Below are 55,726 nucleotides of genomic sequence, written 5' to 3'. Positions count from 1 at the left end.
AGGTCCCTGAGGATCGTCGTGTAATGATCGGGTACGGGAGCTATGCCGAGGTAATCGAGACGCTCGAAAATGCGCTCACCGACCGCAGCTACATCGCCGGCAGCAGCTTCACGGCAGCCGACGTCTATGTCGGCTCCCACCTGATGTGGGGCATGCAGTTCGGCTCGATCGACAAGAGGCCGGCATTCGAGGCCTATGTCCGCCACCTACACGATCGGCCGGCGCATCTGCGGGCGACCGAATTGGACGATGCCGACATGAAGGAACTGCAGGCAGGCTGACGCCGCGCCCGGGCGCCGACGGCTTGCGGAGGTGTCAGGCCGCCAGGCCCGGCGCCTCGTAGCCGGTCCGCTCGACATAGTCCCGGTAGCCGCCGTCATATCGGTGAACACCGTCGGCCGAGATCTCCAGCACCCGGTTGGAGAGCTCCGACAGGAAGTGCCGGTCATGGCTGACGAAGAGCATGGTGCCCTCATACTCGGAGAGCGCCCTGATCAGCATTTCCTTGGTGTCGAGGTCGAGGTGGTTGGTCGGTTCGTCGAGAACGAGGAAGTTCGGAGGATCGAACAGCATGGCCGCCATGACGAGCCGTGCCTTCTCACCTCCCGAAAGCACCCGGCATTTCTTCTCCACATCGTCGCCTGAGAAGCCGAAGCAGCCGGCGAGCGTGCGCAGCGTGCCCTGCCCGGCCCTCGGAAACTCCGATTCGAGCCATTCAAAGATCGTCTGCTCGCCATCCAGCAGGTCCATGGCGTGCTGCGCGAAATAGCCCATCTTCACGCTGGCGCCGACCGTGACCGAACCCCGATCTGGCTCAGTCGAGCCGGCGATCAGCTTCAGCAGCGTCGACTTCCCCGCACCGTTGACGCCCATGATGCACCAGCGCTCCTTGCGGCGGATCATGAAGTCCAGACCCTCATAGATCGTCCGGCTTCCATAGGCCTTGTGCACGCCCTTGAGGCTTGCAACATCCTCTCCGGAACGTGGCGCCGGCTGAAACTCGAACGCGACCGACTGACGCCGGCGCGGCGGCTCAACCCGTTCGATCTTGTCCAGCTTTTTCACCCGGCTCTGCACCTGCGCGGCATGGCTGGCGCGCGCCTTGAAGCGCTCGATGAACTTGATCTCCTTGGCGAGCATGGCCTGCTGGCGCTCGAACTGCGCCTGCTGCTGCTTCTCGTTCTGTGCCCGCTGCTGCTCGTAGAAGCCATAGTCGCCGGCATAGGTGTTCAGCGAGCCGGCATCGATTTCGATGATCTTATTGACGATGCGGTTCATGAACTCGCGGTCGTGCGAAGTCATCAGCAGCGCCCCCTCGTAGTTCTTGAGGAACTGCTCCAGCCAGATCAGGCTTTCCAGATCAAGGTGGTTGGAGGGCTCGTCGAGCAGCATGACGTCCGGGCGCATCAGAAGGATGCGGGCAAGCGCGACACGCATTTTCCAGCCGCCGGAGAGCTTGCCGACGTCGCCTTCCATCATCTCCTGGCTGAAGGAGAGACCGGCGAGGACCTCCCTGGCACGGCTTTCCAGCCCGTAACCGTCGAGCTCCTCGTAGCGCGCCTGTACCTCGCCGTAGCGTTCGATGATCTCGCCCATCTCGTCCAGGCGATCCGGATCGACCATCGCAGCTTCGAGTTCCCGTAGCTCCGCGGCAACCGTGCTGACCGGACCTGCGCCGTTCATCACCTCGGTCACGGCGCTGACGCCGGACATCTCGCCGACGTCCTGGTTGAAATAGCCGATCGTGACATTCTTCTCGACGGCGACCTGCCCCTCGTCCGGGCTCTCCTGGCCGGTGATCATGCGAAACAGCGTCGTCTTGCCGGCGCCGTTCGGGCCGACCAGGCCGATCTTCTCGCCGCGGTTAAGGGCCGCCGACGCCTCGATGTAGAGAATGCGGTGGCTGTTCGACTTGCTGATGTTCTCGATGCGGATCATGGCGGCACAACTTCGGGAGGGACAATAAAAAAGCCGGATCGTTGCCGACCCGGCTTCTGCATCCATGCAAAATGAAGGTTACTCAGCGCTGTCGTCAGCGGCCTTCTTCTTCGGAGCTGCCTTCTTCTTCGGAGCTGCAGCTTCCTCGGAAGCGGCCTCGGCAGCCTCATCCTTGGCAGCGGCCTTCTTCTTCGGCGCAGCCTTCTTCTTGGCAGGCTTCTCGGCGGCTTCGGAGCCTTCCTCGTCGTCCGCCAGCAGCTCTTCCTTGGAAACCTTCTTGTCGGTCACGTCGACTTCCGCCAGCAGCTTGTCGACGACCTTCTCTTCGAAGATCGGTGCGCGCAGCGAGGCGGAGGCACCCGGCGTGTTGCGGAAGTACTCCAGGATTTCCTTCTGCTGGCCCGGGAACTGCTGCAGCTGGGCGAAGAGCGCACGCTGCATTTCTTCCTCGGTCACCTCGACGCCACCCTTCTCGCCGATCTCGGAGAGAACGAGGCCAAGGCGGACACGACGCTCGGCAAGCTTGCGATATTCCTCGCGTGCTTCTTCCTCGGTGGTGTCCTCGTCTTCGAAGGTCTTGCCGGACTGGGCGAGATCGGTGTTGATCTGGCGCCAGATGTTCTCGAACTCGGCGTCGACGAGGCCCTGCGGCGTGTCGAACTTGTACATCTCGTCCAGCTGGTCGAGGATCTGGCGCTTCACCTTCTGACGGGTGACATTGCCGTACTGACCTTCGATCTGGCCGCGGACGATTTCCTTGAGCTTGTCGAACGACTCAATGCCGAGCTTGGAGGCGAGTTCGTCGTTCAGCTCCAGATCGGCCGGGGCAGCCACTTCCTTGACGGTAACGTCGAAGGTCGCTTCCTTGCCAGCGAGATTCGCAGCCGGATAGTCGGCCGGGAACGTCACGGTGATGGTCTTCTCGTCGCCGGCCTTTACGCCAACCAGCTGGTCTTCGAAGCCCGGGATGAAGCGGCCGGAACCGAGCACCAGTTCGGCATCCTCTGCAGCGCCGCCATCGAAGGCTTCGCCGTCGACCTTGCCGAGGTAGTTCATCGTGACGCGGTCGCCATTAGCGGCCTTGCCCTTCTTGGCTTCGTAGGTGCGGGCGCTTTCGGCGATCTTGAGGATCTGCTCGTTGACCTCGTCGTCGGACACGTCAACGACCTCACGCACGACCTTGATGCCGTCCGTCGGCTTCAGTTCGATCGGCGGGATGACTTCATAGGACAGAGTGAATTCGAAATCGGCCTGGGCGCTGAGGATCTTCTCGGCTTCGGCCTCGTCTTCCGTCATGGTGATCGACGGCTGGGTAGCGGACTTCTCGCCACGCTCGGACAGGATCTTGGTAGGGCGCTCGCGAACGATCTCGTTGACGAGTTCCGCCATGATCGACTTGCCATACATCTTCTTCAGATGGGCGACCGGCACCTTGCCCGGACGGAAGCCATTGATGCGGACCTTGTCCTTGGCTTCGGCGAGGCGCACGTTCATCTGTGCCTCCATGTCCTTGGCCGGAATGACAACCTTGATTTCGCGCTTCAGCCCTTCAGCGAGCGTTTCGGTAACCTGCATTTTAAAACCTTCATATCGTGGCGGCGGTGCTCAGACAGCCGTTGGTTTTCGATGAGCACGACGCCGGAACCTGAGTGACCGGCCGCGACTTCTGGAACGCTGATCTCTAGCCGCTGACGGCTCCCGATCCTGCTCCTGCGGCTCTGGTGCGGGTAGAGAGACTTGAACTCCCACGCCTTGCGGCACCAGAACCTAAATCTGGCGTGTCTACCAATTTCACCATACCCGCGCTCCCGCCGCGCAAAAATCCCCGCAAGGAGGCTTTCGGAGCGCGCGTCTCTATATCACCCGTTTTTTCCGGCGCAAAGGGAAAATGAAGGCTTTGCAACATGCAGAGTGGCCTCGAAGAGATCGTCTTGTTCCCTGTCGCGCAGGCATCATTTACCTTTTCTTAACCATCTGCATATAAGGTAATCCTAATTCGATGACGCATCCCTTCGGAACAAGCCTTGCCTCTATCCGTTGGTTTCGCGATCTCACCATTCGGCGGCGCTCCTCCTCCTCTCGTGCCGCCGGAGACTGGCGCCTCCTCCTCGACTGCCAGTCCTGCAAATAGCGCCTGCCGGATCCTCCCCCGGCAGGCGCTATTTTTTCAAGGTCCACCTGTCCAATCGTTAATCAAACGTTCACGAGCAGAGCCGCGGGTAATGCGTGTAGCGCATAGGTGGAATACCAAGTTGCGACTTTTAGCTCTTCGCAGTGCAGCATAGATTCCGCCCATCAGATTTGGCTGGCGCTCGAGTGCCGGCAACTAGCGAAATATGAGGCAGACCATGAACATCGCACGCAAACTCAACAACTGGCGCAAGTACCGCGAGACCGTCAACGAGCTCGACCGCATGAGCGACCGTGAACTCCACGATCTCGGCATCGGCCGCAGCGACATCCGTCGCGTCGCCCGGAGCGCCGTCGGCTTCTAACGAAGACGATCACCGAGCTTTCAAAATGCCCTGCTTGCAGGGCGTTTTTTTTGTTTTTAGGGTCTGTTGTCTCTCTCGAGTTCTGCCCACTTAAGCGGCATCGCCTGCTTCTTCATCAACCTCCTGCTTAAACGCATGGCAGTCGCTTAATTTCTGCACTGCACAATCTAGTTATTCGCGCGTATAAGTTCCTCATCGCCGGCAGTGACCGGCTTGAACACCGAGGAAACATCATGAACCCGATCCGCCTTGCCAAGAACTGGCTCAGCTATCGTCGCACGATCAGCGAACTGGGCGGCCTGTCCAACCAGGCGCTCAACGACATCGGCCTGACCCGCTACGACATCCGCCACGTTGCTGCCCGCTCTTTCCGCTAGTCGGAACAGAATGCGCTGAGCCAACCGGCGACGAGACGACTTTCGCAAAGGCACCTGATCGGGTGCCTTTTTCGATTCCGCCCCCGGCGAACGCGTGATAAGAGCGCGCCATGACCAATAAGACCGTTTCTCCCATCCATATCGTCGGCGGCGGGCTCGCAGGCTCGGAAGCCGCGTGGCAGATCGCCCAGTCCGGAATCCCCGTCATCCTGCACGAAATGCGCGGTGTGCGCGGCACCGACGCCCACAAGACCGATGGCCTAGCCGAGCTGGTCTGCTCGAATTCCTTCCGCTCCGACGATGCGACATCCAATGCGGTCGGCGTCATTCACGCGGAGATGCGCCTTGCCGGCTCGCTGATCATGGCCTGTGCCGACCGCAACCAGGTGCCCGCGGGCGGCGCGCTGGCGGTGGACCGTGACGGTTTCTCCGACGCCGTCACCAAGGCAATCTCCGAACACCCGCTGATCACGGTCGTTCGCGAGGAGGTCCAGGGACTCCCGCCGGCGGAATGGGATCTCGCCATCCTCGCGACCGGCCCCCTCACCTCGCCCGCGCTCGCGGCTGCGATCCAGGCGGAGACGGGCGAGGATTCGCTTGCCTTCTTCGACGCCATCGCGCCGATCGTCTACCGCGAATCCATCAACATGGACGTCTGCTGGTATCAGTCCCGCTACGACAAGGTTGGCCCCGGCGGGACCGGCAAGGACTACATCAACTGTCCGATGGACGAGACGCAGTACAATGCGTTCATCGATGCGCTTGTCGCTGGCGACACCACGGGCTTCAAGGAATGGGAAGGCACACCCTATTTCGACGGCTGCCTGCCGATCGAGGTGATGGCCGAGCGGGGACGCGAGACGCTACGGCACGGTCCGATGAAGCCTATGGGACTGACGAACGCCCACAATCCGACGGTCAAGCCCTATGCGGTCGTGCAGCTCCGCCAGGACAATGCGCTTGGTACGCTCTACAACATGGTCGGCTTCCAGACGAAGCTCAAGTACGGCGCCCAGGCGGAGATCTTCCGGATGATCCCGGGACTGGAGAACGCCGAGTTTGCCCGGCTCGGGGGTCTCCATCGGAATACCTACATAAACTCTCCTATGTTCCTCGACCGGACGCTTTCGCTCAAGAGCCGCCCCGGTCTGCGGTTTGCGGGACAGGTTACCGGTTGCGAAGGCTATGTGGAGAGCGCCGCCATCGGCCTGCTGGCGGGCCGCTTCGCAGCGGCCGAGAGGAAGGGCATCTCGCTGGCGCCACCGCCGGCCACCACAGCTTTCGGAGCCTTGCTTGGCCATATCACCGGCGGGCACCTCGTTTCGCACGACGAACCGGGCAAGCGCTCCTTCCAGCCGATGAACATCAATTTCGGCCTTTTCCCTGAACTGGAGCCGGGTTCGATCGCCAAGCCGGAAGGCGTCAAACGCTTCCGCGGCAAGGACAAGGCGATCATGAAGAAGCAGTTGATGGCCGCGCGCGCCCTGAGGGACTGTGCCGCCTGGCTCGGTCTCGATACAGAGGAGAATCAGGCCCCGTCTTCGGCTACGTCCTTGTCGGCGGAACTGACATAGTTCCCCAGCAGCCATAGCGAGACTTCCGCTGCCTCGGCTTCGGTCCTGAAGGTGAACAGGCCGTCATTGGCCGGTGCGTCAAGGAATTCGGCGCGGAAGCTTCTGGCATCTTCCTGTCCCTGAACCCGCACGCGTCCGGGCCTGATGAGGTGGCAGGCGTAATGCTTGGTATGGCTGCGCATGATACCGGTCTTGCCGTCATGGAGCCGGACGAAGACGGCCCTTCCGTCGGCCGTGGCATGGATCTCCCTAATGGCCTCGTTGGGGAAGGCGCGGCCGAATTCGAGCAGGGCGAAGCCGAAGTCGTGCAGGCCATCCTCTCTGTCGTCCCGCCTTGCCATGCGCGTAGCATAGTAGGCAAAGAGCGCGATCAGCACGAAGATGATCGACCAGACGATGACAGAATTCACGCCGTCACTCCCTGAGGCTAGAGATATCGTCCCCGTAAAGGGACAGGCTTGCGCGAACGTTGGCGCGGCCGTCAGAAACGCTGCAGGAACTGCGCCTTGACCATGCGCAACTGGCGGCGCCATTGGGCCGGCGGCTCATTCTTCTCCAGCAGGGCCGCACCATGTCGGCCCGCATCCCGCAGTACCGGCTCGGCAAGGGAGACGGGGAGATAGGCGGGAAACAGGCCCTTGGGAACCCGACCGGCAGCGCGGGCCTTCGCCAGGTGCTCCAGGCCAAGACCGGCAAAGGCATCGATTGCAGCTGCGATCCGATCGCGCTCCTGCCCCGCAAGGAACGCGTCACGGTCAAGACCGGTTGCGGCGAGTATGTCCAGCGGGATATAGAGCTGTCCTCGCCGGCGGTGCAGCGGCATGAGAAGAAGAAGCCCGGCGATGGCCTGCGCCACCCCGCCATGGCCTGCCGCATGCGCTGTCTCTGCCGCTTCCGCAGGCGCCAGCACGAGGCTCGCCAGCTGGATCAGAGCCGATGCGGTTTCGCCGGCATAGCCTTCCAGCTCGTTGCGGGTGGGAAATGGGTCATTGTAGAGATCGCCTATCCGCGCATCGATCATTGCGAGGAACGTGTCCCTCGGCAGCCGATGTTCTTCGATCGCGGCAAGCAGGGCGGCAGCAACCGGATTGCCGCCGGGATCGCCGTGCGCGGCTCCTTCTATGAGGTCACGCCACCACTGAAGGCGGATCTCGCCTGGCAAAGCCTCATGCACCACGTCCCGTACCCGGGCGATCTCCGCATTGAAGGCATAGAGTGCGGCAAGCGCTCCCCGCTTTTCCTCGGGGGAGAGAAGGCAAGCGAGATATCTGTCACGATCCGTATCGCGGAGCGTCGAAAGTACTATGTCGGGTTCCGAAGCCACCGCGCCTCACACCGCGATCAGGGCGGCTGCGACAGCCCGCGATTCCGAAAGCATGACATTGTAGGTCCGCACGGCGGCTCCGGTACTCATCGGATCGGAGGCGATACCGCGCGCCTTCAGCGCCGATTTCAGCTGTTGCGGCAGCGGTCTCAGCTCGCGGCCGGTCCCAACAAGCAGAACCTCTATGTCCGCCGCTTCCTCCAGGACCCTCGCAAGCGCCTCGCTTGTCAGCGGCTGGCCTTCCTCGAACTCCCAGCCGTGAATACCCGACGGCAGGCAGAGCAACGAGCCGCGGTGGGACATGTCAGCAAACCGGAACCCGCCATTGCCATAGGCATCGATCGGCGCCCGGCCCGGGAAATGGGCGTCCCGGATTTCAATTCCCTTTGGCACTGGTACGTGCCTCCTTAAGTTCTCCGCCAGGCGGAGGAGCGGCGCACCGGAGGCACGCCGCATGAGGCATCAGGATGCGGCCGCGTCGGTCTTGACCGGCTCACCCTTTACCCGCACTTCGGCGACATAGGCGCGCAGCGCGCGAACCTTGACGCCCTCGGCGATTTCCACCTCGACCTCGTTGTCGTCCACCACCTTCGTGACCTTGCCCGCAATGCCGCCACCGAGCACGACGTTGTCGCCGCGACGGATATTGGACAGCATTTCCTGGCGCTTCTTCATCTGCGCGCGCTGCGGACGGATCAGGAAGAAATACCAGACCACCATCAGCGGTGCGAAGAGGAAGAGCATTTCGAGGCCCGACCCGAAGGCCGATGGGGCTGCACCTTCGGCCTGGGCAAATGCTTCAGTGATGAACATCGAGTACTCCATGATTGTCAGGAGCCCAATGCCCCCCTTTTGCAAGTGGCCGGAATATAATTGGGCCTACCCTGAATGCAACAAAAACAGGCTGCTTCGCGTACCAAATCCACGATTGGCTGGCTTTTGCGTATCGCCGCTGCGTGCTAACCGCTCCCCGACGACGTTGCACGCCAAATCAGCGGGAGGATGCCGTGACCGAGGAACTCAATCAGCGCCTGCTTGCGGAGGTATCGCGCCTCGCCGATGCGCTGGAGCGGCTTGCCGGCCCGCCGCCCGCAGCCAACGACTGGTCCTCGGCCGACTGCTTCGTCTGGGTGCCTGCCAACCTACGGCTGCAGCCTGTCCCCCGCCCGAACCGTGTGGCACTGTCGCTGATCCGCGGCGTCGACCACGTGCGCGACATCCTGCACGAGAATACGCTGCGCTTCGCTGAAGGCTACCCTGCAAACAACGTGCTGCTCTGGGGTGCCCGCGGAATGGGCAAGTCGTCACTGGTGAAGGCGGTGCATGAGGACCTCCGCGCCTCCACCGATACGGCCCTGAAGCTCGTCGAGGTGCACCGCGAGGACATCGCGTCCCTGCCCCTTCTCCTCGACATCCTCAAGGCATCCGACCAGCGGGTTATCGTATTCTGCGACGACCTTTCCTTCGATCATGACGATACCGCCTACAAGTCCCTGAAGGCGGCTCTAGACGGGGGCATCGAAGGCCGCCCGGACAATGTCCTCTTCTACGCGACCTCTAACCGCCGCCATCTGCTGCCGCGCCACATGATGGAAAACGAGCAATCGACGGCGATCAATCCATCAGAGGCCGTCGAGGAAAAGGTGTCGCTGTCGGATCGGTTCGGGCTGTGGCTCGGCTTCCACAAGTGCAGCCAGGACGACTACCTGACGATGATCGATGGTTATGCCGACTATTTCCGTTTACCGCTCGAGCGCGAGGCGCTTCACCACGAGGCGCTCGAATGGGCCACAACCCGCGGCGGACGCTCCGGGCGTGTCGCCTGGCAGTATATTCAGGATCTGGCGGGCCGGTTGCGGCTGCCGCTCGAGCGCAGATAACGAAAAGCCCGGACGAGCCGGGCTTTTCCGCTTTCCCTGATACGCAATACTCTATTCAAGGAAAGTGATCGGGTTGACCGGGGTCGCGTCCTTGCGCACCTCGAAGTGGACCTGCGGACGCTTCGCGTCGCCGCTCATGCCGGAGCTGGCGATGGTCTGGCCGCGCGTGACCTTCTGCCCGCGGGATACGCTGAGGCTGCCGGCATGGCCATAGACGGTGACCTTGCCGTCGTCGTGGCGAACCAGGACCGTATTGCCGAGCTGCTTCAACCCGTTGCCGGCATAGATGACCACGCCGTTCTCAGCGGCCTTGATCGGCGTACCTTCCGGAACCGAGATGTTGATGCCGTCGTTCCGGCTGCCTTCGACGTTCTGGCCGAAGCCGGCGATGACCGCGCCGTTAGCCGGCCAGCGGTACTTGCCGATGCCCGTCGACTGCGGAGCGGCGGTCGTGACGTCCGACTTGACGGCCGCTTCGGAGACTGACGCCGTCTCGACCGGCTTCTGTGCCTCTGCGGGCGGCGTCTCCGCAACCGGTTTCTGGGCAGCAGGCGCCTCGGCCTGAACGGCTGGCTTCGAAGACACCGATGCAGTCTGGACAGGATCGGTTGCGACGGGCGCCGACGAAGGCGATAGGTTCAGGACCTGACCGATCCGGATGCTTTCGTTCGTCAGCCCATTGGCCGCCTTCAGCTGATCGACGGAGAGACCATTGGCGCGGGCAATCTTCGTCAGCGTGTCGCCGGGCTGGACGGTGTAGGTACCGCCAGCGCCGGCAGGCGGAGTCAGCTTGCCCGGTTGGGCGGTGGCCTTGTCGCGGGCCTGCGCCGGCAGGACAGCAACCTTCTGCTCCTGCGGCTGGACAGGGGCCGGAGCCTTGTTCTGGAGGTCGATGTCGCCGGCGGCGACCTTGGCGGAGTTGCTGGCAGGACCGAAAGTCGGAATGATGACCGACTGCCCGGCAACCAGGTTGCCATTGTTGGCGCGCAGGATCTCCCGCTCCGGGACACCATATCGCCGCGACAGCGTCGCTGCCGATTCACCGGCCTTCAGGGTTACACGCGGTGCATTGACCGTCGACCAGCCCGATGTCGTCTTGACGGTACCGGTGGTCAGTTGATCCGATGCAGCGCCTTGCGGCGCCGGTCGCACTGCCCCTGTCTCAGCTGACGGGAACGGCTGCGCAAGAGCCTGCTGGCGCGTCGTCGCATCGTTGCCGACCGCAACCGCTCCTCCGGGAGGAGCAAGTTCCGTGCGCTGCACCGTGGCCGGAGCCGAGGCCGTACGTGCCGCCGAAGGAATGGAAACATAGTCGCCGCCGGCCGCCGGATAAGGCTGCGACGGAGCAACGGTGCGATTGCCGTATCCGCCGGCAGGCGCCGAAGCGACATCGCCACGAGGGACAGGCGCCTGACCATAGGCACCGCTGCCCTGCCGCTGCGGAATGGAAGCGGTAGTAAGGGAATCCGTGTCGGAGAACAGGCCGGAGAAGCGGGTGGCATCAGAACTGCAGCCAGAGGCAACGCTGGCGAGCAATACGGCACCTGCAATCCGGAGAATTGATTGACGGGACTTGAGCGAACTCTTGATACGCATGACTCGACCTAACGTGACGCAACCATCGTTAGGTCAGATTAAAACCTGTTAGTCTTACTGGCGGGTTAAAGTCCGGATATCGAATTTGTTTTTTTGCTAATTTGGTAACCATGCCGCCGTCAGCGACGGCAAATGTCAAAGTGCTGCCGCAATATGGGGCACGAGCGGCAGGTAGGGCACGGGGAACAGATCCTCGCGGTCGAAGCGGCTTCCCGTCTTCGTGAGACGCATCATCATACAGGTGCCGTCTTCCCGCATGAGCGGCGCAATCATCGCGCCGCCGGAGACGAGTTGCTCGGCATAGAAGCGCGGCATCGAGGTGAAGGCGCCGGTCACCAGGATGCGGTCGAAGGTTCCCTCGCCCGGCATGCCGTTGATGCCGTCTGCCTGGCGGATGACGATATTGCGCAGGGAAAGCTTATCCATGCGGCGCTGGGCGCCGGTGACCAGCGTCTTGTAGCGATCGACCGACAGGACCCGTTCAGCCAGTCGGCCGAGCACGGCACCGGTAAACCCACTGCCGGTGCCGATCTCAAGCACTCGCTGGCCGGGCTTCACCTGCAGATGGTGGAGGATCCGCACAGCGAGGTCGGCGCCCTCCATGAAGGCACCGCATTCGATGGGGGTGGTCCGTGCCGAATAGGCGTCGGCTGCTGCCGCTGTCGGTACGAACTGGGATCGCGGCGTCTGCTCGACGGCGGTAAGAAGATCAAGATCGGAAATGCCCTCGGCCCGCAGACGCAAGACGAGCGCAGCAAAACCTTCCTTCTCGACCATGCTGGACTTCAATCGGCCACTCCGAATCCAAGCGCTTCAGCGAGGCGATCCTGTACCGAATGGTCCGTCAGGTCCAGTTTGAGCGGGGTCACAGATATCCGGTTGTGCTTCACCGCGTGGATATCCGTGCCCTCGCGGAAGTGGCCAAGCCGCTCGCCGAACCTCAGCCAGTAGTAGGGAAGGCCACGGCCATCCCGCCGCTCGTCGATCGTCAAGCCGAAATCGAGCTTCCCCTGCGATGTCACCTGGACGCCCTGAACATCCTTCGGGGCGCACTTGGGAAAATTCAGGTTCAGGAAGGTCCCGTCCGGGAGTTCCACATCGCTCAGCTTGCGGATGAGATCGGGCGCATAGGCTTCGGCGGTCTCCCATGGGACGATGCGCCCACCCTCGGCGTCGTGCTGGTAGGCCTGGCTCAATGCGAACGAGCGGACGCCCTGCAGTGTGCCCTCGATTGCGCCGGCGATGGTTCCCGAATAGGTGACGTCATCGGCCATGTTGGCGCCGGCATTGACGCCCGACAGGACGAGATCCGGCTTTTCCGGCAGGACCTCGCGAATGCCCATGATGACGCAATCGGTCGGCGTGCCGCGTAGCGCGAAGTGCTTGTCGCCGACCTTGCGCAGGCGCAACGGCTCCGACAGAGTCAGCGAATGCGCAAGCCCGCTCTGGTCGGTTTCCGGCGCAACGATCCAGACATCGTCGGACAGCTGCCGGGCAATGCGTTCCAGCGCCGCCAGGCCTTCGGCATGGATACCGTCGTCGTTGGTGAGCAGGATGCGCATCAGGCCGCCCGCTCGATTCTGGTGATGCCGCCCATGTACGGTAGAAGCGCATCCGGGACGCTGATCGACCCATCCTCGTTGAGGTAATTTTCCATCACTGCGATCAGGCAACGCCCGACTGCCGTGCCCGAACCGTTCAACGTGTGAACAAACCTCAGCGCCTTGTCGTCCTTCACCCGATAGCGCGCATTCATGCGTCGGGCCTGGAAATCACCGCAGACCGAGCAGGACGAGATTTCACGGTAGGTATCCTGACCCGGCAGCCAGACCTCGATATCGTAGGTCTTCTGGGCGCCGAAGCCCATATCGCCCGTGCAAAGCGACACGGTACGGAAATGCAGGCCGAGGCGCTTCAGGACAGTCTCAGCACATTCCGTCATCCGCTCGTGCTCGGCAATCGAGCTATCGGCATCGGTGATCGAGACCAGTTCGCACTTCCAGAACTGGTGCTGGCGCAGCATGCCGCGCGTGTCGCGTCCGGCAGAACCCGCCTCGGAGCGGAAGGACGGCGTCAGGGCCGTGAACCGAAGCGGCAGCTTCTCCTGCTCCAGCGTCTCGCCCGACACCAGGTTGGTCAACGTCACCTCGGCCGTCGGGATCAGCCAGCGGCCGTCCGTCGTGCGGAACAGATCCTCCGCGAACTTCGGAAGCTGTCCGGTGCCGTACATGGCCTCATCACGGACCATCAGCGGCGAGGAAACCTCGGTATAACCATGCTCCGTGGTGTGCAGGTCGAGCATGAACTGGCCGATTGCCCGTTCCAGCTTCGCCAGCGGGCCGGTAAGGACCGTGAAGCGGGCGCCCGAGAGCTTCGCCGCCCGCTCGAAATCCATGTAGCCGAGTTGCTCGCCGATCTCGAAATGCTCCTTGGCCGGGTGGTTCCAGCCCGGCTTCTGCCCGACCACGTGTTTCACCACGTTGTCGGCCTCATCCTTGCCGACCGGAACATCGTCGAGCGGAATATTGGGGATGCGCGACAGGGCATCGTCAAGCGCGGAAACGACCTCCCGCTCCTCCTGCTCCGCCGCCGGCATGCTATCCTTGATCGTGGCGACCTCGGCCTTCAGCCGCTCGGCAAGCTCCTCATTCTTCTGCGCCATGGCGGCGCCGATTTCCTTGGAGGCCGCATTGCGGCGCGACTGCATCTCCTGGAGCTTCTGGATAACGGAACGGCGCTTGTCGTCGAGCGCCAGTAGCGTCACAGCCGCAGGTTCGGCGCCGCGTTTTGCAAGCGCTTCGTCCAGCGCCTGAGGATTGTCACGGATCCACTTGATATCGAGCATCGTTCCTGGCCTTTCGAGCGGAACGCAGCACTCTCGCGGGCAAGGCAGAAGGGCCTAGACCTCGTCCGTATCGGCAAGGTCCGACGCGGCAGGTTCGGCAAGAGCCTCCTCGGCGCGCTTGCGCTCGACGAGTCGCGCGGCGTAGATGGAAATCTCGTAGAGAAGGATAGTTGGCAGCGCAAGGCCGATCTGGGAAAGCGGATCGGGCGGCGTCAGCACGGCTGCCACGACGAAGGCGATGACGATGGCGAACTTCCGCTTGTCGCGCAGCCAGTCGCTCGTCAGCAAGCCCACCCGCGCGAGAAGCGTGGTGACGACCGGCAACTGGAACACCAGGCCGAATGACAGCACCAGCGTCATGATCAGGCTCAGATACTCCGAAACCCGCGGCAGGAGCGAGATCGCCATCTCGCCCTCTTCCGGTGCCTGCTGCATGGCAAGGAAGAACCACATCACCATCGGAGTGAAGAAGAAATAGACGAGCGCTGCTCCCATCAGGAAGAGTATCGGCGACGCAACCAGGAACGGCAGGAAGGCGGCACGTTCGTTCTTGTAGAGACCGGGCGCCACGAACTTGTAGATTTGAGAAGCGATGACCGGGAACGCGATCACCAGCGCTCCGAACATGGCCACCTTCACCTGGGTGAAGAAGAACTCCTGCGGCGCCGTGTAGATCAGCTCCGACTTTGTGACGTCCATGTCGGCCCAGGTCACCGCCCACTTGTAGGGCACGACCAGGAAGTTGAAGAGATCCTTGGCGAAGAAGAAGCAGACGAGGAAGGCCACGAAGAATGCGCCAAGCGACCACATCAAGCGTGTGCGGAGCTCCACCAGATGCTCGAGGAGCGGCTGCGGCTTGTCTTCGATGTCACCGTTCATGCGTCATCCTTCGGGGTGTCGGCTTTCCTGGCAGGACGCTTGCGCGATGCAGGCTTTGCGGCCGCGTCGGCGGACGCTGTGGGTGTCCTCGGAGCACTGCTGCTCTTTGATCTCCCGGCTGCTGCTGCGGCCGGCTTCTCAGACGGCGTCGCTTTGGGTTTGGCTGCTTTCCGGACTGGCTTGTCCGCCTTGGCGGGCGCAGTGGACGGCGTCTCGGGCGCTTCGAAGAGAACCGGCGGCGTCGGTGGCAGAGTTATGGCAGGCGGCGGCACTTTCACCGGCTCAGGCTGCTCTGCAGGGACAACGCCTTCGACAACCTTCTGCGCCTCGACGTCCGGCTTGCCGGCACCGGCCGGCTTGTCTGGCCGCGTCGATTTCTCCAGGTCGCTGCGGATGTCCTGTCCCATCTGCCGCAGCGGATTGATCGCGTCGCGCAGAGCGTTCGACGGATTGAGCTTCTGCGCGTCCGCTATCGTCTTGCGCACCTCGTCCATCTCGGACTCACGCAAGGCCTCGTCGAACTGCGTGCGGAACTCGCCGGCCATCTTGCGCAGGGTGCCGGTCATCCGGCCGAACGCCCTCAACATCGGCGGCAGGTCCTTCGGACCGACCACGACGATCAGAATGATCCCGATGACGAGAAGCTCGGTCCAGCCGATATCAAGCATTCAACAAGGCTCCCCGAACCCGGTCCGAAAGATCAGGTCCGCGTGCTTTCCTTGGTATCCTCGGGCTTGTGCTCGACGGTCTTCGTCGTCTCAGGAGTATCGTCCTCGCTGATGCCCTTCTTGAAGCTCTTGATGCCCTTGGCGACATCACCCATCAATTCCGGAATCTTGCCGCGGCCGAAAAGCACGAGCACGATGACCAGAACGATCAGCCAATGCCAAACACTGAAGGAACCCATAACTGCAACTCCAATTTCGCTTGTCCCGATTTATGCTGTTTGATCCGCTTTTTCAAACACCAAAATGTCCTGTGGCGCGACGCTCAGGGTTACGTCGCTGATGTCTGGCGGCAGGAGATCTGCCCGGATGCGCGCCCGAACCGGTTCCTCGCGGCCGGAAACCGCCAGATTCAGCAGTTCCACGACACCGAGAAACCGCCTCGACCGGATCCGCGCCTCGATCGTTCCGCCCTGCGGCATAACGCGCACATCCGAAAGACGCACCGCAACTGAGACGTTCGTCCCGTCGCTGAGGTCGTGCGCCGGTACGGCACCAAGCGGTGTCTCGACCCGCCCACCGCTCACGATTCCCGAAAATTCGTTGATCTCCGAGAAGAAGGCGGCAGCGAAGAGATCCCGCGGAGCCTGGTAGAGTTCCTCGGCACTGCCGGCCTGAACGAGTCGCCCATCCCGCAGAAGCGCGATCCGGTCAGCCATCCGCATCGCCTCTTCCGCATCATGGGTCACAACAATGGCGGTAGCGCGGCTTTCGCGCAGGATTGCGAGCGTATCGGCGCGGATCGTGTCCTTCAGGCGCGAATCAAGTCCGGAGAACGGCTCGTCCATCAGCAGGACCCCCGGTCGCGGCGCGAGCGCACGGGCCAGCGCCACCCGCTGCTGCTCGCCGCCGGAGAGGGCGTGCGGGTACTTCCCGGCATAATGGGCGAGCCCTACCCGCTCGAGCGCGGCTCGGGCAGCAGCCGCCGCCTCATGGGCCGTAAGCGCCGTCAGGCCGAAGCGGACATTGTCCAGCACCGTCATGTGCGGGAAGAGGGCAAAGTCCTGGAACATCAGGCCGATGCCGCGCTTTTCGGGCGGCAGGAAGACCGACGGACCTGCAGCTTCGCGGCCGTCGATCACAACCCTGCCCCGGCTCTGGACCTCGATGCCAGCCGCTATGCGCAACAACGTGGTCTTGCCGGAACCGGATGGCCCCAGAAGGCAAAGAACCTCTCCGGGCTCGGCGGTCAGAGAAATGCCCCGGATCGTCTCCTTGCCGTGGTAGCTGTGATGGATATCCTCGAACGTCAGGCGCGACGCGAATGAAACGCCTGCTGCCCGGCTTGTCTGTCTACCCTGGCTCTGGGAATCGAAGGTCATTACATGCTCGCAGCTTCAAGCCCTTGGCCGGGCTTGCAAGAAAGATGACCTCATTCCTCTTCTTCACCACTCGGTGTCAAGAGACCGAGTTCCTCGAGATCGAGTTGCGTGATCGGATCCTCGTCCTCGGTCAGTTCATCGGACATCGACGGAATTGGCACCTGGAAGTTGGGCGGTATACGTCCCGACAACAGTCCCGCCCCCTTCAGTTCATCGAGGCCGGGCAGGTCCCGCAGTTCCTCCAGCCCGAAATGGTCGAGAAAATCCGGCGTGGTGCCGAGCGTCACCGGCCGTCCGGGAGAGCGTCTGCGGCCCCGGAAGCGGATCCAGCCAGCCTCCATCAGCACATCGAGCGTTCCCCTCGATGTCTGGACGCCGCGGATTTCCTCGATCTCCGCCCGAGTCACCGGCTGGTGGTAGGCGATGATGGCCAGGACCTCGAGGGCAGCCCGCGACAGCTTGCGCACCTCGTTGTCGTCCTTGCGGATCACGAAGGAAAGATCAGGCGCTGTCCGGAACGCCCACCGATCACCGCTCCGCACAAGGTTCACGCCGCGCGCGACGTATCGCTCCGCCAGCCCCTGCATTACCGTCGCAACCGGCGCGCCCTGCGGCAGGCGCTCCGCGAGGAAGGCTTCCGATACCGGCTCGGCGGATGCAAAGACCAGCGCCTCCGCAATGCGTTCGGCCTCCAGGAGAGAAACGGCGTCCCCCTGCTGATCGGCAGACGGCCCCTCCATCTCCTGATCGGGGTGCTCAGAAGGCATCGACGACCACCTCCGGAGCGACCGCGGGGTTGCGTCCCTGCCGCAGGTAGATCGGCTGGAAGGCGCCGTCCTGGCGGATCTCCAGCTTGCCCTCGCGCACGAGTTCGAGGGAAGCGGCAAAGGCGCTTGCCGTCGCGGTCACGCGATCGTCGGCCGGGAGGTATTGGAGAAGATAGTGCTGCAGCACCGTCCACTCCGTGATCTCGCCCAGCATCCGGGTCAGCAGGTCCCGCGCATCCGAAAGCGACCAGACCTTGCGCTTCTCGATGGTCACCTGGGTGATTGCATGGCGCTGCCGGATGTTCGCGTAAGCCGAAAGGAGATCGAACAGGCTGGCGTCATAGGCAGACTGGACACGGTGCGGGATGTGTTCCGGAGCACCGCGTACATGAACATCGCGCCCCACGAGGTTGCGATTGATGAGGCGCGTCGCGGCCTCGCGCATCGCTTCGAGCCGCTTCAGCCGAAAGGCCAGCGTCGCCGCCATCTCCTCGCCGCTCGGCCCCTCGTCACCCTTCGCCTGCTGCGGGATCAGAAGCTTCGACTTCAGGTAGGCCAGCCAGGCGGCCATCACGAGATAGTCGGCAGCAAGCTCGATCCGCACGCGTCGGGCGCTCTCGATGAAGGCGAGATACTGCTCGGCAAGCGCGAGGACGGAGATGCGGGCCAGGTCCACCTTCTGGGAGCGCGCGAGGTGCAGCAGCAGGTCGAGCGGCCCTTCGAAACCGCCCACGTCGATCACCAGCGCCGGCTCGTCCGCCGCCCGCTCGGGGGTGTCCTGCCAAAGCTGGTCCATCGGAATGGAACTCGGCGCGATGTTCATCCTCTTCCCCGACCAAGGTGCCGGTGTCAGGCGAGCGAGAGCAGGCTCCAGAACTCCTGACGCAGCGCGACTTCGTCCAAACCGCCGCCGGGACCGAAAGCGGCCTCAACGGCTCTGGCGCGCCGAAGGGCATCGCCACCGAGTGGCCTGGCTTCTTCAACGACAGCCTTCATTTCCTCCAACATCCCGTTGCAATGCAAGATGATATCGCAGCCACCCCCAGCTATTCGTCTGGCGCGCTCGCCGATCGTCCCCTTCAGGGCGTTCATCGACGTGTCGTCCGACATCAAGAGACCATCGAAGCCGATCCTGCCGCGGATGACCTCTTCGATGACCTTTGACGAGGTCGTCGCCGGCTGCTCGGGATCGATGGCGGTGAAGACGATATGGGCACTCATCGCCATCAGTTCGTTCCTCAGCGCACGGAACGGCACGAAGTCATGCGCCTCGAGCTCTGCCAGGCTTGCATTCACCACGGGGAGTTCGTGATGCGAGTCGGCCATGCCGCGACCATGGCCGGGAATGTGCTTCATGACCGGCAGAACCCCGCCAGCCTTGAGACCATCCGCGGCAGCCTGGCCCATCTCCGACACCACGACCGGATCGAAACCGTAAGCCCGGTCGCCGATGACATTGCTGGCGCCCTGAACGGGTACGTCCAGCACCGGCAGGCAATCGACGTTGATGCCGAGCTTCAGGAGATCGAAGGCATGCAAGCGCGACATCAGCCATGCCGCCCTCAGTCCCTTTTCCCGGTCCTGCGCGTAAAGCGCCCCCAGCTCGGCAGCAGAAGGGTATTTCTCGGCTAAAGGTGCGCGAATGCGCTGGACGCGTCCGCCTTCCTGATCGATCAGCACGGGTGCTTCAGGGCGCCCCACCGCGTCCCGCATGGCGGAGACCAGGTCAGCCACCTGCGAGGCCTCACCGATGTTTCTCGCGAAGAGGATGAAACCCCATGGACGCTCGCTCCTGTATAGGGCGATTTCGTCGGCGGTCAGTACGGGGCCGCTGGCCCCCAGGATTATTGCTTTTGATTCGTTCATGCCCGGATCATAGACGCCCTGCGGGTAAAGGCGAATGCCATCCACCTGAAACGCAGATCGGGGCCGCAAGGGCCCCGATCTTCAACGTCTATGCGACTTGCGTCACTTCGCGACAAGGCAGCTTCCGCCGGCAGCGCGATACTTCTCGCATAGCGCCACGGCATCATTCTTGCTGCCCGCCGGGATGCGGACGCGATAGAACGTCCCCTTGCCGGCGATCTCTGCCTTCTTGATGTCGACACCACGGCCGCCGATCACGGAACCGAACTTCGCCGACAGGTTCTGGTAGGACTTCTGCGCGTCGGCTTCACTGGGCAGGGAGGCAATCTGGATGACGTAGTCGCCCGGAGCAACCGCCGCCACCTGCTCGGCCGGCGCTGCCGCCGCCGGCTCCTGGGTCGGCTGGACATTTCCGCGATCGCTGACCGCCGCGACCACGTCGACTGGCTGTTGGGCCGGACGCATGGTCGGAACCGGCGCCGCCATGGCAGGTGCAGCCGGAGCATCAGCCGCCACATCAGTGATGGTCGACGTATCCGCGACCGGCGCCGATGCCGGGACGATGCCAGCCGCACCAACCGAATTCTCGGCCGGCGCAACGGCAACTGCCGTGTCGGGTACCGCTGCGACTTCAACCGTCTTCACGGAGGCGGCCGGAAGCTTGTTCGCATCCGGGGAAGCCATTGGCTCGGAAACCACGGCGGACTCGACCGGCTGTTCCTGCTCGACCAGCGTCCCGTCAGGACGAACGATCATCGTTTTCACCCGTCGAGGCATGACCGCAACTGCTTGCTGATCGGCAGCGGAGGGCTGCTGCGCAACCCCCTCCTCGCCCGGCAGAAGGCGGTCTTCGCGCATCAGGCCCGGTGCAAGGTCCTCGTCTGCAGCGGCAACCTCCTGCCCTTCCAGCGGCAGCGAGTCCGTCATCAGCGTCCTCTGGACGACATCGACCGGCTCCTCGCTGGTGGAGATCAGCGCCTCCTGCTTCGGCGCCTCGACGGCTGCGCCTGCGACGCGGTCGTAGACTGCCTTGTCCTGGTTCGGGACAGTCTTTCCTCCCGGGTTTTCCGGAAGCACCTTCACAGGATCGGTATCCGCTGCAATGACGATAGGCTCGCCGCTGCCCGCAACGGAGGAGCCGTCGCCTGAGAAGAACGCATAGCCGATCGATCCGCCGATGATGACCACTCCGGCGACCGCGAGCGGTACGGCCATGGAGGACAACCTCCTCCTGTCGCGCGCCGGCATGCGATCGTGAGCCGGCTCCTCGAAATCCGAGTAGGCTTCCTGAGGCGGCAGCGGCGCAGTGAGGCTGCGGCGGAAATCCTCTTCCAGTGCGCGTTCGAAATCGTCAAGGTCAGGATAGGCGGCAGCCGGAGCTGCCTGGTGAGCGGTGCCATCGGCAGCCGGACCGGGCTCTTCACTTGCAGGGTCCAGCGCAGGAGAGCCGCGCAAGAGGGACGCAAGTTCGCCGTCCAGATCAAAGTCATAGTCGTTGCGTTGCGGCGCTACAGGTTCTTCTTCCTCGATGTGGAGGTCAGGAACGTCCAGATGAACTACGGGCTCGGGATGCTCCTCCCCGTCCGTTATCATGGCGGGATCGAACGGAAGATCATCGACTTCCGTCATGTCCGCCGTGGCTGCTACAGCGGCAACAGGATCGGGAGCGCGTGCCACCGAGGGTTCCGGGGCAATCGGCTGGGGAGCGGCCCGTGCGATCGGAGACCAGCTTGCCGTGTGCTTGACCGGCGCAGGCGCAACAGCGGTCTGTGGAGCCAGGGTCGAGGCAACCGGAGCAGCCGGCTTTGGCTCCTCGAACATTGCGTGCTCGTCATCCAGCAGGATATCGGAGAGATCGAATTCCAGATCCTCGAGCGCGAGCTCGAAATCGTCATCGATCGAAAGTTCGTTTACGACTGCCGGTTCGGCCGACTGGGGTGAGGCTTCCGCGCCATCCAGGCTTCCGAACGATGATTCGAGAGCAACGGCCTCATCATGGCGCGTGGGCTCCGCCCGCCTTTCCTGCGCGTCCGCAGCCGGTGGCATTGGTGCGCTAAGCAGGCCTTCCGGCACCGGATAACGCGAAACATCGTCGATCAGTGCGTCGAGTGCGGACAGATCCTCGGAAACAGCCACCTCATCCGCAGCAACGGCCTGAGGGACCATTTCGGGTTCTGGTGCAACGAGGCGCGCTTCGCCTTCTGCGACAGGAACAGAAGGTTTAATGTCGAGCGGGGCCTGCGCGTCGAAGGACGCATCGGCAGGCAGGGTCGCGACGGCCTCCTGGCGAGCCTCATCCACTGCCGGTGCGGCGGCGGGCTCGGGAAGAACCTCAACACCTGTCGGCGCGACAGGCTGCACGTCACGGACGACATTGAAATTGGCAAGAGGCATGCGGAAGCCGGGCGTATAACCTCGGGTCCGCGTCGATTCTGGCTGCGCCACCTGGGGCGAAGCCTCGACGGCGCGGAACGGCGTCTCGCCAAGCGTCAGTTCGAGTTCATCCGCGAGATCGAAGTCCGTCGCCTCGTCGAGTTGCGAGAACTCCGGATGGGACCTAAGGACTTCACTGTCCACTTGCATGTCGACATCGGCGGCCATTGCCTCTTCGGCAAACTGCTGCGGCTCTGCCGGGACCTGGTCGTTCGCAGCCAGCCATTCGGGCTCGGCCGTTTCAATAGGCTCCAGAGACGATGACAGAGCTGCTTCGTCCAGGACGGGGACCGGTTCGACTGGAGCGCCCGCGAGCGCCGACGGCTCCAAACGGTTTGCAGCTTGATGAGCACGCGGCGAGTCGTAGCGCTCGAATTCGCGCAGCAACTCGTCTTCGAGATTGAAGGCGGGCTCGCGGCGCTCCGTCACCGGCGGCCGCGGCACAAGACGCTCGTCGTAACCGACAATGCGGGCGAGTTCCGCCAACGGGTCATCGTCGGCAAAGAATTCCGGAACACCATCCCGGCTACGCGCAAGGTTATCGTCTGCCATTACCTCGTCCACCCACCTACACTTACTCGGGGCATTGCCAGTGCTTTGTGGGGAAATGGTGGCGACGCTAGCGCATTTCATCCGGAGCGGCAGTGCCAGTAATGGCCAGACCCGACTTCAAAACAGACGCGACAGCGTGCACCAGCCCAAGTCTGGCAATGCTCAATTCTCGGTTCTTATCGTTAACAAAACGTAAGTCAGGTTGATCCTTGCCCTTGTTCCAATGGGCATGGAAGAAACTTGCCAGATCATAAAGGTAAAATGCAAGTCGATGAGGCTCCTGCGACTGTGCCGTCGCCTCAATTAGCCGTGGATATTCGGCGATCTTCGCGATCAACTGCATTTCGTGGTCGTCCTGAATGCGGTCGACGGATGCAGCAAGATCCAGCGAATCAATGTCGACATCCGGAAATGCCTCGCGCGCCTGGCGGAAGACCGACATGCAGCGGGCATGGGCATACTGGACGTAGAAGACCGGATTGTCCTTTGATTGCTCCGTCACCTTGGCGAAATCGAAGTCAAGCGGCTCCGAGCTCTTGCGATAGAGCATCATGAAGCGGACCGAATCCCGGCCAACTTCATCGACGACTTCGCGAAGGGTCACGAAATCGCCGGAGCGCTTCGACATCTTCACCGGCTCGCCGTCGCGGTAGAGCTTGACCAACTGGCACAGGAGGACGGTGAGCTTCGAACTTCCGCCCGAGATTGCACGAGCAAGAGCCTCCAGCCGCTTGACGTAGCCACCGTGGTCTGCGCCGAGCACGTAGATCATCTCGTCGTAGCCGCGGTCGAACTTGTCCTTGAAGTAGGCGACGTCGGCCGCGAAATAGGTATAGCTGCCGTCCGACTTGATCAGCGGCCGATCGATGTCGTCACCGACCTCGGTCGAGCGGAAGAGCGTCTGCTCGCGATCCTCCCAGTCCTCCGGCAACTGCCCCTTCGGCGGCGGCAGCGTGCCGCGATAGACATGCCCCTTGAAGGTCAGATCATTGATTGCGGTGCGGATGCGCTGCGCGCCGTCCGCGTGGAGCGCACGTTCCGAGAAGAAGACGTCGTGATGAACGTTGAGCGCTGCAAGATCCTCCCGGATCATCGACATCATCGCGTCGATCGTGCGCTCCTTGACGAGCGGCATCCACTCGTCTTCCGTCATGTTGTGCAGGCGGATCCCGAATTCATCGGCAAGTGCCTTGCCGACCGGGACAAGATAGTCACCGGGATAAAGACCGGACGGGATCTCGCCGATCTCCTCCCCAAGCGCCTCCCGATAGCGGAGGAAGGCCGAGCGCGCCAGGACGTCGATCTGGCTGCCCGCATCGTTGATGTAGTATTCCTTCGTCACCTCGTAGCCGGCAAAGGCAAGAAGGTTTGCGAGGGCATCGCCAACCACGGCACCGCGGCAATGGCCGACATGCATCGGGCCCGTCGGGTTGGCGGAGACATACTCCACGTTCGTCTTGCGGCCAGCGCCGATGGTAGAGCGGCCGAAGTCGGTCCCTGCTCCTATCATGGCTGCCAGCAGCCGCTGCCAATAGGCCTTGGTCAGCCTGAGGTTGATGAAGCCCGGACCGGCAACACTCACTTCGCTGACGTCGGCATCCTGCTTCAGCGCGGTGCAGACGAGATCCGCCAGTGCTCGTGGATTGGTCCCGAGCGGCTTTGCCAGAACCATTGCCGCGTTGGTCGCAACGTCGCCATGACTGGCGTCCCGAGGCGGCTCGACGGTGATACGGTCGAAATCGATCTCCGCGCGCTTCTCCCTGACCAGGTCGATGGTTTCGAGCGCGTTCTTGATGCGGGTCTCGAAGTCGGCGAAGAGATTCATGTCATGTTCTCCGCCGGGGCGGATCCTTAATGAGGCGTTGCTGATGGCGCGCTGCCTAACGCAAATCGGGAGTCCGGTCAAACAACTCGGCATGGGCCCTGACGGCGTAGGAGTCCGTCATTCCGGCGAGATAATCGCCAACATGCCGTGCCCGCGCCGGCTGCGACAACCCCTCCATGTGCTGCACCCAATAGTGGCTGCGCATCAGCGAGGGCTTGTCCATGTAGGCCTGGAAGAGATCGCCCACGATCTGCGCCGCTCCCGCACGGATACGCATGATCTCAGGGTGCCGGTAGATGTGGGCAAACAGCAGCTTCTTGATCAGCCTGTCCGTCTCGGCCATGGCCGGCGAGAAGGTCGCGATCACCCGCCCAGCGGCCCGCACGTCGGCACAAGACCGTGGCCTGATCTCGCTGAGGTTCTGCTGGGCACATCCGATCACGTCCTCCACCATTCTCGTGATCTGCCGGCGCATCAACTCGTGCGTGAACCGGCTGGGCTCAAGGTGGGGGTAGCGATCGCGCACCTCCTTCATCAGCCCGGCGAGGAACGGCACTTCCTCCAGCATCGCGAAATTCAGGTACCCGGCGCGCAAGCCATCGTCGATGTCGTGTGTGTTGTAAGCGATGTCATCGGCGATTGCCGCCACCTGCGCCTCGAGGCTCGCGAAGCTTGCCAGTTCCAGATCGTTGAGCTGGCAATAGTCCCGTATCGGTTGCGGAACGGGACCCCGCGTCCCCTCGCCCTCCGGCGTCAGCAGCGGCCCGTTGTGCTTGACGAGGCCTTCCAGCGTTTCCCAAGTCAGATTGAGGCCATCAAAATCGGCGTAACGCCGTTCGAGCTTGGTGACGATCCGAAGCGACTGGGCGTTATGATCGAAGCCCCCGTAGGGCTTCAGAACCTCGTCCAATGCATCCTCGCCGGTATGGCCGAACGGCGTGTGGCCGAAATCATGGACGAGCGCCACGCCCTCGGCGAGGTCCTCGTCAAGCTTCAACGCACGTGCGAGCGCGCGGGCGATCTGTGCTACCTCGATCGTATGCGTTAGGCGCGTCCGGAAATGATCGCCGTCCGGGCTGATGAACACCTGGGTCTTGTGCTTGAGACGCCTGAAGGCGGTCGCATGGACGATGCGGTCCCGGTCCCGCTGGAACTCGGATCGGGTAAGGCTTCCTCCTTCGGGAAACAGACGACCCCGCGAAGCCCACGGATTGGCCGCATAGGGCGCCTTCTCGCTGCCGCCATAGCCAAGTGCCTCCTTGTCGATCGTCATCAGTCCTTTAACCTCTCGCCCGGTCTCGCGCCTTGCGGCCCATTGACGTGCCATTTAAGCGTTCATACCTATAGTGCAATGCGGCCACAGCCGAGACTATCAAGCTTTCCCGAGCCTTGACCTCGGGCAGGAGACGAGATGACCAACCCGAACGTCACGCTTTCAGATGCGGCCGCCAAACGTATCCGCGAGATCCTCGCCGGCGAAGAAGGCAAGCAGGCTTTGCGCGTTTCGGTGGAGGGCGGCGGATGCTCCGGCTTTTCCTACAAGTTCGATCTCGCCGATGCACCTGACGTCGACGACACGGTGATTGCCAATGGCGAGGCAAAGGTGCTCATCGACAGCCTCTCCCTTGTCTATATGGACGGCTCCCAGATCGACTTTGTCGACAACCTTCTCGGCCAGTCTTTCCAGATCAACAATCCGAACGCCGTTGCAAGCTGCGGCTGCGGCACCAGTTTCTCCGTCTAAGGCCGCTCCCGCCGTTGAATCTTCAGATCGGGCTTCCAAACGGCGCCGCCTCCGTTAAAAGAGAGCGGACAGAGGAGCGGCAAGCCGATGAAGATAGCCACCTGGAACATCAACGGAGTGAAAGCGCGGATCGACAACCTCCGTCAGTGGCTGACAGATTCCGCGCCGGACATCGTTTGTCTGCAGGAAATCAAGTCGGTCGATGAGAACTTTCCGCGCTTCGAGATCGAGGCACTCGGCTATCATGTCGAGACCCACGGCCAGAAAGGCTTTAACGGCGTGGCGCTGCTCTCGAAGATCCGGCCGGACGAAGTGATCCGCGGTCTCCCCGAGGGTGATGGCGACGACCAGTCCCGCTACATCGAAGGCGTCTTCTCCGTCCATGGCGGTGCGGTCAGGGTTGCCTCGATCTACCTGCCGAACGGCAACCCCGCGGATGATCCGGTCAAGTATCCCTACAAGCTGCGCTGGCTGGACCGACTGGCCAGGCATACCGAGAACTGCCTCGCGCTGGAGGAACCGCTCATCCTGGCTGGCGACTACAATGTCATACCGGAGCCGCATGATTGTTACGATCCGGCCGCCTGGGCGACGGACGCGCTTTTCCTGCCGGAGACCCGTGCTGCATTCCGACGACTTGAGGCTCTTGGCCTGACGGATGCCGTTCGCGCCACCAGCGATGCGCCGAAACTTTACACGTTCTGGGACTATCAGGCAGGCGCGTGGCAGAAGAACAATGGCATCCGCATCGACCACCTTATGCTGTCGCCGGAGGCCGCTGATCGTTTGCGCTCGACCGCGATCGAGAAGCATGTGCGTGCGTGGGAGAAACCGTCGGACCATGTCCCAGTGACGGCAATCTTAGACTTCGAGCCCGCCTGATCCTTCCGACGCCGCCTACTGGACCCCGCGCGCCGCAAGCTCCTGTGACAGGGCCACAGCCACGCGTCGATCCTGCTCATTGGCGACCGAAAAAGCATGTTCCTGCAGTTGCTGCATCCAGCCGCAATCATTGGGATTGCAGTGATTGAGTGCTGCCGTCAGGAACGCCAACCCCCTGACGGTGTGCCCTTCCTGGAAAAGCAGGTCTCCGAAAACCGCCATGGCGCCGGGATGGCCGCTCTTGCGGGCCTGGTTGAGCCATTTCTTGGCCTGCTGGACGCTGGTGCCGCCACCCTCTCCGGCCAGCATCATCCGCGCCAGCTCGAACTGCGCGTCCGCGACGCCGAAGGCGGATGCCGCCTGGAAATAGAGCTGCCGCGCCTGCGACAAGTCACGGCGCACCGGCGTCCCGGGGATACCGCTCCGGTAGTAGCTGGCGAGCGACATGAGCGCGTTGATGAAGAAGCCGGTGTCCTCGGAGCCAGGCTCGATACCGGCGGCGGCAATTTCGTTGTAGATCTTGAAGGCTGCAAAATCATCCTTCGTCACGCCGTCGCCATCGGCATACATGTTCGCCAGAGCCCAGCGGGATCCGGTGTGCCCTTTCTCCGCGGCATAACGATAGGCTTCGACCGCATCTTCCTTCTGGCCGTTCTTGTAGGCGTTGAAGCCGAACTTGAAGAGGTCGAACGGACCTGACTCCTTCGTCACGCCTGACTTGATGTCGAACGCTGCCGACGATCCAGCCATGGCGGAGGCCAGGGAAAGGCCCAGAAGCAAGACTCGCACGGAACCCATTTTCATCGACGACATCGTTCAAACTCTTCCGGCCAGCGGGACGGCGATGTCCGTCGGCCTTGTTGCAAATTCCACGTGAACACCGCCTGGCTGCGACGTTCCGACCGGCTTTGAGCCGTGGGGGGAATAGAGCTTGGAAGAGTAACCCGCCTTTTCGGCAAGACTGGGACGCAGGTGTGACCGTAGTGAAGAACCCGCCTTGAGAATACCGAAGCGCGAGGGCTTTCCCACATCGCTTCGCCGATACATCAGAAATCCGCCCATGATACTCCAACTTTACGCGCCCCGCCCCCGCGGTCCGCCGCTTTCGCGCTTATCGCTGCTCCCCGTTTGTGGCGGGAAGTGGACAAATTCGCCTCCCACAATCCACTGGCTCACTGTCTCAAAGAGATGTTGCCAAATCGTCACAATGGTGTGAGGTGATCACCATATATCCGCTCACAAAAAAGCCCGGCACGGGCCGGGCTTTTCGGGTGTAATGAGTACCGATCAGAACCGGACCTTCACCGAGGTCGATATGGCGGCGACAAGATCGTCGTCGTACTCGTAGTTTACCCGCTGTCCGTAGGTCTCGCCATCCAGCGTAACCGTACTGGAAGAACCACCGGTGAGAATACCGATGGCGCCGGCGAGTCGGACTTCGACATTCTGGTTCGGCGTGTAGGACGCGCCTGCACCAAAGGTCCAGGTATCGGTCTGAGTGCCAAAGCCCTGCGAGGTGCCACGGTCCCAGGTGACAGTGACCGCACCGCTCCACTGCTCGTTGAACTTGTGGCCAACGCCGCCGCTGACTGTCCAGCCATCACGGTAGCCGAGGTCAAGCGTCGTGACGCCATTGGCGGTGGTGCAGGTGCCGGTGACGGCCGCGGTGCAGAAGGGGATCTTCTGCAGCTGGCTCCAGTCGGTCCACTTGACGGAGCCGAATGCAAGCCAGCCAGGCGCTATGCCGGACTGAACCTTCAGCTCAACGACATCAGGCATCTTCTGTGCGCCATGAACGTCCAAGACCGTCCCGTTGACCTGTGCAAGGTCCAGCGTGCCCGTGATGTCATTCAGATCGACTTCGCTGTTATAAACGAGGCTGGCCCGGAAGGCATATTCGGGAATCTCGTAAGCAACGCCGGCACGCCAGCCCCAGCCATCTCCCTCCAGGTCCAGTCTGCCGACGCCGGTTCCCGGAACGACCAGATCATCGATAACCTGACGCTCCTTGAAGCCCGAGAGCTCCTGATAGAACGTGCCGCCAATCACCCTCAACTGGCCGGGTCCCATGTCGAAGCGATAGGAACAGGTGACTGCATAGTTGTCGGATTCGACCTTAGTTTCGATGTTCTCGTTGGCACCCGCCCATTCACGGCCCGGCTTCGTATGAACACCCCAAGGCTGCGAATAGTCGAACATGCAGTCGGCGCTATCACCTATGGCGCCCTTCATTCCGATCCGTGGGACCCAGTAGCCTTCGGCATCGTCCGCGCTGTCAGAGAACCGGTTGAGGTCGCCGCCGCCCACCAGGTTGTTTGCCGGATTGATATCCTGGACATTCTTGACCTTACGCTGGGGGTTCACGTACGTGACGGCCGACTCCGCCGCAAACCGGCCCTGGTCGAACAGAAGGTCGATATTGTAGCCGCCACGCTCAAGTCCGCCTGCCATGGCCGGCGCATGAAATGCGCAGCCCGCCGCGAGCACCATCAGACCCTTGGAAATCCGTTTTGTCTTCATCTCTTCCCACCTCCCGGTATGCGATGGGTGAGACTGTAGATGGTTCAAGGTAAATGACAACTTTCCGTGACCGAATAGTCCGGACGGCAAGCCGGCGCAAATTTACGTAAAGTATTCTGGAACCCTAATATCTGTCGCAAAATTTAGAATGGTATTCTCACTTCACGCGCGCGATCCCCATGCACTTTGGAAGGACATTCCACGCCTGCTCATGATTGTGTCATTGTGGCAACAATGAGATCCGCGATTGACGTCCACGGAAGATACTCGACAACTGCCTCGGCTAAAGCAACACAAAAGGGTCCGGAGCCGGCTGGCTGCGGGGCCTTCGGGTCATCGTGCCGTCAACCGGCCTCGGCGATTCTCTGTGCCGCGATCTTCAAGCTCGCCATCTGCACCTCGAGCTCCGCATAGCGCTCTCGCTCGGCTGCCACGACTTCCGGGTCGGCGTTTTGGACGAACTTCTCGTTGGCGAGCTTCTTGGCGACCCGGTCTATCTCGGCCTCGGTCTTGCCTATCGCCTTCTCGATCCGCGCCTTTTCCGCCGCGAGGTCGATGAGGCTTCCAAGCGGAAGGCAGGCAATCGCTTCGCCCACCACGACCTGGGCCGCCCCCTTGGGAGCGGTCTGCGCCGTCTCGATGCTCTCAACCCGCGCGAGACGCCGGATCGCCGCGTCGTGCCGTTTCAGCCGGGTCTCCGTCTGCTCGCTGGCGCCCACGACGACGAGCGGCGCTACCGCGGCTGGCGGCACGTTCATCTCGGCGCGCGCCGAGCGAAGACCGGAAACGAGATCGATCAACCAGTTGATCTCGGCCGCCGCCACCTCATCGGCGAACTCCGGCGCCGGCCAGTCGGCGTGGCAGAGCAGCGTGTCGCGGTCCGCCGTGTGCGCCCACAGCTCTTCCGTCATGAACGGCATGAACGGATGCAGTAGCTTGTAGGTCTCCTCGAGCACATAGGCCGCACAGGCTTGCGCCTCCACCTTTGCCTTCTCGTCTGCGCCGGAGAAGACTGGTTTAAGAAGCTCCAGATACCAATCGCAGAACTGGTTCCAGACGAAGCGGTAGAGGGAGCCAGCCGCATCGTTGAAGCGCTGGGTCTCGATCGCATCCGTGACATCGCGGATGGTGCTCGCGAGCTCGGTCAGGATCCAGCGGTTGATGGTAAGCGTCGAGGTTTCCGGGATGAAGTGCGGGTCGCGCTTGACGCCGTTCATCTCGGCAAACCGGGTCGCGTTCCAGAGCTTGGTGCCGAAGTTGCGATAGCCGGCAATGCGCGCGGGATCGAGCTTCACGTCCCTGCCCTGCGCTGCCATGATGGCAAGTGTGAAGCGCAGCGCATCCGCACCGTATTCGTCGATCAGTTCGAGCGGGTCGATGACGTTGCCTTTGGACTTCGACATCTTCTGGCCGTTCTTGTCGCGAACGAGAGCATGAACATAGACGGTGTGGAACGGCGCGACGGGATTGCCGTCCTCGTCCTGCATGAAATGCAGGCCCATCATCATCATCCGGGCTACCCAAAAGAAGATGATGTCGAATCCGGTCACCAGAACGCTGGTCGGATAGTACTTCTCCAACTCCTTCGTCTGCTCCGGCCATCCCAGTGTCGAGAAGGGCCAGAGCGCCGACGAGAACCAGGTGTCGAGCACGTCTTCGTCGCGCGTCAGGATTTCCCCCGGCTTGAAGTTCTCCAGCAGGTCCTCGACATAGGCCTTCATGGGGCCCTCGTGTGCGATGTAGTGCTGGATAGCGGCGTGCAACGCCTCCTCCTCGGTCTTTTCCACGAAGACCTGCCCGTCCGGTCCGTACCAGGCTGGGATCTGGTGACCCCACCAGAGCTGGCGGGAGATGCACCAGGGCTGGATGTTCTCCATCCACTCGAAATAGGTTTTTTCCCAGTTCTTCGGCACGAACTTCGTGCGGCCCTCGCGCACGGCAGCGATCGCCGGCTTTGCCAAGGTCTCGGCATCGACGAACCACTGGTCGGTCAGCATGGGTTCGATGACCACGTTGGAGCGGTCGCCAAACGGCTGCATGATCTTCTTGTTGTCGACGTAAGGAACGTCATTTCCCTCGGCGTCCTTGACCGTCACGGCTAGGCCTTCGGTATTGATCGCGTCGACGATGCGCTTGCGGGCCTCGTAGCGGTCAAGGCCGCGATATTCGTCGGGCACGAGGTTGATGTCGTCAACTTCGGATTCCGTCGGCAGTTCGCCGGACTTCGCAATCTCCAGCGCTCGGGCGGCATAGACGGCATAGGGCTCGCCATCTTCGCGCAGGCGCGCCTGCGTATCCATCAGGCGGTAAAGCGGGATGTTGTTGCGGCGGGCGACCTGGTAATCGTTGAAGTCGTGCGCACCGGTGATCTTCACGGCGCCGGAACCGAAGGTCGGATCCGGATATTCGTCGGTGATGATCGGGATCAGGCGACGATGCTGCTTCGGCCCGACCGGAATCTCGCAAAGCTTGCCGACGATTGCAGCATAGCGTTCATCCGAAGGATGCACGGCGACCGCTCCGTCACCCAGCATGGTTTCGGGCCGGGTCGTGGCGATGGAGATGTAGTCCCGCTCTTCCTGGAGAACGACGTTGCCGTCGGCATCCTTCTCGACATAGGTGTAGGTCTCGCCGCCGGCCAGCGGATACTTGAAGTGCCACATATGGCCGTCGACTTCACGGTTCTCCACCTCGATGTCGGAAATCGCGGTCTCGAACTTCGGGTCCCAGTTGACGAGCCGCTTGCCGCGATAGATGAGCCCTTCCTTGTAAAGCGTTACAAAAACTTCAAGAACCGCCTGCGACAGGCCCTCGTCCATGGTGAAGCGCTCGCGCGACCAGTCGCAGGAAGCGCCGAGGCGCTTCAGCTGGTTAAAGATCAGCCCGCCCGACTCCGCCTTCCACTCCCAGACCTTGTCGATGAAGGCCTCGCGGCCCATCTCGCGGCGGCCCGGCAGCTGGCGTTCGGCCAGTTGGCGCTCGACCACCATCTGCGTTGCAATGCCGGCATGATCCATCCCCGGCTGCCACAGTACGTCCTTGCCGCGCATCCGCTCGAAACGCACCATGATGTCCTGCAGCGTGTTGTTGAGCGCGTGGCCCATGTGCAGCGATCCGGTGACATTCGGCGGCGGAATGACAATGGTGAAGTGCTCGGCACTGGGTGCGGCATTGGCGCCTGCGCGGAAGGCGTCGGCCTCTTCCCAGGCGGCTGCGATCTTCGGTTCGACGGCGGCGGAATCGTAGGTTTTGTCGAGCATTTTCCGACCAGAATTCGAGTTCTAACAGGCTTGGGTGTAAATAGGACCGGCAGAAGCGAGTCAATAAAAAAGCCGCCCCGTCGCCGGAGCGGCCCTTTCTCGGCAAATGCAGGGTTCAGCGGCGCGGGCCGCGTGCCACGCGCTCGATCTCCTCGCGTACCAGGCGCTCGACCAGCGTCGGTAGGTTGTCGTCCAGCCATTCCTGCAGCATGGGGCGCAGCATTTCCTGCGCCATGTCCTCTATCGACCGGTTGCGGATGCCGTCGAACACGGCGGCAAGATCGTCGAAGGAGCGGGCGACCTGCGCACCGGCTTCCTCGGAAATCAATGCCTCCACACGCGCCGGCAGGGAGGCGGGCGCATCGGGTGCGGCATCGACGTTTTTCTGTTGCACCGGTTCATGGACCGGCACTGGATCATGCGCTGCCTCCATGGCCGGCGGCGCCGATGGCGCCGGTTTGGCAGCGGGAAGATCGTTTGGGGAGCGGTCCGAGGACTGCGACGAGAATTCCGGAAGCGGCGCCGGCTGCGGGCGGACGGTGCTTTCCACCGCAGTTTCGCGGCTGATCTGCGGCGCCGGGGCTGCGGGTCTCAGGTGGCGCACGTCGCTGTCGCCCTGGCGGGCGGAGGCAGCCCTCACCCGTGCTGCGACATCGGCCAGAGACAGCGAACTCTCCTGGGCGCGCTCCGTCTCCGCAGCGAATTGCGGCTCTATCCGCTGCGGCCTGCCCCGGTCATTGGCGGCCATTTCCGTCACGATATCGATGTCCCCGTCGTCGATCTCGTCTTCGGCATAAACGGGGGGCATGCTATTCGGCAGCGCCGATTCCGCCTGGGGCTCGTTGCTCTCGATGATCCGGCGGATCGACGCCAGGATTTCCTCCATCGAGGGTTCACGCGCTACACTTGGCTGAGCCATTATTCATCCCCGCAACTGCCAATGCAGGTCCTTTTCGAACCTGATTCGATCCGTAGTGTACGGAAGGCGCGGCGTGAAACAATCACAGCAGGCGATGCGATCACCGGGATACACAGAATTGTTTTTGCTGTGAGTCCCGCCTGCCACAGTCAACAAGATGTGCCCGCGAGAGCATCAGAATACGAACGACGGTTCCTTCTGGAAGCCGGGGAGCTGCTTGACCGACGTGTTGAAGTGCGCAGTCTCGGAGATAGCCCCGTGCTCCTTGGTGAGGAGCCTTGCCTGGGCGGCATTTCCGTGGCCGACGACAGCGACCAGACGACCGCCGTCGCGCAGCTGCTCGATCAGCGCGGCCGGGACTTCCTCCACGGCGCCGTTCACGAAGATGATGTCATAGGGGGCCTCGGTGGGATAACCCTTCTCCATCTCGCCATGAACGACTGCCACGTTGTCATAGCCCAGTCGCGAGAGGATCTCGACCGCCTGCGAGCACAGCTGCTCGTCGGCCTCGACCGAAACGACGGAGCCGGCGAGTTGCGAAAGCAGGGCTGCGGCGTATCCTGTCCCGCACCCGACTTCCAGGACAAGGTCAGCCTTGCCGATGCGAGCGAGCTGCAGCAGCTTGGCGAGTGGCGATGCCTCCATCAGATAACGGCCGGGAGCAATTTCCAGGTCTTCATCAATGTAGGCGATCGGCTTGAGCTTCGCCGGCACGAACTCCTCGCGCGGAACAGACAGGAAGGCCTGCAATACCGAATGAGACGTCACATCCGTGGTGCGGATCTGGTTGTCCACCATCTTTGTCCGTGCGGCTTCGAAGTCCATCATCTCGGCTGTCCTGAATATACCTGATTGCGCCGTCTTTACTGGGCAGCGGCGCCTCTTTCAAGACGCAGCCCCCGGTCGCTGGAGAAAAACCTTCCGGCTTTCCAGGAGGGACCGGAACCGCTTCCGTTCAAAAGCTCTCGCGGCCCGCCTTTCCTCTTGCACAGCATTTCGATTCGTTCTAAACGCCCGTCACCACTCGCTCAATCAGCGTTCGGATGGCCTCGTGGCGGAGTGGTGACGCAGAGGACTGCAAATCCTTGTACCCCGGTTCAATTCCGGGCGAGGCCTCCAATTTCTTGATACGCTGCCAGCAAACAGCTCACGGAACTGCAGCTTTCCCACGACGTGACATAGGGCGTCCGACGCATATCGGAGCCGCGGGGAAGGAAGGTATTGAGGTATGGTTCCGTCGTGACGACGGAGAATGCTGACCAGCCGCCCGAAGAGCGCTAAGTTCATCCTATGGTATTGAAACCGCCGCACCCTCGCCTGCAAACGGTCATCCTTGCTGTCGCAGTGCTGGCCGCCGCGCCTGCTGAAGCTGTCGTAGCGCGCCGGGAGAACATTGGCCGCCTTGCCGGCCCGTCAGTGGTACTCGCTGAGGAGTCCTGTGGCCCCGGATCGTACAAGACGTCCAGGGGCACCTGCCGCCGGATCATGCGACAGCCTGTTGTTCCGCCACGATGGAAGGACCCGCTTGACGATGACGATCTGCCTGCTCGACCGGTTCGACCTCGTCCACCTTACCAACGAAGCGTTCCGGACGAGCTACCGGGTGCTCCCCCGCCCCACCTGCGGTGGGCACCTCCGCCTCCGCCGCCCCGCTGGCAAGACATGAGGCGACCGGTGCCAAGGGTTCAACCGGAGTGATAGGCGATCGAGGGAACGGATTCCAACGAAGCACGCTGCCGGCACCGGAGGAGGCCGGGGAGCGAATTACGCTCCCTAAAGCGGCGTTCTCGCGGCCGCCCGATGTTCAGGCTGGCCAGTAGCGGTCGGAGCGGAAGTCTTCCGGAATGTCGGCCAGTGAAGAAAGTGTGCGCGCGACGAAATCGATCTGCATTGCCAGGTAGCGGATTTCCCGCGGCACAGCGATCCCGACCGCCCTCTCCCGCGTCAGGTAGCGGTCATAGTCCAGCGCATGCAGCCTGCGATCAGCCTCTCTGCGCACATCAAATGGCGATGTTCGCAATGGCGTGGCTGAATCCAGCAACTGCTGGTCCCGCAACCCGCCCTGGATAACTCTCAGATTCATCGCCGTCCCTCATCAGTCCCAGGGTCAGCCTCCGCGATTCGGGGGCAGCGGGACAATGGCGAGATTTCATTCCTGCAATATTGGAGTCGGGATCGACTGGATCTCCGTCAGCCGACGACCTTGCGCGGGGCGAGAATGGTGATATCCATCTGCCGCCAGCCATCGGGAGCCAGCCCTTGCAGGAACATCAAGAATTTGCCGACAGCAAAGCCTCACTCAGCAAAACCCTGAAGGAGGTCATCGCAGGCATAGAAGGATCGTCAGTGACCCTGCGGGAACTGATGAACGCCGTCGGAGAGCAGGGATTGCTCGTGCTATGTGCGGTGGCGTCGCTTCCCTTTCTCATTCCGGTCTCCATCCCCGGCGTCAGCACGGTGTTCGGGTTCGCCATCATCCTGATCAGCCTGGCGATCACGTTCAACAGGTTGCCTTGGCTGCCCAGGAAGATCCTCGACCGACGCCTCGACACGCAGAAGCTGGTACCGGCGCTGGAAAAGGGCGTGTCGATCGTCTCCCGCCTGGACGCCTACCTGAAGCCACGCATGAGCTCGCTGGTGGAGGGCGCAGCCGCGAACCGCGTGAACGGGCTGGCGATCGCGCTTGCCGGCGTGCTTTTGATGTTTCCGCTCGGGCTGATCCCCTTTTCCAACACCCTGCCGGGGGTCGCGGTCCTGCTTCTTGCCACGGGAATGATCCAGCGCGACGGACTGGTCGTGCTGGCAGGCTATGCGTTCAACGTCATAACGCTGGTCTATTTCGGAGTGCTTGGCTTCATGGCGTTCAGCGCCGGCCAGGGTCTCGCCGCCTTTTTCAGCTAATCCCGTTGCCGCATGCGGCGGCGCTCCCACCATACCGAAAAACGGCGGCGCTTGCGTCGCACATAGGGAAGGTCGTGCGACAGGACGAGCAGGCCGACCGGAACCATCCAGAAGCCGAGGATGGGCAGGAAGCCGAGCGTACCGCCGGCGAGAAGCACGCTGCCCACCGTCACGCGCCCTGCCCTCGACCGGGGCAGAGGCAGGTGCCAATTGCCGAGCGCGAGCCGGCCGGTGGCAGGATCCACTCCGAAACGCCTCTCATTGCGCCTGTTCTGCAAACTTTCCACCATTAAACCCGACGATCCAGGCGCTAAATGGTGCGGGTTCAGCCGACAAACAAGCGGCGCGCATTTTTTTCGAAAAAGCGCTTGGCAAACGGGCAAAGCATTTGTATTACCCCGCTCGACGCCGCGCCGAAGCGCGTGTTCCCTGGTAGCTCAGCGGTAGAGCATTCGACTGTTAATCGACAGGTCGCCGGTTCGAATCCGGCCCGGGGAGCCATCTCTTTTCCTTATTCGCAGAACAAGTCCGATGCGGGCATATCACCGCTGGCTGCTGTTTTTTCTGCCGGGCGCCCCATCGTTCTCGCCGCGGAACGAAATCCTGACATCCACGTTCATCGCCCCATGGCTTTACAGGAAAAGGAGATCGCCATGAGGAAGTTCGTTCTTATTGCTGCCGCCGCAGGCCTTGCAGCAACCGGCGCAATTGCCCAGGAGAGCACGGTCAGCGGCGCCGCGGGCGGCGCAGTGACCGGCGCCATCGTCGGCGGTCCGATCGGTGCTGCGGTCGGCGGCATTGTCGGCGCTGCCGCCGGTACGGCGATCGATCCGCCGCCGGAGCGCGTCGTCACCTATGTCCGCGAACAGCCGGTCCCCGCCCAGCCGGTCGTCGTGGAGCGTGAAGTTGTCGTCGGCCAGCCCCTGCCCCAGACGGTCGTGCTGACCCCGGTTCCGGAAGCTCCGGAATATGCCTACACCTATGTCAACGAACGCCGCGTGATCGTCGATCCGAACACCTACACCGTCGTTCAGGTCATCGACTGATCCGAAAAGGCTCAGTCACAAGAAGCCCCGTGGCATCCTGCCCGGGGCTTTTTCCGTTGATGGTGGTGACCACCGCCACCTCCCCTGATTCTTGCTTCGAATGCTGGAGGAAATCATGTCGATCTACTACCGCTACAGCGATGACGCCGCGCCCGGAGCGTTGGTAGTGCGCCTTTACCGCTCCGCCGACGAGGTTCGCGCATTCAAAAGGGAGAAGGCCAGCGATGGAGCAGGCGATTCCATCTTTCCTGGCGAAGAAATGGAGCCAGAGGCTGCCTTTCGCATGGCCGAGAACAAGAACCGCGACAACGACCATCCGATATACGTCGAGTTGATGGAGGAGATTAACTGGAACCCCTCCTGGGGCGAGCTGCAGTGACAACTATTTCTATCACTCGGGAACAGGTCGGCAGCTCGGTGGTTTGATCACCGTACGAAGAAACACCCCCGGGAAACCGGCCAAGGAGGAATAAGAATGCTTACGAAACTGCTTACGGTATCGGCCTTCACCCTCGCCCTCACCACGGGTGCTATGGCACAGACCAGCGACTCCGGCACGTCTTCGGACTCGTCGGGCAACGGCACGACCCAGACCGATTCGGCGACAACTGGCTCCACGAATACGGGCGCCGCTGGCACCCCTGGCACCGCTGGCACCAAGGACGATGATCGCTGCAGCGAGACCAGCGCCGAACAGACGACATCGGTGCCGTCCGGCACGGTTCCGGAAGCTGCCTGCGAAGACTGATCCGCAGCTGGTATTCCTTGAAAGGCTGGCGCCTCGGCGCCAGCCTTTTTTCGTTGTCTGATGTCCTCAACCAAGGCGCCAAGATTTTATTTCCACCCTGCCGGACATCGAGCAAACCCATTTCTTGTTTAGTCTTCCTTGTCCGACCACAAGAAGGCTCCTAAACTGAACCTCCCACAAGGCGTTCCTCATGTCTGTCAATTCATCCGTTCTCGACGTCATCGGCGATACGCCGCTCATTCGCCTCAAGGGTGCTTCGGAGGCGACCGGCTGCGACATCCTGGGCAAGGCCGAATTCCTCAATCCGGGTCAGTCCGTCAAGGATCGCGCGGCGCTCTACATCATCCGCGATGCGGAGCGGAAAGGTCTGCTGCGCCCAGGCGGCGTGATCGTCGAGGGAACGGCCGGCAATACGGGCATCGGGCTGACCCTCGTCGCCAAGGCGCTCGGCTATCGTACCGTGATCGTCATCCCGGAAACGCAAAGCCAGGAGAAGAAGGAGGCATTGCGCCTGCTCGGAGCGGAACTGGTAGAGGTCCCGGCCGTACCCTACCGAAACCCCAACAACTACGTGAAGGTGTCCGGCCGGCTGGCCGAGCAACTGGCGAAAAGCGACCCCGCGGGAGCAATCTGGGCGAACCAGTTCGACAATGTGGCGAACCGCCAGGCACATGTGGAGACGACGGCGGCCGAGATCTGGGAGCAGACCGAGGGCAGCGTCGACGGCTTCATCTGTGCCGTTGGGTCAGGCGGCACCCTTGCAGGCGTGGCCGAAGGTCTCAGGGACAGGAAGCCCGGGATCAAGATCGGCCTTGCGGACCCGGAAGGCGCCGCGCTCTATGACTTCTATACGCATGGGGAACTGAAGGCGGAGGGCTCGTCGATCACGGAAGGGATCGGCCAGGGCCGGATCACCGCCAATCTGGAAGGCTTCGCGCCCGACTATGTCTACAGAATTCCGGATGCTGAAGCCTTGCCGGTGATCTTCGACCTGGTCGAACAGGAAGGCCTGTGCCTGGGTGGTTCGACCGGCATCAATGTTGCCGGCGCCATTCGACTCGCGCGCGATCTCGGACCCGGGCATACCATCGTGACCATCCTCTGCGACTATGGGAACCGCTACCAGTCGAAGCTCTTCAACCCGGATTTCCTTCGTTCAAAGGGGCTGCCCGTACCGCAGTGGCTGACCCGCCGGCACGGGATCACCGCACCTTTCGAAGCCGTCTGAGCCCGCCAATGCCCGCCCATACTCTCTTCCGCGACGACTTCTACCTGGCGACTGCGGAGGCCGTCGTGACTGGCATCCACCCGGATGGCGGCCTCGAATTCGACCGGACGTGCTTTTACGCGAGATCGGGCGGTCAGCCGGGCGACACTGGCCATGTGGAGCGTTCGGACGGCAGCAGGATCGCGCTTGGCGAGACGAGGCATGGGGCAACGAAGGATATCATCCTGCATATGCCCCTGGAGCGGGAGCCCCAGCCACTCCTGGGCGAAACCGTACGCCTGCAGATCGATTGGCAGCGGCGGCATCGCCTGATGCGAATGCATACCGCCTGCCACCTGCTTTCCGTCGTGTGCCCCTCCCCGATTACCGGAGCGGCTGTCGGCGAGGACGAATCGCGCGTGGATTTCGACATGAGCGACGGGGTCGACAAGGATGAGGTCACCGCCCGCCTGATGGAGCTCGTCGACCAGGATCACCCGGTTTACGTTCAGTGGATCACCGACGAGCAGCTTGCCGCCAATCCCGGTATCGTAAAGTCGAAGAACGTACGGCCGCCGATGGGGCTCGGCCGCGTCAGCCTTGTCTGTATCGGCGAAAACTCCAGCGTTGACAGCCAGCCCTGTGGCGGCACACATGTTTCCCGTACAGGCGAAGTGGGGCGCATCCACATCGCCAAGATCGAAAAGAAGGGCAAGGAGAACCGGCGCTTTCGCATCCGGTTCGGAGACGCCGCTGGCGACTGACGCCCTGCCGCGGGAGAAGCACGGTGCCAGAACACAGTCCCTTCATCATCTCGTCCGAGCAGCTTGCTGCGGAACTGGGCAGCCCGGAGCTGCGGATCGTCGATGCGTCCTTCTACCTGCCTGCACAGAAGCGCGACGCGGATGCGGAATATGCGGCGGGGCACCTACCGGGGGCCGTTCGCTTCGATCACGACAAGGTGGCGGATCATTCTACCGATCTTCCCCACATGGTGCCCTCCCCGGATGTCTTCGCCGATGCCGTCGGAAGAATGGGAATCCGGGAAACCGACCGGATCGTCATTTACGACGGTCCCGGTATATTCTCCGCTCCGCGCGCCTGGTGGCTGTTCCGCACCATGGGTGCGCGAAACGTCTTCGTCCTCGATGGCGGGCTTGACGGCTGGAAGGCCGAAGGACGCCCGCTCGAAACGGCGGTCCCGCGCCCGCAGCCGGTCGTTTTCCAGCCCACGTTCGACGCGGACAGGGTCATCGACATCGAGAGCATGAGAAAGATCGTCGAGAATGGCTCGAGGCAGGTTGCCGATGCACGGAGCTCCGGACGGTTCTCGGGAACAGAGGCCGAGCCGCGGCAAGGCCTGAGGTCCGGTCACATGCCGGGCGCGCGAAACCTGCCTTCGGGGGCGTTCGCGGAAAGGGGTCGGCTCAAGCCTCTGAGTGAACTTCGAACCCTGATCCGGGAGGCAGGAATCGACCTCGACCGCCCGGTCGTCACCAGTTGCGGCTCGGGCATCACCGCGGCGATCATAACGCTGGCGCTTGAGTCGCTCGGCCACAGCGACAACGCACTCTACGACGGCTCCTGGACGGAGTGGGGAGCCCTTCCCGACACGCCGGTCGTCACCGGTCCCCCGTCTGACAAATCAGTGCAAGATCAATGACCAGAAGACCCGCGCCGCTCACGGCGCATGTGACGCAGCTCGAGATGACGTCTCCCCCGAAGACAAGCCTGCCCGTCCCGGTGAACCTCCAGACGGCCATCATCAGGGCGCCTGACATTCCGCTGCACTATTACCGCTATCTCTACAGGCGGGTCGGCAAGCGATGGCACTGGTATCAGCGGCTTCGGCTGCCGGACGAGGATCTGGCCGCAATCATCCACGATCCACGTGTCTCCGTCACAGTGCTTTACGTCAATGGCGCGCCTGCGGGCTTCTTCGAACTGCGCAAGGCGGATGAGGGTGTGGTCGAACTCTCCTATTTCGGTTTGTTCGAGTGGGCGATCGGTCTTGGCATCGGCAAGTGGTTCCTGCTTCAGGCTCTCTACGCGGCCTGGCAGGACGATCCGAGGAAGGTGACCGTGACGACGAACACGCTGGATCATCCGCGCGCCCTGCAGCTCTACCAGATGATGGGCTTTTCGCCCGTGGCAACGTACGACGCGCTCGTCCAGCCAATGAGCAGCGCGGAACTGCTGAAGGTGCTGGACGCCTGACCGGCAGGAATCGGGTGGCGCAGGGTCTGTGAACCCCGCATTTTCATCGCGACCAACAAGGGAGCTCGCGATGAAAGTCGTTTTCAATGCCATGCCGACAACGGAAGCCATGACCCTCTGGGAAGGAGGTTCGGACGCCTATGGGCTTCTGCCGGAGACGCGCACCTCCGATGGAGCCGGCTATCCCTGCCGCCACTGCCTGGAGAACGTCGATGCTGGAGAAGACTTGCTGGTGCTCGCCTATCGGCCGTTTCCGACATTGCAGCCCTATGCCGAAACGGGGCCGATCTTTCTCCACAAGAGGCCCTGTAGACGGCATGAAGCGTCCGGAGCGCTGCCCGCCATCCTGACAAGTCCCGACTATATCGTGCGAGGCTACGGCCACGATGACCGGATCGTCTACGGTACGGGTGCAGTTACTCCAATAGATCAGATCCCGGAGCGGGCGGCAGAGCTCCTTGCCCGCCCCGATGTCGCCTATGTGCATGTCCGGTCAGCCCGCAACAACTGCTACCAGTGCCGCATCGACATCGACTGAGGATTGTCGCGCAGATGCCGATCGCGCCGAGGTGCGCCGACCGATCCGACCGCCGCCCCGCTCCGCTGCCGGTGGTGGGTGCTACTGCTCCCGAGTGCTTCCGCCGTCGATGTCCTCGGCCGTCTGCAACAGCAGCCGTACGATCTCGCCGGCACTACGGTCATCGACCTCCAGCCTGCGCGCGATGACTTCCCTCAGATTCAGCAGCGCGGCGTCGACGCTTCTGGGGACAGCCGGACCCTCGTCCCTGCCCCGCCGCTCCTGCTTTTGCCGCATGCGCTCGGCAAGCTGCGACAGCCGGTCGAGGATGGTCATCGCGAAGCTGCGGTTCTGGTCGAGGTGCTCCTGTCCTTCTGCGGTGATCGCATAGCGCTTCTTGTTGCCTTCCTGCTCGGCGACGACATAACCTGCCTCCTCCAGGTAGGTGAGCGTCGGGTAGATGACGCCCGGGCTCGGCGCATAGAAGCCGTAGGTCAGGTCCTCGATGTGCTTGATGATCTCATAGCCGTGACGGGGCTCCTTCTCGACCAGCGCCAGGACGACCAGACGCAGGTCGCCCTGCATGAGAAAGCGGCCGATACGGCCATCACCCTCATCGCCAAATCCGCGCCCATGGCCGCCGCCATGACGCCCGCCGCCGCGCCGGAAGGGTCCGCCGGGCATCGCAAACATGGCCTCGACCTTGAAGCGCCGATGCCGACCGTGGCCGTCACAGTTTCCATTTCTGTCCTTGAACATCTCGATCTCCTTCATGTTCGATATATCTAAGTTATACCTGATTTAGACTCCGGACAAGTCCTGAAAACAGAAAAAGACGCCGAGGGTAGATCCCGCGGCGCCAGTAGTATGCATAACTGCGGCGTTCTCTCGTGCCGCTATCTTCGATATATCTTCACGCCACGTTGAGCAGGTTCTCCGGTGCAAAGGCTTCATAGCCCAGAGCATCCGCAACGGCGCGATTGGTGACCCGGCCGCGATGGACGTTGAGGCCGTTGCGCAGATGGCGATCCTCGGCGATGGCCCGCAGGCCGTGATCTGCCAGCGCCAGGCCGTAGTGCAGCGTCGCGTTGTTAAGCGCCTGGGCCGAGGTGATCGGCACCGCGCCGGGCATATTGGCCACGCAGTAGTGGATGACGCCGTCGACCTCGTAAGTCGGGCTGGAATGCGTCGTCGCCTGCGAGGTCTCGAAGCAGCCGCCCTGGTCTATCGCCACGTCGACGATCACGGCCCCGCGCTTCATGCCGGACAGCATTTCCCGCGTGACGAGCTTGGGCGCGGCCGCTCCCGGGATGAGAACCGCACCAATGACGAGGTCGGCGGCAAAAACCTCCTCCTCGAGCGCCTCGATCGTCGAGTAGCGAGTGCGGACACGACCGTTAAAGATATCGTCCAGCTGGCGCAGTCGCGGCAGCGAGCGATCGAGTATGGTCACTTCGGCGCCGAGGCCGACGGCCATCTGTGCGGCGTGTGAACCAACCACACCACCGCCGATTACCGCCACCTTGGCCGGAAGGACGCCGGGTACGCCGCCGAGCAGAACGCCACGGCCTCCATTGGCTTTCTGCAGCGCGGTCGCGCCTGCTTGGATGGATAGCCTGCCCGCCACTTCCGACATCGGGGCCAGCAAGGGCAGTCCGCCCCGCTCGTCTGTCACGGTCTCGTACGCCACGGCGGTGACCCCTGAGGCGAGAAGGCCTTGGGCCTGCTCCGGGTCCGGTGCCAGATGTAGATAGGTGTAGAGTATCTGGCCTTCGCGCAGTTGGGCCCATTCCTGCGGTTGCGGCTCCTTCACCTTCACGACCATGTCCGCGGTTTCGAAGACTTCCTGGACGCTCCTGGCGATTCTCGCCCCGGCCGCGACATAGGCACTGTCGTCAGCACCGATACCGGCGCCCGCCTTCGTTTCCACCAGCACCTCGTGGCCGTGCGCCACATATTCCCGCACCGCCGCAGGCGTCAGCCCCACACGGTATTCATGGTTTTTGATTTCCTTCGGACACCCGACACGCATGCACGTTCCTCTCTGTGTTGTCGCCTGAGGCATGATTTAGCGAGGATGAAACCAGAGCAGATAACGCGGGCAATGTCCTTGCGAAGGTCGCTTGGCAAGACCCCATTTCTCGCAGATATTTGCGCCCATCAATAACAGAACGCGAATTTGTTGCGATGAGAACCCTGGATGCCATTGATCTTGCGATGATGCGGATACTTCAGCAGGATGGCCGCATATCCAACGCAGAGCTCGCGGCCCGGGTCGGGCTGTCCCAGTCAGCCTGCTCGCGAAGACTTGCCACGCTCGAGACTGAAGGGACGATCAGCGGCTATCACGCCCGCCTGTCGAACAAGGCGCTCGACTACAAGATGATGGTGATCGTCCACATCTCGCTCTCCGGCCAGTTCGCCAGGACGCTCGCCGAATTCGAGGCCGCCGTAAAACGGTGCCCGAATGTACTCGTCTGCTACCTGATGTCGGGCGAGTACGACTATATCCTGCGCGTCGCCGCCAAGGATCTGGAAGACTACGAGCGCATCCACCGGGACTGGCTGTCTGCGCTTCCCCATGTGGTGAAGATCAATTCCAGCTTCGCTCTCCGCGAGGTGCTCGACCGTCCCAATGTCGGGCTCTGACGCGGACACGTCCAATTTTAGGAAACGCCCTCACCGGACCGCAACGAGTTGGCGCTAAAAGAGGATCGGGCAACACAATGGGGCGGGGGTCCGATGATGGGCGCGAATACTCTCGGCATGAGCAACCGTAGCGCGGAACGCGTGAGGACGCGCATCTACGGAACCGTAACGCATCTCAACCGATCTGCGACCGGCAAAGTCGTTGACCTGTCCGCGACCGGTATCGCGCTGGAGCTGGATAGACCCTTCAGCGCCGCGCAGGGAAGCAAGGTGAAGATCGAGAGCGAAGAACTCGGCTTCATTGAAGGGACCGTGAAGTGGTACCGCGGCAGCAGGATCGGCATCCAGTTGCACCTGAACAGCAATGCGCTGGCCCAGGTCTCCTCCTATTTCCGGTTCTTCCACCGGGACGTGAAGCCTGTCGTGAGCCGCTGACACGGCGGTCCTATTGCCGATCCACCTGAACCTTGAAATCGTAAGGCTGGACGCCCTTGGCTCCGAATGAGCGACTCAGGTCGTTCCAGTAGCTCCGGTTCAGGTCGACACCGAGCGTCACGGTGCAGGTGCTTGACGTCGTTGCCTGTTCGAGCTGGCGAAGATCCAGCTCTGCCGGGTTGGCGTTGGTCCCACTGAAAACAAGCACCTGCGCCGCATCGGGCACCTTCAGCCGACCCTGTCATTTTGCCGATGTACTTCCGTGCCATTGCGCATAGTCTTTCCTCGCCATCTGCAATCCAGGAGCTGACCATGCCGTCCATCTCACTGCCTTCCCTGACACGTCGTTCGCTGCTCGGCGGCCTCGCCGCCACGTCGGCGCTGGTTGTGCTGCACCCGTTCGCGGCGCGCGCACAGGCGAACCAGGCGCATCTTCGCATCATGGAAACGACCGACATCCACGTGCATGTGCTTCCCTACGACTATTATGGCGACAAGCCGAACGACACGATGGGCCTCGCCCGCACCGCATCACTTATCGATTCGATCAGGGCGGAGGCAGGCAATTCGATGCTGATCGACAATGGCGACTTCCTGCAGGGCAATCCGATGGGCGACTACATCGCCTATGAGCGGGGCATGAAGGAGGGAGACCAGCATCCCATCATCCAGGCGATGAACGTGCTTGGCTATGATGCAGGGACGCTCGGCAACCACGAGTTCAACTACGGGCTCGATTTCATGTTCAAGGTCCTGGGCGGCGCCGGCTTCCCCTATGTTTGTGCGAATCTCGCCAAGGGCATGCTGGCTTCCGATCCCAAACAGGATGAACTCTTCTTCAAGCCCTACGTGATCCTCGAGAAGCAGATCCGCGATGGCTCGGGCGCCGAGAGCCCGGTCAAGGTCGGCTTCATCGGCTTCGTGCCACCGCAGATCATGGTCTGGGACGCCAAGCATCTGGAAGGCAAGGCACAGACGCGCGACATCGTGGACGCTGCCAAGGCCTGGGTGCCGGTCATGAAGGAGGAAGGCGCCGACATCATCATCGCGCTTTCCCATTCCGGGATCGACGGCTCTGGAATGAGCGAGCGGATGGAGAACGCCTCGCTCTACCTCGCAGGCGTCAACGGCATAGACGCGGTGTTCACCGGCCACCAGCATCTCGTCTTCCCCGGCCCGAAGGATTTCGAAGGCATCGCCGGAGCGGATGCGGAAAAGGGAACACTGATGGGCAAGCCTGCCGTCATGGCCGGCTTCTGGGGCTCGCATATGGGCCTGATCGACTTCCTGCTGGAGAAGGACGGCAATGGCTGGAAGATCGTTGACTTCACCACAGAGGCGCGCCCGATCTACCACCGCGATGAGGATCGTAAGGTCGTCGCCGACGTCAAGGACAAGCCCGAGGTGACGGCGGCCGTCAAGGAAGAGCACGAGGCGACGCTTGCCTATGTCCGCCGCCCGGTCGGCAAGACATCCGCTCCGCTTTATTCCTATTTCGCGCTCGTCGCCGACGATCCGTCGGTACAGATCGTCTCCAATGCCCAGACCTGGTACATCAAGGACATGCTCAAGGACGGCGAATACAGGGACCTTCCGGTCCTTTCCGCCGCCGCCCCCTTCAAGGCCGGCGGCCGCGGCGGCGCCGAGTATTATACCGACGTCCCCGCCGGCGACATCGCCATCAAGAATGTCGCCGATCTCTACCTTTACCCGAACACCGTGCAGGCCGTGCTGATCAGCGGTGAGCAGGTCAGGAACTGGCTCGAAATGTCAGCCGGGATGTTCAACCAGATCGAGCCGGGAGCGAAGGACGCGCCGCTTCTCAACACAGCTTTCCCGTCCTACAACTACGACATCATCGACGGCGTCACCTATCAGATCGACCTGTCGCAGCCGACGCGCTTCGACAAGGATGGCCAGCTAGTCAACGCGGATGCGCACCGTATCGTCGACCTGCAGTTTGAGGGCAAGCCGATCGATCCGGCGCAGAAATTCGTGGTGGCGACCAACAACTACCGCGCGGGCGGTGGCGGCAAGTTTCCGGAGATCGCTGGCGACAAGGTCATCTTCGTCGCTCCCGACACCAATCGGGACGTGATCGTGCGGTACATCGTCGAACAGGGAACGATCAATCCGTCGGCAGACGCCAACTGGTCGTTCAAGCCGATGGCCGGCACCACGGCGATCTTCGAGAGCGGACCGAAGGGTCGCACCTATGTCGCCGACATCAAGGGAGCGAAGATCGAGGAGGCCGGCGACGGCGCCGAAGGATTCGCCAAGTTCAGGCTCGTCCTCTGACGCCACCCACCAGAGACAGGAGGGCCGCCGTCAGGCGGCCTTCCGCCGGTCCTGCCCGAGCAGCCGCAGCAACAGGGCAAGCTCCGGCGGCGGCTCCTTCTCGACCCGCCGATAGTCGCTGCCGTCGCGGTTGCGCCGCATCAGGCCCAGGTCGACGAGATCGCGGCGCAGCAGTGCCGGATCGCCGAAGAGGTGCAGCCTGTCGAGATACTCGCTGATCTGCCGTTCGCTGAAAAGCCGGTCCGCAGGGATCTTCGACCACAGGAACCAGAGGCAAAGTTCCTGCTGGGCACGCTTGCCCGGCCAGCGTGCCAGCCGCCCCTCGGCATCGAACACACGCGTCGTCTTCTTCACCCGCGCTTCGTCGGCGATGGGCGTCGTGTCCGCTTCCAGCCGCCATTCGTCCAGCGTATCGGCAGTCATGATCGTTGCACGAAAATGCTGGTAGTTGCGGTATCCGCCCGCACGGCTCAGGAGATTGAGCATCTCGACATGGCTTGGCTTGTGGTCGAGCTTGCCAATCTGCTCGCGCAGCGATCGTGCGAAGGCCGAAATATCGGCAACTTCCATCGGAAAGATGGTTCTGGTCATCTCTTATCCTCGATGTGCCGTTCCGCTGGGGATGTCACTGGTCGCCGGCTTGTCGACTTCGGCACAGGATAAGTGCTGAGGATCTTCAATGATGCAGGTTTAGCTTCCCTTCAGGGACGGCGACGCCTCGGTGAACTGCTGACCGTGCGACCTGTTTAGTCCGAGCGATGCATCACGTCAATTGGGTGGGAATCCGTGTCATTCTGCGGCCGGCCTGTGCCTGCCCCCGTCGAGACCCGGTATTTCGTCAGGGCTTGGGCAATTCGACAACTGCTCCCGGAACGCCTGGATCAACCAGTTTGCCGCCGGCCCCGGAGGGTTGGCGATCTTGCGTAGCGCGTAGATCGGGTACTCGCCCTGTTCATAGGCATCGAGCTGCAGGGCCACCAGCCGACCGGCCTGGAGATCCTCCCGTACCAGCGAAGCTGGCAGGCCGCCCCAGCCGAGCCCGCCACGGATGAGCTGGTACTTTGTAGCGATGTCGCTGACACGCCAGGTCTTGTAGGACAGAACATTGAAGTCGCGCCCCTTGGTCAGCCCCGATGCGTCGGTCACCACGAGTTGCGTTTCCTCGCGGACATCGTTCAAGGTCAGCGGTCCCTCGATCTGGCCCAAGGGATGATCGGCGGCTGCAACGGGAACCATGAAGGAGTGGCCGATCCTTTCGGCATGGATCGTCTCGTCCGGCTTCAGCAATGCCCCGCCGAGGCCAATCCCCGCACGGTCGCTTGCCACCATGTCCATGACCATGCCCAGTTCCCCGACATTGAGGTTCAGAGCCACGGAGGGAAAGCGACTGCCGAAAACGCGCAGGATGCTTACCACGGCCTCCGCAGGCACCATGACGCTGATGGCAATGGAAAGTTCTGGCTCCAGTCCCTGCTTCATCCCCCTCGCCCGCGAGCGCATCACCTGAAGATCAGCAACGATGCGTCGCGCATCGGACAGCATGGCCCGGCCGGCTTCCGTCAGCTTCGGCTGCCGGCCACTGCGTTCGAAGAGGGGCACCTCGAGTTGAGCTTCAAGATTGGCGATCGTGTAGCTGATGACCGACTGAGCGCGGTTCAACCCGCGTGCGGCCGCTGAGAAACTGCCCGCCTCGGCAACCGCGAGAAAAACCTGCAACTGGTCCAGCGTCGGGTTTGCATTCATATTTCCCATCCACTCCATCGATAGATACCTTCGATATTATCCCGGTTTTATCGATGGTCGTCCATGCCTATTTCTGTCTCGACCGCGGCCGACCAAGCGTCCGCCTTTTCAGAAATGTCACGCATCAGTAGGAAAACAGACCATGTCCTCCATCCTCCTCGTCACGTCTAGCCCGCGCGAAGATTCACTCTCCACCAAGGTCGCGACTGATCTCGTGGAGAAGCTGAAGGCGCGCAATCCGGACGAAACCGTCGTTCATCGCGATCTGGGACAGAACCCGATTGCTCATCTCGACACCGTGACCACCTCCGCCATCCGCAAGCCCGCCGCCGATCGTAATGCGGAAGAAGCCGCGGCGGCGGCAGAGTCCGACGAACTCGTGGCGGAGCTTCTCGCCGCGGATACCGTCGTGCTCGCGACGGGACTGATCAACTTCAACATCTATTCGACGCTGAAGTCCTGGATCGACAATGTCGCCCGGGCAGGCATGACATTCCGCTACACGGCCGAAGGCCCGGAGGGTCTGGCCACCGGCAAGAAGGTCTACATCGTGCTGTCGGCCGCCGGTATCTATTCCGAAGGCCCCGCCATGGGGATGAACCACGCCGTTCCGTACCTGAAGACCGTTCTTGCATTCATGGGCATGACGGACGTCGAAGTCATCTACGTCGAAGGTACTGCCTTCGGACCGGAAGCCTTCGACAAGGCCCTGGCACAGGCTGACGCACGCATCACGGAACTCGCCGCTGCCGCCTGACATCGTGACGAGCGGCCGCCGGACGCGGCCGCTTCCTCCCGACATGATCGATACCTTAGACCGGTCCCGCCAGGGCTTGAAGGACAATCAAACGGAGCGAGACTTCTCGCCGTCCGAAAAGAGCAATGCACCATTCTGGTCGATGATCTGCCGGGCCTTGCGGTAGGTACAGTCGAGCGCGTCATCGAGCGAGGTGAAGACGTCCGCTCGGATGAAGTTGCGCACCAGGACCTCGCCGGCCACTTCCTTCTCGATTCGGCCAGCCAGCCGGAACTGGCTTCCTTCGCGGATCGGCGTCGGGTGGATCATGCAGTCGCCGTGCGCCTGCGGTTCGGCGGCCGGTGCAGGTGCCTCCGCCGATTTGGCGCCGCCGGAAAACAGGGAGAGGATGCCAGAGAAGAAAGATGCCATGCCGGTTGCCTAGCATAGTCTTCGGGGGCTCGGAAGGCATCGGTCCACAAGATACCGCATTCGGGTGCATCTTGATCCTCCGTCGCGAGCAAACGGAGAACCCATGCGCTGGACCCTTCTTGCCGTCGGCCCGGTCGCCGCTGCAGCGGCCCTCTGGATCGGCAATACGGCGCTGTTCAGCGACTATCCCGCCGACAGCACGCTTAGGCTGATTGCCCATCGCGGCCAGCATCAGGTGTTCGATCGCGAAAACCTCCGGAGCGATACGTGCACTGCAAGCCGGATACTGGCTCCGACGCATCCCTTCCTCGAAAACACGATCCCATCCATGCAGGCCGCCTTTGCGGCCGGTGCGGATGTCGTGGAGCTTGATGTCCACCTGACACCCGACAAGCAGTTCGCAGTCTTCCACGACTGGACGCTGGAGTGCCGGACCAATGCAACGGGTGTCACGGAAGAGACACCCATTGGGCTGCTGAAGACGCTGGATGTGGGCTACGGGTACACGGCCGACGGCGGACAGACATTTCCGTTCCGCGGCCACGGGATCGGAATGATGCCGACGCTGCCGGAGGTGTTCGAAGCCCTGCCCGAAGAACGTTTCCTGGTCAATTTCAAAAGCCGTCGAGCGGAGGAAGGCGAGGCCTTGGCCGAACTGCTTGGCGGCCATCCCTCCTTCCGCGAGCGGACTTTCGCCGTCTATGGAGGGCACGAGCCGACCGCGGCGGCGAAAGCCGATATCGAAGGCCTTCCCGGTTTCAGCGCCTCCGACACCAAAACCTGCCTCCTCGACTATCTGAAGCTGGGCTGGATCGGCCATGTGCCCGAGGCCTGCAGAAATACTCTCGTCATGGTGCCGGCGAACTACGCCTTCCTGCTCTGGGGATGGCCGGAACGCTTCTACCAGCGCATGCGAAGCGCCGGCTCCGATGTGATCCTGATGGGCCCCTATGGGGCCGGCGATGTCGGCACCTCCGGAATAGACCAGCCGGCAGACTGGGACCTCGTTCCGCAAGGCTTCCCGGGCTTCGTGTGGACGAACCGCATTGAGCTCGCATCGGAGCAGTTGACGCGGCGAGGGTTCTGCGAGCTTCCCTCCCCGCCACGCGCCTGCGCCGACGTCACCAGCCGGTGACCCGCCTCAGATGATCAGGTTCGCCAGGATCTCATTGTCGGTAATGTCCTGGTAGCCGATATCGGCGGCCTCGAAACGCTCCAGCAATCCCCTGAAGTTCTCCGGCTTCTTCGTCTCTATGCCGATCAGGATGGAGCCGAAGTTGCGGGCCGACTTCTTGAGGTATTCGAAGCGGGCAATGTCGTCCTCGGGGCCAAGCAGGTTGAGGAAGTCCCGCAGTGCCCCGGGACGCTGGGCCAGCCGCAGGATGAAGTATTTCTTCAGCCCGGCATAGCGCATCGCCCGCTCCTTGACGTCGGGAAGGCGCTCAAAGTCGAAGTTGCCGCCGGTCACCACGGCGACCACCGTCTTGCCTCGCAGCCGCTCCACGCCGAGCATGTCCAGCGCCGTGATCGACAGCGCGCCTGCCGGCTCAAGAACCAGGCCCTCGATGTTAAGCATTTCGCTGATCGTCACGCAGATGGCGTTCTCGGGTGCAAGCAGCACCTGGTCGGGCCCGAAATGCTTCAGCGCCTCGAAGTTAAGGTCTCCGATTCGCGCAACGGCGGCTCCGTCGACGAAGTTGTCGACCTTCGCCAGGCGCACCGGGCGCCCCTCCTCCAGGCTGCGTCGCAGGCTGGGCGCACCGAGCGGCTCCACCAGGACGAAGCCTTCGTCCGGCATGACGTCGTCGAGATAGGCCGTCACCCCGGCTGCGAGGCCGCCTCCGCCAACCGGCACGATCACAAGGTCGGGACGCGTCCCCTCCGGCAGCTGCTGGAGTATTTCGGCCGCCACGCTCGCCTGCCCTTCGATGATATCGGGGTGGTCGAAGGGCGGGACCATGAGCCCGCCGATCTTTTCGACATGTGCATGAGCCGCCGCATAGCACTGGTCGAAGATGTCGCCGACGAGGCGGATGGTGATGAACTCGCCGCCGAACATGCGCGTCTTGTCGATCTTCTGCTGCGGCGTCGTCACGGGCATGAATACGACGCCCCGCACGCGGAAGTGACGGCAGACGAAGGCAAAGCCCTGGGCATGGTTGCCGGCGGAAGCACAGACGAAGGTCTGGCCGCCCACCCCTGCCGCCATCGCCTTGCGGAAGAAATTGAACGCCCCGCGGATCTTGTAGGAGCGAACGGGCGATAGGTCCTCGCGCTTCAGCCAGATGTCAGCGTTAAAGCGACTGCTGAGGTGTTCGTTCAGTTGCAGCGGCGTCTCCGGGAAGATCTCCCGCAACGCAGCCTTCGCCTCGTCCACAGCCTCTTTGCTCACAACCGCTCCATCCATTGAATTTGCCAGGGCATCCCGCTATGCCATAGCGAGCCTGAAGAGACAAAACCATCTTTCCCACATCACGCGAAACCGGGACATTCAATTGAACGCCAGTCTGCTCCGGCCGGCCATCTACATCGCGTCGCTCTGCGGGCTGTACCTCGCCACGGCTATGTTCCTGCCGGCCATGGTTGACCTGTATTACGGCCACCCGGACTGGCAGGTCTTTGCGCTTTCCGGATTCATGGTGGGCGGCCTGTCGCTGATGACGGCGCTTGCAACGCGTGGTCAGCCGCCCGCCTTCAACAAGCGTCTCGGCTTCCTGCTCGTCAATCTCCTATGGGCGGTGTTTTCACTGGTCGGCGCAGTGCCGCTGTTTCTGGCGGAATACGAGTTGAGTTTCGCACAGGCACTGTTCGAATCGGTCTCGGGGGTGACGACGACCGGGTCCACTGTCCTGGTGGGTCTGGACACGCTGCCACGGGGCATCCTGCTGTGGCGCTCGCTCCTCTGCTGGCTCGGCGGGATCGGGATCGTCGCCCTCGGCATCTTCATCCTGCCGTTCCTGAAGGTGGGCGGCATGTCCGTCTTCAAGCTCGAATCGTCGGACACGGCAGACAAGCCGTTTGCCCGGCTGGCGAGTTTCACCCGCGCATTCCTTGTCATCTACGCGCTTCTGACGCTCGTGTGCATGATTGCCTACGACATTGCCGGAATGAGCCACTTCGATGCGCTGAACCATGCGATGACGACGGTCGCAACCGCGGGTTTTTCGACGCGTGACGCCTCTTTCGGATACTTCGACAACGAAGCCATCCTGATCATCGGCACGATCTTCCTGACGATCGGAAGCCTGCCCTTCTCGGTCCTGATCCTGCTTGCCGTGCGCCGGCGCCTGAACACGCTGCGCGAGCCGCAGATACTGGTCTTCATCGGATATCTGTTCATCTTTTCGGTCATCCTGGCCGTCTACCATCACCTGCGTAACGGAGTGGGGCTCGGGACGGCACTGATCCATGCCTTCTTCAACCTTGCCTCAGTCCTCTCGACGGCAGGTTTTGCCAGCGAAGACTACACGCTGTGGGGACCGTTCGCGCTGATCCTCGCCTTCTTCGCGACGGCGATCGGCGGCTGCTCAGGTTCGACGGCGGGCGGCATCAAGACCTATCGCTTCGTCATCATCTTCAACATCATCCGCAGTGGCTTGAAACGCCTCATCTATCCGAACGCCATCTATCCGGTGCGTTACGGCAACATAACGGTCGATGCGGACGCCCAGAGGGGCATATTCCTGTTCGTCAGCCTGTTTCTGACACTCTGGGTGATCGGCAGCATGATCATGGGCGCCATGGGCTACGACTTCATGACCGCCACCTCCGCTGTTCTGACATGCCTGTCGAATGTTGGCCCAGGGGTCGGCGCTCTGGTCGGCCCTGCTGGAAATTTCTCCACCATCGGCGACCCCGCGCTTTATCTGCTGTCACTGCTCATGCTGCTCGGGCGTCTGGAGATCCTCACCGTCCTCGTGCTCCTCACGCCGATCTACTGGCGTCAGTAGATCGGGACGCTTTTAACCTCCCGCAGCCTTTTCAATCGCTCGCAGGCGCATTATTCACTTCGCCTGAAGCGGACGTGGCGAAACTGGTAGACGCAAGGGACTTAAAATCCCTCGACCTCGGTCATGCGGGTTCGATCCCCGCCGTCCGCACCAAAGAAGTGGCGATGGACCGCGCTACTGCCCCTGTGGTTTGTCCTTGTCTATCCCGGCCTCCTGTTCATCGGGCTTGAACTGGCTCATCGCGCGCAAGGTCAGGAAGGTTACCAGGGAAAGGACGACGGCGGTGTCATATGCGCCGAGGCCGACAGCCGTTCCGATCGCACCCGTCGCCCAGAGGCTGGCAGCAGTGGCCGTACCGCGCACGCTGTTCTTGACCACCAGGATGGCTCCGCCCCCGATGAAGCCCATGCCGGTGATCAGACCTTCCACGATGCGGGCCGTTGCTTCCGGATTCCCGTGTACAATCGATTCGGCCGCCTGGATAAAGCCGCAACTGGCTATCGCGACCAGGGGGAAGGTCCGCAGGCCCGCGCTACGCTCGTTCTTCTCCCGGTCCCAGCCGATCGGAAGAGCCAGAACATAGGCTACGAGCAGAGTTACCAGATGGGGAACCATGTCAAAGTTCACGCCGATCGTATCAAGCCAGTCCATCATATTCGCCCTCTTTCAGGGCTCCTGCCCTGCCTCGCGAAATTAGGATGACGCTTCGAAACGGCAAGAATGGACGGCATCTGCCTGCGGCCATCTGCTTCCCACGCGCCACCTGAGCGAAAAAGATATTCCAAGCGTACCGGAAGCGCAGCAACTGCACTCGCCGGCGCCGGCGCCAGATGCGAAACAGTCCCTGCCCGATTGAGAAAGCCGGGCTTTTCCCCTTATTGCCCTGCCCCACGGTGGGGCATTTTTTTTGACCCCGATCCCGGCAGATGCACCGCTGTGGGACGAGGCCGGTCAGAATTAGGGGCCAGTCAACCAGCAGCAGCGATCGCATTCGACAGCCGACACGTGGTTTCCATCTTTCTCGGTGTCGCGTCCCCCATCAGCGCCGCCGGGAGCCTCGGCAGCCCCCCAACCCCCAGCGTCCGGGGCTCCCGTCAGTTTCCAGCAAGGCTCGCCACCTATAT

General features: G+C 62.3%; 57 protein-coding genes and 4 tRNA genes (1 of these 61 running past the window's edge). 25 read left to right on the top strand and 36 right to left on the bottom strand.

What is annotated here, in order from left to right; genetic code table 11:
* Positions 1–281, top strand: the 3' portion of a protein-coding gene (locus FN060_RS06335) for a glutathione S-transferase family protein (RefSeq protein WP_142587350.1). It extends 346 nt beyond the left edge of the window; the window shows 281 of its 627 coding nt (coding positions 347–627); its start codon lies off the left edge, out of view; its stop codon occupies positions 279–281.
* 34 nt (positions 282–315) lie between these two features.
* Here the strand turns inward: FN060_RS06335 and FN060_RS06330 are convergent, their stop codons facing one another.
* The 3 genes from FN060_RS06330 to FN060_RS06320 all read right to left on the bottom strand — a co-directional run bounded on the left by FN060_RS06330 (position 316) and on the right by FN060_RS06320 (position 3,742).
* The gene (locus FN060_RS06330) at positions 316–1,938 is read right to left on the bottom strand and encodes an ABC-F family ATP-binding cassette domain-containing protein (protein WP_142587349.1); all 1,623 of its coding nucleotides are present in this window, start codon (positions 1,936–1,938) and stop codon (positions 316–318) included.
* 78 nt (positions 1,939–2,016) lie between these two features.
* Positions 2,017–3,513: a trigger factor gene (gene tig, locus FN060_RS06325; protein ID WP_142587348.1), complete on the bottom strand. Its 1,497-nt coding sequence runs from the start codon at positions 3,511–3,513 to the stop codon at positions 2,017–2,019.
* A 144-nt stretch (positions 3,514–3,657) separates the two neighbouring features.
* Positions 3,658–3,742 (bottom strand) — tRNA-Leu (locus FN060_RS06320).
* Positions 3,743–4,286: 544 nt separating this feature from the next.
* On the opposite strand from FN060_RS06320, the gene FN060_RS06315 reads away from it, so the two are divergent.
* The 3 genes from FN060_RS06315 to trmFO all read left to right on the top strand — a co-directional run bounded on the left by FN060_RS06315 (position 4,287) and on the right by trmFO (position 6,384).
* On the top strand, positions 4,287–4,433 hold the full coding sequence (locus tag FN060_RS06315; protein WP_065814521.1) for a DUF1127 domain-containing protein: 147 nt from the start codon (positions 4,287–4,289) through the stop codon (positions 4,431–4,433).
* A gap of 233 nt (positions 4,434–4,666) precedes the next feature.
* Complete coding sequence (locus FN060_RS23515) at positions 4,667–4,810, top strand: DUF1127 domain-containing protein (RefSeq protein WP_065814520.1); 144 nt, start codon at positions 4,667–4,669, stop codon at positions 4,808–4,810.
* A 110-nt stretch (positions 4,811–4,920) separates the two neighbouring features.
* Positions 4,921–6,384, top strand: a complete 1,464-nt coding sequence (gene trmFO / locus FN060_RS06305; RefSeq protein WP_142587347.1) for a methylenetetrahydrofolate--tRNA-(uracil(54)-C(5))-methyltransferase (FADH(2)-oxidizing) TrmFO — start codon at positions 4,921–4,923, stop codon at positions 6,382–6,384.
* Here the strand turns inward: trmFO and FN060_RS06300 are convergent.
* The 4 genes from FN060_RS06300 to yajC form a co-directional block, all read right to left on the bottom strand.
* A complete protein-coding gene (locus FN060_RS06300) occupies positions 6,339–6,794 on the bottom strand; it encodes a hypothetical protein (protein WP_142587346.1) in 456 nt (151 codons plus the stop codon). The genes trmFO and FN060_RS06300 overlap by 46 nt on opposite strands.
* Before the next feature lie 71 nt (positions 6,795–6,865).
* On the bottom strand, positions 6,866–7,708 hold the full coding sequence (locus FN060_RS06295; RefSeq protein ID WP_142587345.1) for a phytoene/squalene synthase family protein: 843 nt from the start codon (positions 7,706–7,708) through the stop codon (positions 6,866–6,868).
* Between the two features lie 6 nt (positions 7,709–7,714).
* Positions 7,715–8,101, bottom strand: coding sequence for an Mth938-like domain-containing protein (locus FN060_RS06290; protein WP_142587344.1), 387 nt, complete (start codon positions 8,099–8,101; stop codon positions 7,715–7,717).
* Positions 8,102–8,170: 69 nt separating this feature from the next.
* Positions 8,171–8,521 (bottom strand): preprotein translocase subunit YajC, encoded by a 351-nt coding sequence (gene yajC, locus FN060_RS06285; RefSeq protein ID WP_052638212.1) that lies wholly within the window; start codon positions 8,519–8,521, stop codon positions 8,171–8,173.
* A gap of 194 nt (positions 8,522–8,715) precedes the next feature.
* Here yajC and FN060_RS06280 point away from each other — a divergent pair, with 194 nt between their 5' ends.
* Positions 8,716–9,588, top strand: coding sequence for an ATP-binding protein (locus tag FN060_RS06280; protein ID WP_142587343.1), 873 nt, complete (start codon positions 8,716–8,718; stop codon positions 9,586–9,588).
* 51 nt (positions 9,589–9,639) lie between these two features.
* Here FN060_RS06280 and FN060_RS06275 read toward each other — a convergent pair whose 3' ends face one another.
* The 14 genes from FN060_RS06275 to FN060_RS06210 all read right to left on the bottom strand — a co-directional run bounded on the left by FN060_RS06275 (position 9,640) and on the right by FN060_RS06210 (position 25,671).
* Complete coding sequence (locus tag FN060_RS06275) at positions 9,640–11,184, bottom strand: peptidoglycan DD-metalloendopeptidase family protein (protein ID WP_142587342.1); 1,545 nt, start codon at positions 11,182–11,184, stop codon at positions 9,640–9,642.
* A gap of 135 nt (positions 11,185–11,319) precedes the next feature.
* Complete coding sequence (locus tag FN060_RS06270; protein ID WP_425312162.1) at positions 11,320–11,961, bottom strand: protein-L-isoaspartate(D-aspartate) O-methyltransferase; 642 nt, start codon at positions 11,959–11,961, stop codon at positions 11,320–11,322.
* A gap of 8 nt (positions 11,962–11,969) precedes the next feature.
* Positions 11,970–12,746: a 5'/3'-nucleotidase SurE gene (gene surE, locus FN060_RS06265; RefSeq protein WP_077547307.1), complete on the bottom strand. Its 777-nt coding sequence runs from the start codon at positions 12,744–12,746 to the stop codon at positions 11,970–11,972.
* On the bottom strand, positions 12,746–14,029 hold the full coding sequence (serS, locus tag FN060_RS06260) for a serine--tRNA ligase (RefSeq protein WP_142587340.1): 1,284 nt from the start codon (positions 14,027–14,029) through the stop codon (positions 12,746–12,748). Before serS ends, surE begins: the two co-directional genes overlap by 1 nt.
* Positions 14,030–14,083: 54 nt before the next feature.
* Positions 14,084–14,908 carry a twin-arginine translocase subunit TatC gene (tatC, locus tag FN060_RS06255; protein WP_142587339.1) on the bottom strand — a complete coding sequence of 275 codons (825 nt, stop codon included), beginning with the start codon at positions 14,906–14,908 and terminating at the stop codon, positions 14,084–14,086.
* Complete coding sequence (tatB, locus tag FN060_RS06250; protein WP_142587338.1) at positions 14,905–15,576, bottom strand: Sec-independent protein translocase protein TatB; 672 nt, start codon at positions 15,574–15,576, stop codon at positions 14,905–14,907. Before tatB ends, tatC begins: the two co-directional genes overlap by 4 nt.
* 32 nt (positions 15,577–15,608) lie before the next feature.
* Positions 15,609–15,815 carry a twin-arginine translocase TatA/TatE family subunit gene (locus FN060_RS06245; protein WP_052638204.1) on the bottom strand — a complete coding sequence of 69 codons (207 nt, stop codon included), beginning with the start codon at positions 15,813–15,815 and terminating at the stop codon, positions 15,609–15,611.
* A 30-nt stretch (positions 15,816–15,845) separates the two neighbouring features.
* Positions 15,846–16,955 (bottom strand): ABC transporter ATP-binding protein, encoded by a 1,110-nt coding sequence (locus FN060_RS06240; RefSeq protein WP_142587337.1) that lies wholly within the window; start codon positions 16,953–16,955, stop codon positions 15,846–15,848.
* Positions 16,956–17,005: 50 nt separating this feature from the next.
* Positions 17,006–17,695 (bottom strand): SMC-Scp complex subunit ScpB, encoded by a 690-nt coding sequence (scpB, locus tag FN060_RS06235; RefSeq protein ID WP_244665773.1) that lies wholly within the window; start codon positions 17,693–17,695, stop codon positions 17,006–17,008.
* A 16-nt stretch (positions 17,696–17,711) separates the two neighbouring features.
* The gene (locus FN060_RS06230) at positions 17,712–18,518 is read right to left on the bottom strand and encodes a segregation and condensation protein A (protein ID WP_142588389.1); all 807 of its coding nucleotides are present in this window, start codon (positions 18,516–18,518) and stop codon (positions 17,712–17,714) included.
* Between the two features lie 53 nt (positions 18,519–18,571).
* A complete protein-coding gene (gene nagZ / locus FN060_RS06225) occupies positions 18,572–19,588 on the bottom strand; it encodes a beta-N-acetylhexosaminidase (protein WP_142587335.1) in 1,017 nt (338 codons plus the stop codon).
* A gap of 102 nt (positions 19,589–19,690) precedes the next feature.
* Entirely contained in the window at positions 19,691–22,573 is a 2,883-nt protein-coding gene (locus tag FN060_RS06220; protein WP_183950076.1) for an SPOR domain-containing protein, read from the bottom strand.
* A 67-nt stretch (positions 22,574–22,640) separates the two neighbouring features.
* A complete protein-coding gene (gene argS / locus FN060_RS06215) occupies positions 22,641–24,398 on the bottom strand; it encodes an arginine--tRNA ligase (RefSeq protein WP_142587333.1) in 1,758 nt (585 codons plus the stop codon).
* A gap of 55 nt (positions 24,399–24,453) precedes the next feature.
* A complete protein-coding gene (locus tag FN060_RS06210; protein ID WP_142587332.1) occupies positions 24,454–25,671 on the bottom strand; it encodes a deoxyguanosinetriphosphate triphosphohydrolase in 1,218 nt (405 codons plus the stop codon).
* A gap of 138 nt (positions 25,672–25,809) precedes the next feature.
* On the opposite strand from FN060_RS06210, the gene erpA reads away from it, so the two are divergent.
* On the top strand, positions 25,810–26,142 hold the full coding sequence (erpA, locus tag FN060_RS06205; RefSeq protein ID WP_142587331.1) for an iron-sulfur cluster insertion protein ErpA: 333 nt from the start codon (positions 25,810–25,812) through the stop codon (positions 26,140–26,142).
* Positions 26,143–26,229: 87 nt separating this feature from the next.
* On the top strand, positions 26,230–27,024 hold the full coding sequence (gene xth / locus FN060_RS06200) for an exodeoxyribonuclease III (protein ID WP_142587330.1): 795 nt from the start codon (positions 26,230–26,232) through the stop codon (positions 27,022–27,024).
* Between the two features lie 15 nt (positions 27,025–27,039).
* Here the strand turns inward: xth and exoR are convergent, their stop codons facing one another.
* From exoR to FN060_RS06175, 5 genes are all read right to left on the bottom strand, one after another.
* A complete protein-coding gene (gene exoR, locus FN060_RS06195; RefSeq protein WP_280514318.1) occupies positions 27,040–27,828 on the bottom strand; it encodes an exopolysaccharide production regulator ExoR in 789 nt (262 codons plus the stop codon).
* Positions 27,829–28,311: 483 nt separating this feature from the next.
* Positions 28,312–29,544, bottom strand: coding sequence for an OmpP1/FadL family transporter (locus FN060_RS06190; RefSeq protein ID WP_244665700.1), 1,233 nt, complete (start codon positions 29,542–29,544; stop codon positions 28,312–28,314).
* Positions 29,545–29,888: 344 nt separating this feature from the next.
* Complete coding sequence (locus FN060_RS06185) at positions 29,889–32,804, bottom strand: valine--tRNA ligase (RefSeq protein ID WP_142587328.1); 2,916 nt, start codon at positions 32,802–32,804, stop codon at positions 29,889–29,891.
* A gap of 115 nt (positions 32,805–32,919) precedes the next feature.
* Positions 32,920–33,723 (bottom strand): PopZ family protein, encoded by an 804-nt coding sequence (locus FN060_RS06180; protein WP_142587327.1) that lies wholly within the window; start codon positions 33,721–33,723, stop codon positions 32,920–32,922.
* Between the two features lie 174 nt (positions 33,724–33,897).
* Complete coding sequence (locus tag FN060_RS06175) at positions 33,898–34,548, bottom strand: protein-L-isoaspartate O-methyltransferase family protein (protein ID WP_142588385.1); 651 nt, start codon at positions 34,546–34,548, stop codon at positions 33,898–33,900.
* A gap of 220 nt (positions 34,549–34,768) precedes the next feature.
* On the opposite strand from FN060_RS06175, the gene FN060_RS06170 reads away from it, so the two are divergent.
* A tRNA-Cys gene (locus FN060_RS06170) sits at positions 34,769–34,842 on the top strand.
* Positions 34,843–35,527: 685 nt separating this feature from the next.
* Here FN060_RS06170 and FN060_RS06165 read toward each other — a convergent pair.
* Complete coding sequence (locus tag FN060_RS06165) at positions 35,528–35,806, bottom strand: hypothetical protein (protein ID WP_142587326.1); 279 nt, start codon at positions 35,804–35,806, stop codon at positions 35,528–35,530.
* 176 nt (positions 35,807–35,982) lie between these two features.
* Here FN060_RS06165 and FN060_RS06160 point away from each other — a divergent pair, with 176 nt between their 5' ends.
* Positions 35,983–36,624 (top strand): exopolysaccharide biosynthesis protein, encoded by a 642-nt coding sequence (locus FN060_RS06160; protein ID WP_142587325.1) that lies wholly within the window; start codon positions 35,983–35,985, stop codon positions 36,622–36,624.
* Here the strand turns inward: FN060_RS06160 and FN060_RS06155 are convergent.
* On the bottom strand, positions 36,621–36,914 hold the full coding sequence (locus FN060_RS06155) for a hypothetical protein (RefSeq protein ID WP_142587324.1): 294 nt from the start codon (positions 36,912–36,914) through the stop codon (positions 36,621–36,623). The genes FN060_RS06160 and FN060_RS06155 overlap by 4 nt on opposite strands.
* Positions 36,915–37,050: 136 nt before the next feature.
* Here FN060_RS06155 and FN060_RS06150 point away from each other — a divergent pair.
* The 9 genes from FN060_RS06150 (at position 37,051) to FN060_RS06110 (ending at position 42,380) form a co-directional block, all read left to right on the top strand.
* Positions 37,051–37,125: transfer RNA gene (locus tag FN060_RS06150), tRNA-Asn, on the top strand.
* 152 nt (positions 37,126–37,277) lie between these two features.
* Positions 37,278–37,670 (top strand): DUF1236 domain-containing protein, encoded by a 393-nt coding sequence (locus tag FN060_RS06145; protein ID WP_142587323.1) that lies wholly within the window; start codon positions 37,278–37,280, stop codon positions 37,668–37,670.
* A gap of 115 nt (positions 37,671–37,785) precedes the next feature.
* A complete protein-coding gene (locus FN060_RS06140; RefSeq protein WP_142587322.1) occupies positions 37,786–38,049 on the top strand; it encodes a hypothetical protein in 264 nt (87 codons plus the stop codon).
* A gap of 96 nt (positions 38,050–38,145) precedes the next feature.
* A complete protein-coding gene (locus tag FN060_RS06135) occupies positions 38,146–38,418 on the top strand; it encodes a hypothetical protein (protein ID WP_142587321.1) in 273 nt (90 codons plus the stop codon).
* 190 nt (positions 38,419–38,608) lie between these two features.
* Positions 38,609–39,646: a cysteine synthase A gene (locus tag FN060_RS06130; protein WP_142587320.1), complete on the top strand. Its 1,038-nt coding sequence runs from the start codon at positions 38,609–38,611 to the stop codon at positions 39,644–39,646.
* A gap of 8 nt (positions 39,647–39,654) precedes the next feature.
* Positions 39,655–40,389, top strand: a complete 735-nt coding sequence (locus FN060_RS06125; protein ID WP_142587319.1) for an alanyl-tRNA editing protein — start codon at positions 39,655–39,657, stop codon at positions 40,387–40,389.
* A 23-nt stretch (positions 40,390–40,412) separates the two neighbouring features.
* A complete protein-coding gene (sseA, locus tag FN060_RS06120) occupies positions 40,413–41,288 on the top strand; it encodes a 3-mercaptopyruvate sulfurtransferase (protein ID WP_142587318.1) in 876 nt (291 codons plus the stop codon).
* A complete protein-coding gene (locus tag FN060_RS06115; protein WP_142587317.1) occupies positions 41,285–41,842 on the top strand; it encodes a GNAT family N-acetyltransferase in 558 nt (185 codons plus the stop codon). The genes sseA and FN060_RS06115 overlap by 4 nt, the downstream gene beginning before the upstream one ends.
* 70 nt (positions 41,843–41,912) lie before the next feature.
* A complete protein-coding gene (locus tag FN060_RS06110) occupies positions 41,913–42,380 on the top strand; it encodes a DUF1203 domain-containing protein (RefSeq protein ID WP_142587316.1) in 468 nt (155 codons plus the stop codon).
* A gap of 81 nt (positions 42,381–42,461) precedes the next feature.
* Here FN060_RS06110 and FN060_RS06105 read toward each other — a convergent pair whose 3' ends face one another.
* Positions 42,462–43,118 carry a PadR family transcriptional regulator gene (locus FN060_RS06105; protein WP_142587315.1) on the bottom strand — a complete coding sequence of 219 codons (657 nt, stop codon included), beginning with the start codon at positions 43,116–43,118 and terminating at the stop codon, positions 42,462–42,464.
* Between the two features lie 154 nt (positions 43,119–43,272).
* Positions 43,273–44,391, bottom strand: coding sequence for an alanine dehydrogenase (ald, locus tag FN060_RS06100; RefSeq protein WP_077547277.1), 1,119 nt, complete (start codon positions 44,389–44,391; stop codon positions 43,273–43,275).
* A gap of 155 nt (positions 44,392–44,546) precedes the next feature.
* Between ald and FN060_RS06095 the strand changes: the two genes are divergently transcribed.
* Positions 44,547–45,008: an Lrp/AsnC family transcriptional regulator gene (locus FN060_RS06095; protein WP_077547276.1), complete on the top strand. Its 462-nt coding sequence runs from the start codon at positions 44,547–44,549 to the stop codon at positions 45,006–45,008.
* 93 nt (positions 45,009–45,101) lie between these two features.
* The gene (locus FN060_RS06090) at positions 45,102–45,443 is read left to right on the top strand and encodes a PilZ domain-containing protein (protein WP_077547275.1); all 342 of its coding nucleotides are present in this window, start codon (positions 45,102–45,104) and stop codon (positions 45,441–45,443) included.
* A 10-nt stretch (positions 45,444–45,453) separates the two neighbouring features.
* Here the strand turns inward: FN060_RS06090 and FN060_RS06085 are convergent, their stop codons facing one another.
* Entirely contained in the window at positions 45,454–45,651 is a 198-nt protein-coding gene (locus FN060_RS06085) for a hypothetical protein (protein WP_139346170.1), read from the bottom strand.
* Between the two features lie 104 nt (positions 45,652–45,755).
* Here FN060_RS06085 and FN060_RS06080 point away from each other — a divergent pair, with 104 nt between their 5' ends.
* The gene (locus FN060_RS06080) at positions 45,756–47,741 is read left to right on the top strand and encodes a bifunctional 2',3'-cyclic-nucleotide 2'-phosphodiesterase/3'-nucleotidase (protein ID WP_142587314.1); all 1,986 of its coding nucleotides are present in this window, start codon (positions 45,756–45,758) and stop codon (positions 47,739–47,741) included.
* Between the two features lie 30 nt (positions 47,742–47,771).
* Here FN060_RS06080 and FN060_RS06075 read toward each other — a convergent pair whose 3' ends face one another.
* Both FN060_RS06075 and FN060_RS06070 read right to left on the bottom strand, forming a co-directional pair.
* Positions 47,772–48,332, bottom strand: coding sequence for a DUF2087 domain-containing protein (locus tag FN060_RS06075; protein ID WP_142587313.1), 561 nt, complete (start codon positions 48,330–48,332; stop codon positions 47,772–47,774).
* A 198-nt stretch (positions 48,333–48,530) separates the two neighbouring features.
* Positions 48,531–49,484, bottom strand: a complete 954-nt coding sequence (locus FN060_RS06070; protein WP_142587312.1) for a LysR family transcriptional regulator — start codon at positions 49,482–49,484, stop codon at positions 48,531–48,533.
* A 142-nt stretch (positions 49,485–49,626) separates the two neighbouring features.
* On the opposite strand from FN060_RS06070, the gene FN060_RS06065 reads away from it, so the two are divergent.
* Positions 49,627–50,241 (top strand): FMN-dependent NADH-azoreductase, encoded by a 615-nt coding sequence (locus tag FN060_RS06065; protein WP_077547270.1) that lies wholly within the window; start codon positions 49,627–49,629, stop codon positions 50,239–50,241.
* 87 nt (positions 50,242–50,328) lie between these two features.
* Here the strand turns inward: FN060_RS06065 and FN060_RS06060 are convergent, their stop codons facing one another.
* The gene (locus tag FN060_RS06060; protein ID WP_142587311.1) at positions 50,329–50,652 is read right to left on the bottom strand and encodes an HlyU family transcriptional regulator; all 324 of its coding nucleotides are present in this window, start codon (positions 50,650–50,652) and stop codon (positions 50,329–50,331) included.
* A gap of 103 nt (positions 50,653–50,755) precedes the next feature.
* On the opposite strand from FN060_RS06060, the gene FN060_RS06055 reads away from it, so the two are divergent.
* A complete protein-coding gene (locus FN060_RS06055) occupies positions 50,756–51,787 on the top strand; it encodes a glycerophosphodiester phosphodiesterase family protein (RefSeq protein WP_142587310.1) in 1,032 nt (343 codons plus the stop codon).
* 6 nt (positions 51,788–51,793) lie between these two features.
* Here the strand turns inward: FN060_RS06055 and ilvA are convergent, their stop codons facing one another.
* Positions 51,794–53,059, bottom strand: a complete 1,266-nt coding sequence (gene ilvA / locus FN060_RS06050) for a threonine ammonia-lyase (RefSeq protein ID WP_142587309.1) — start codon at positions 53,057–53,059, stop codon at positions 51,794–51,796.
* 88 nt (positions 53,060–53,147) lie between these two features.
* Here ilvA and FN060_RS06045 point away from each other — a divergent pair, with 88 nt between their 5' ends.
* A complete protein-coding gene (locus FN060_RS06045; protein ID WP_142587308.1) occupies positions 53,148–54,602 on the top strand; it encodes a TrkH family potassium uptake protein in 1,455 nt (484 codons plus the stop codon).
* 68 nt (positions 54,603–54,670) lie between these two features.
* Positions 54,671–54,755, top strand: a tRNA-Leu gene (locus FN060_RS06040).
* A 21-nt stretch (positions 54,756–54,776) separates the two neighbouring features.
* Here the strand turns inward: FN060_RS06040 and FN060_RS06035 are convergent.
* Positions 54,777–55,256, bottom strand: a complete 480-nt coding sequence (locus FN060_RS06035; RefSeq protein ID WP_142587307.1) for an MgtC/SapB family protein — start codon at positions 55,254–55,256, stop codon at positions 54,777–54,779.
* Positions 55,257–55,726: the final 470 nt, after the last annotated feature.

It is taken from the genome of Pseudorhizobium halotolerans, assembly GCF_902153235.2.
Lineage (GTDB): Bacteria > Pseudomonadota > Alphaproteobacteria > Rhizobiales > Rhizobiaceae > Neorhizobium > Neorhizobium flavum.
Note: the sequence above shows the minus strand (reverse complement) of the source record. Positions and strands in the feature narration are given on the sequence as shown.

Coding starts and splice junctions, on each gene's coding strand:
- FN060_RS06330 (WP_142587349.1), bottom strand. CDS start 1,938: ATGATCCGCATCGAGAACATCAGCAAGTCGAACAGCCACCGCATTCTC.
- tig (WP_142587348.1), bottom strand. CDS start 3,513: ATGCAGGTTACCGAAACGCTCGCTGAAGGGCTGAAGCGCGAAATCAAG.
- FN060_RS06315 (WP_065814521.1), top strand. CDS start 4,287: ATGAACATCGCACGCAAACTCAACAACTGGCGCAAGTACCGCGAGACC.
- FN060_RS23515 (WP_065814520.1), top strand. CDS start 4,667: ATGAACCCGATCCGCCTTGCCAAGAACTGGCTCAGCTATCGTCGCACG.
- trmFO (WP_142587347.1), top strand. CDS start 4,921: ATGACCAATAAGACCGTTTCTCCCATCCATATCGTCGGCGGCGGGCTC.
- yajC (WP_052638212.1), bottom strand. CDS start 8,521: ATGTTCATCACTGAAGCATTTGCCCAGGCCGAAGGTGCAGCCCCATCG.
- FN060_RS06275 (WP_142587342.1), bottom strand. CDS start 11,184: ATGCGTATCAAGAGTTCGCTCAAGTCCCGTCAATCAATTCTCCGGATT.
- FN060_RS06270 (WP_425312162.1), bottom strand. CDS start 11,961: ATGGTCGAGAAGGAAGGTTTTGCTGCGCTCGTCTTGCGTCTGCGGGCC.
- surE (WP_077547307.1), bottom strand. CDS start 12,746: ATGCGCATCCTGCTCACCAACGACGACGGTATCCATGCCGAAGGCCTG.
- serS (WP_142587340.1), bottom strand. CDS start 14,029: ATGCTCGATATCAAGTGGATCCGTGACAATCCTCAGGCGCTGGACGAA.
- tatC (WP_142587339.1), bottom strand. CDS start 14,908: ATGAACGGTGACATCGAAGACAAGCCGCAGCCGCTCCTCGAGCATCTG.
- tatB (WP_142587338.1), bottom strand. CDS start 15,576: ATGCTTGATATCGGCTGGACCGAGCTTCTCGTCATCGGGATCATTCTG.
- FN060_RS06245 (WP_052638204.1), bottom strand. CDS start 15,815: ATGGGTTCCTTCAGTGTTTGGCATTGGCTGATCGTTCTGGTCATCGTG.
- FN060_RS06240 (WP_142587337.1), bottom strand. CDS start 16,955: ATGACCTTCGATTCCCAGAGCCAGGGTAGACAGACAAGCCGGGCAGCA.
- scpB (WP_244665773.1), bottom strand. CDS start 17,695: ATGGAGGGGCCGTCTGCCGATCAGCAGGGGGACGCCGTTTCTCTCCTG.
- FN060_RS06230 (WP_142588389.1), bottom strand. CDS start 18,518: ATGGACCAGCTTTGGCAGGACACCCCCGAGCGGGCGGCGGACGAGCCG.
- nagZ (WP_142587335.1), bottom strand. CDS start 19,588: ATGAACGAATCAAAAGCAATAATCCTGGGGGCCAGCGGCCCCGTACTG.
- FN060_RS06220 (WP_183950076.1), bottom strand. CDS start 22,573: ATGGCAGACGATAACCTTGCGCGTAGCCGGGATGGTGTTCCGGAATTC.
- argS (WP_142587333.1), bottom strand. CDS start 24,398: ATGAATCTCTTCGCCGACTTCGAGACCCGCATCAAGAACGCGCTCGAA.
- FN060_RS06210 (WP_142587332.1), bottom strand. CDS start 25,671: ATGACGATCGACAAGGAGGCACTTGGCTATGGCGGCAGCGAGAAGGCG.
- erpA (WP_142587331.1), top strand. CDS start 25,810: ATGACCAACCCGAACGTCACGCTTTCAGATGCGGCCGCCAAACGTATC.
- xth (WP_142587330.1), top strand. CDS start 26,230: ATGAAGATAGCCACCTGGAACATCAACGGAGTGAAAGCGCGGATCGAC.
- exoR (WP_280514318.1), bottom strand. CDS start 27,828: ATGAAAATGGGTTCCGTGCGAGTCTTGCTTCTGGGCCTTTCCCTGGCC.
- FN060_RS06190 (WP_244665700.1), bottom strand. CDS start 29,544: ATGAAGACAAAACGGATTTCCAAGGGTCTGATGGTGCTCGCGGCGGGC.
- FN060_RS06185 (WP_142587328.1), bottom strand. CDS start 32,804: ATGCTCGACAAAACCTACGATTCCGCCGCCGTCGAACCGAAGATCGCA.
- FN060_RS06180 (WP_142587327.1), bottom strand. CDS start 33,723: ATGGCTCAGCCAAGTGTAGCGCGTGAACCCTCGATGGAGGAAATCCTG.
- FN060_RS06175 (WP_142588385.1), bottom strand. CDS start 34,548: ATGGACTTCGAAGCCGCACGGACAAAGATGGTGGACAACCAGATCCGC.
- FN060_RS06165 (WP_142587326.1), bottom strand. CDS start 35,806: ATGAATCTGAGAGTTATCCAGGGCGGGTTGCGGGACCAGCAGTTGCTG.
- FN060_RS06155 (WP_142587324.1), bottom strand. CDS start 36,914: ATGGTGGAAAGTTTGCAGAACAGGCGCAATGAGAGGCGTTTCGGAGTG.
- FN060_RS06145 (WP_142587323.1), top strand. CDS start 37,278: ATGAGGAAGTTCGTTCTTATTGCTGCCGCCGCAGGCCTTGCAGCAACC.
- FN060_RS06140 (WP_142587322.1), top strand. CDS start 37,786: ATGTCGATCTACTACCGCTACAGCGATGACGCCGCGCCCGGAGCGTTG.
- FN060_RS06135 (WP_142587321.1), top strand. CDS start 38,146: ATGCTTACGAAACTGCTTACGGTATCGGCCTTCACCCTCGCCCTCACC.
- FN060_RS06130 (WP_142587320.1), top strand. CDS start 38,609: ATGTCTGTCAATTCATCCGTTCTCGACGTCATCGGCGATACGCCGCTC.
- FN060_RS06125 (WP_142587319.1), top strand. CDS start 39,655: ATGCCCGCCCATACTCTCTTCCGCGACGACTTCTACCTGGCGACTGCG.
- FN060_RS06115 (WP_142587317.1), top strand. CDS start 41,285: ATGACCAGAAGACCCGCGCCGCTCACGGCGCATGTGACGCAGCTCGAG.
- FN060_RS06110 (WP_142587316.1), top strand. CDS start 41,913: ATGAAAGTCGTTTTCAATGCCATGCCGACAACGGAAGCCATGACCCTC.
- FN060_RS06105 (WP_142587315.1), bottom strand. CDS start 43,118: ATGTTCAAGGACAGAAATGGAAACTGTGACGGCCACGGTCGGCATCGG.
- ald (WP_077547277.1), bottom strand. CDS start 44,391: ATGCGTGTCGGGTGTCCGAAGGAAATCAAAAACCATGAATACCGTGTG.
- FN060_RS06095 (WP_077547276.1), top strand. CDS start 44,547: ATGAGAACCCTGGATGCCATTGATCTTGCGATGATGCGGATACTTCAG.
- FN060_RS06090 (WP_077547275.1), top strand. CDS start 45,102: ATGATGGGCGCGAATACTCTCGGCATGAGCAACCGTAGCGCGGAACGC.
- FN060_RS06080 (WP_142587314.1), top strand. CDS start 45,756: ATGCCGTCCATCTCACTGCCTTCCCTGACACGTCGTTCGCTGCTCGGC.
- FN060_RS06075 (WP_142587313.1), bottom strand. CDS start 48,332: ATGACCAGAACCATCTTTCCGATGGAAGTTGCCGATATTTCGGCCTTC.
- FN060_RS06070 (WP_142587312.1), bottom strand. CDS start 49,484: ATGAATGCAAACCCGACGCTGGACCAGTTGCAGGTTTTTCTCGCGGTT.
- FN060_RS06065 (WP_077547270.1), top strand. CDS start 49,627: ATGTCCTCCATCCTCCTCGTCACGTCTAGCCCGCGCGAAGATTCACTC.
- FN060_RS06060 (WP_142587311.1), bottom strand. CDS start 50,652: ATGGCATCTTTCTTCTCTGGCATCCTCTCCCTGTTTTCCGGCGGCGCC.
- FN060_RS06055 (WP_142587310.1), top strand. CDS start 50,756: ATGCGCTGGACCCTTCTTGCCGTCGGCCCGGTCGCCGCTGCAGCGGCC.
- ilvA (WP_142587309.1), bottom strand. CDS start 53,059: ATGGATGGAGCGGTTGTGAGCAAAGAGGCTGTGGACGAGGCGAAGGCT.
- FN060_RS06035 (WP_142587307.1), bottom strand. CDS start 55,256: ATGATGGACTGGCTTGATACGATCGGCGTGAACTTTGACATGGTTCCC.